Annotated in this window: 34 protein-coding genes and 4 CRISPR repeat arrays (1 of these 38 running past the window's edge); of the genes, 19 read left to right on the forward strand and 15 right to left on the reverse strand. The window is 64.0% G+C overall.

Translation table 11 applies throughout. The features are described 5' to 3' along the window. Nucleotides 1-14: 14 nt before the first annotated feature. The gene (locus QU663_RS03345; protein ID WP_034482064.1) at nt 15-1,274 is read right to left on the reverse strand and encodes an Nramp family divalent metal transporter; all 1,260 of its coding nucleotides are present in this window, start codon (nt 1,272-1,274) and stop codon (nt 15-17) included. 169 nt (nt 1,275-1,443) lie between these two features. On the opposite strand from QU663_RS03345, the gene argS reads away from it, so the two are divergent. The 4 genes from argS to QU663_RS03365 all read left to right on the forward strand — a co-directional run bounded on the left by argS (nt 1,444) and on the right by QU663_RS03365 (nt 11,945). Then, nucleotides 1,444-3,123 carry an arginine--tRNA ligase gene (gene argS, locus QU663_RS03350; protein WP_021612567.1) on the forward strand — a complete coding sequence of 560 codons (1,680 nt, stop codon included), beginning with the start codon at nt 1,444-1,446 and terminating at the stop codon, nt 3,121-3,123. Nucleotides 3,124-3,127: 4 nt separating this feature from the next. Continuing rightward, nucleotides 3,128-4,519: a diaminopimelate decarboxylase gene (gene lysA / locus QU663_RS03355; RefSeq protein WP_021612568.1), complete on the forward strand. Its 1,392-nt coding sequence runs from the start codon at nt 3,128-3,130 to the stop codon at nt 4,517-4,519. Between the two features lie 436 nt (nt 4,520-4,955). Next, nucleotides 4,956-7,334: a S8 family serine peptidase gene (locus QU663_RS03360; protein ID WP_021612570.1), complete on the forward strand. Its 2,379-nt coding sequence runs from the start codon at nt 4,956-4,958 to the stop codon at nt 7,332-7,334. Between the two features lie 222 nt (nt 7,335-7,556). Next, on the forward strand, nt 7,557-11,945 hold the full coding sequence (locus tag QU663_RS03365) for a S8 family serine peptidase (RefSeq protein ID WP_304990675.1): 4,389 nt from the start codon (nt 7,557-7,559) through the stop codon (nt 11,943-11,945). 1,376 nt (nt 11,946-13,321) lie between these two features. Here the strand turns inward: QU663_RS03365 and QU663_RS03370 are convergent. From QU663_RS03370 to QU663_RS03380, 3 genes are all read right to left on the reverse strand, one after another. Then, the gene (locus tag QU663_RS03370; protein ID WP_021612610.1) at nt 13,322-14,068 is read right to left on the reverse strand and encodes a DUF6318 family protein; all 747 of its coding nucleotides are present in this window, start codon (nt 14,066-14,068) and stop codon (nt 13,322-13,324) included. Nucleotides 14,069-14,122: 54 nt separating this feature from the next. Then, nucleotides 14,123-14,467 carry a hypothetical protein gene (locus QU663_RS03375; protein ID WP_021612611.1) on the reverse strand — a complete coding sequence of 115 codons (345 nt, stop codon included), beginning with the start codon at nt 14,465-14,467 and terminating at the stop codon, nt 14,123-14,125. 571 nt (nt 14,468-15,038) lie between these two features. Further along, a complete protein-coding gene (locus tag QU663_RS03380; protein ID WP_304990676.1) occupies nt 15,039-15,932 on the reverse strand; it encodes a DUF6318 family protein in 894 nt (297 codons plus the stop codon). A gap of 657 nt (nt 15,933-16,589) precedes the next feature. Here QU663_RS03380 and QU663_RS03385 point away from each other — a divergent pair. The 5 genes from QU663_RS03385 to QU663_RS03410 all read left to right on the forward strand — a co-directional run bounded on the left by QU663_RS03385 (nt 16,590) and on the right by QU663_RS03410 (nt 30,678). Further along, nucleotides 16,590-20,699: a S8 family serine peptidase gene (locus QU663_RS03385; RefSeq protein ID WP_021612615.1), complete on the forward strand. Its 4,110-nt coding sequence runs from the start codon at nt 16,590-16,592 to the stop codon at nt 20,697-20,699. Between the two features lie 214 nt (nt 20,700-20,913). Further along, on the forward strand, nt 20,914-21,183 hold the full coding sequence (locus tag QU663_RS03390) for a ribbon-helix-helix domain-containing protein (protein WP_034482121.1): 270 nt from the start codon (nt 20,914-20,916) through the stop codon (nt 21,181-21,183). 333 nt (nt 21,184-21,516) lie between these two features. After that, nucleotides 21,517-22,963: a CRISPR direct-repeat array (repeat unit 37 nt; unit sequence GTCTTAATGCACCTTTTGGCGCTCGGTGCTTTCTGAC). A 129-nt stretch (nt 22,964-23,092) separates the two neighbouring features. Next, nucleotides 23,093-24,096: direct repeats of the CRISPR family, unit length 37 nt; unit sequence GTCTTAATGCACCTTTTGGCGCTCGGTGCTTTCTGAC. 253 nt (nt 24,097-24,349) lie between these two features. After that, a complete protein-coding gene (locus QU663_RS03395) occupies nt 24,350-24,811 on the forward strand; it encodes a hypothetical protein (RefSeq protein WP_304990677.1) in 462 nt (153 codons plus the stop codon). Between the two features lie 587 nt (nt 24,812-25,398). Then, on the forward strand, nt 25,399-26,634 hold the full coding sequence (locus tag QU663_RS03405) for an IS256 family transposase (RefSeq protein WP_304990678.1): 1,236 nt from the start codon (nt 25,399-25,401) through the stop codon (nt 26,632-26,634). Between the two features lie 589 nt (nt 26,635-27,223). Next, nucleotides 27,224-28,006: a CRISPR direct-repeat array (repeat unit 18 nt; unit sequence GTCTTAATGCACCTTTTG). 180 nt (nt 28,007-28,186) lie between these two features. After that, a CRISPR array of direct repeats spans nt 28,187-29,729; the repeat unit is 37 nt; unit sequence GTCTTAATGCACCTTTTGGCGCTCGGTGCTTTCTGAC. A gap of 253 nt (nt 29,730-29,982) precedes the next feature. Then, nucleotides 29,983-30,678, forward strand: coding sequence for a hypothetical protein (locus tag QU663_RS03410; protein WP_304990679.1), 696 nt, complete (start codon nt 29,983-29,985; stop codon nt 30,676-30,678). On the opposite strand, the gene QU663_RS03415 is transcribed toward QU663_RS03410, so the two are convergent. Further along, a complete protein-coding gene (locus QU663_RS03415; protein ID WP_370465141.1) occupies nt 30,624-32,009 on the reverse strand; it encodes an ISL3 family transposase in 1,386 nt (461 codons plus the stop codon). The genes QU663_RS03410 and QU663_RS03415 overlap by 55 nt on opposite strands. Nucleotides 32,010-32,130: 121 nt before the next feature. Between QU663_RS03415 and cas1 the strand changes: the two genes are divergently transcribed. After that, a complete protein-coding gene (gene cas1 / locus QU663_RS03420) occupies nt 32,131-33,234 on the forward strand; it encodes a CRISPR-associated endonuclease Cas1 (protein WP_304990680.1) in 1,104 nt (367 codons plus the stop codon). Continuing rightward, nucleotides 33,231-33,512: a CRISPR-associated endonuclease Cas2 gene (gene cas2, locus QU663_RS03425; protein ID WP_021611510.1), complete on the forward strand. Its 282-nt coding sequence runs from the start codon at nt 33,231-33,233 to the stop codon at nt 33,510-33,512. Before cas1 ends, cas2 begins: the two co-directional genes overlap by 4 nt. 98 nt (nt 33,513-33,610) lie before the next feature. Here cas2 and QU663_RS03430 read toward each other — a convergent pair whose 3' ends face one another. Genes QU663_RS03430 through cas6 form a run of 8 tightly spaced genes read right to left on the reverse strand, consistent with a single transcriptional unit; the run spans nt 33,611 to nt 44,978 of the window. Beyond that, nucleotides 33,611-35,866 carry an RAMP superfamily CRISPR-associated protein gene (locus QU663_RS03430; protein WP_021611511.1) on the reverse strand — a complete coding sequence of 752 codons (2,256 nt, stop codon included), beginning with the start codon at nt 35,864-35,866 and terminating at the stop codon, nt 33,611-33,613. Between the two features lie 2 nt (nt 35,867-35,868). Beyond that, nucleotides 35,869-36,453, reverse strand: a complete 585-nt coding sequence (locus QU663_RS03435; protein ID WP_021611512.1) for a hypothetical protein — start codon at nt 36,451-36,453, stop codon at nt 35,869-35,871. Beyond that, entirely contained in the window at nt 36,450-39,269 is a 2,820-nt protein-coding gene (locus QU663_RS03440; protein WP_021611513.1) for an RAMP superfamily CRISPR-associated protein, read from the reverse strand. Before QU663_RS03440 ends, QU663_RS03435 begins: the two co-directional genes overlap by 4 nt. Further along, nucleotides 39,266-41,368 (reverse strand): RAMP superfamily CRISPR-associated protein, encoded by a 2,103-nt coding sequence (locus QU663_RS03445; RefSeq protein WP_034480908.1) that lies wholly within the window; start codon nt 41,366-41,368, stop codon nt 39,266-39,268. Before QU663_RS03445 ends, QU663_RS03440 begins: the two co-directional genes overlap by 4 nt. Then, nucleotides 41,365-43,389 (reverse strand): hypothetical protein, encoded by a 2,025-nt coding sequence (locus QU663_RS03450; protein ID WP_034480911.1) that lies wholly within the window; start codon nt 43,387-43,389, stop codon nt 41,365-41,367. The genes QU663_RS03445 and QU663_RS03450 overlap by 4 nt, the downstream gene beginning before the upstream one ends. 13 nt (nt 43,390-43,402) lie before the next feature. Next, nucleotides 43,403-44,041 carry a hypothetical protein gene (locus tag QU663_RS03455; protein WP_021611516.1) on the reverse strand — a complete coding sequence of 213 codons (639 nt, stop codon included), beginning with the start codon at nt 44,039-44,041 and terminating at the stop codon, nt 43,403-43,405. Next, on the reverse strand, nt 44,038-44,385 hold the full coding sequence (locus tag QU663_RS03460) for a hypothetical protein (protein ID WP_156912133.1): 348 nt from the start codon (nt 44,383-44,385) through the stop codon (nt 44,038-44,040). The genes QU663_RS03455 and QU663_RS03460 overlap by 4 nt, the downstream gene beginning before the upstream one ends. 17 nt (nt 44,386-44,402) lie before the next feature. After that, entirely contained in the window at nt 44,403-44,978 is a 576-nt protein-coding gene (gene cas6, locus QU663_RS03465; RefSeq protein ID WP_232210921.1) for a CRISPR system precrRNA processing endoribonuclease RAMP protein Cas6, read from the reverse strand. 775 nt (nt 44,979-45,753) lie between these two features. On the opposite strand from cas6, the gene QU663_RS03470 reads away from it, so the two are divergent. Beyond that, on the forward strand, nt 45,754-48,186 hold the full coding sequence (locus tag QU663_RS03470) for a S8 family serine peptidase (protein ID WP_034480918.1): 2,433 nt from the start codon (nt 45,754-45,756) through the stop codon (nt 48,184-48,186). Nucleotides 48,187-48,381: 195 nt separating this feature from the next. Here QU663_RS03470 and QU663_RS03475 read toward each other — a convergent pair whose 3' ends face one another. Then, entirely contained in the window at nt 48,382-49,779 is a 1,398-nt protein-coding gene (locus QU663_RS03475; protein WP_021611611.1) for an NAD(P)/FAD-dependent oxidoreductase, read from the reverse strand. Nucleotides 49,780-49,978: 199 nt separating this feature from the next. Between QU663_RS03475 and QU663_RS03480 the strand changes: the two genes are divergently transcribed. The 3 genes from QU663_RS03480 to QU663_RS03490 are packed head-to-tail and all read left to right on the forward strand — an operon-like array spanning nt 49,979 to nt 50,935. Continuing rightward, nucleotides 49,979-50,233 carry a type II toxin-antitoxin system Phd/YefM family antitoxin gene (locus QU663_RS03480; protein WP_021611612.1) on the forward strand — a complete coding sequence of 85 codons (255 nt, stop codon included), beginning with the start codon at nt 49,979-49,981 and terminating at the stop codon, nt 50,231-50,233. Between the two features lie 40 nt (nt 50,234-50,273). After that, nucleotides 50,274-50,546 (forward strand): type II toxin-antitoxin system Phd/YefM family antitoxin, encoded by a 273-nt coding sequence (locus QU663_RS03485; RefSeq protein ID WP_009057581.1) that lies wholly within the window; start codon nt 50,274-50,276, stop codon nt 50,544-50,546. Then, nucleotides 50,546-50,935 carry a type II toxin-antitoxin system VapC family toxin gene (locus QU663_RS03490; protein WP_009057585.1) on the forward strand — a complete coding sequence of 130 codons (390 nt, stop codon included), beginning with the start codon at nt 50,546-50,548 and terminating at the stop codon, nt 50,933-50,935. The genes QU663_RS03485 and QU663_RS03490 overlap by 1 nt, the downstream gene beginning before the upstream one ends. Before the next feature lie 49 nt (nt 50,936-50,984). Here the strand turns inward: QU663_RS03490 and hrpB are convergent, their stop codons facing one another. After that, a complete protein-coding gene (gene hrpB / locus QU663_RS03495; RefSeq protein ID WP_304990681.1) occupies nt 50,985-53,627 on the reverse strand; it encodes an ATP-dependent helicase HrpB in 2,643 nt (880 codons plus the stop codon). A 231-nt stretch (nt 53,628-53,858) separates the two neighbouring features. Between hrpB and QU663_RS03500 the strand changes: the two genes are divergently transcribed. The 4 genes in view from QU663_RS03500 to era are tightly spaced (at most 1 nt apart) and all read left to right on the forward strand, a layout consistent with a single transcriptional unit that may run on beyond the window. Then, complete coding sequence (locus QU663_RS03500; RefSeq protein ID WP_021612113.1) at nt 53,859-54,911, forward strand: PhoH family protein; 1,053 nt, start codon at nt 53,859-53,861, stop codon at nt 54,909-54,911. Next, complete coding sequence (gene ybeY / locus QU663_RS03505; protein WP_009057746.1) at nt 54,908-55,357, forward strand: rRNA maturation RNase YbeY; 450 nt, start codon at nt 54,908-54,910, stop codon at nt 55,355-55,357. The genes QU663_RS03500 and ybeY overlap by 4 nt, the downstream gene beginning before the upstream one ends. Beyond that, nucleotides 55,354-56,712, forward strand: coding sequence for a hemolysin family protein (locus tag QU663_RS03510; protein WP_021612112.1), 1,359 nt, complete (start codon nt 55,354-55,356; stop codon nt 56,710-56,712). The genes ybeY and QU663_RS03510 overlap by 4 nt, the downstream gene beginning before the upstream one ends. A gap of 1 nt (nt 56,713) precedes the next feature. Next, a protein-coding gene (gene era, locus QU663_RS03515) for a GTPase Era (protein ID WP_021612111.1) crosses the window boundary here: on the forward strand, nt 56,714-57,671 show its 5' portion. It continues 272 nt past the right edge of the window; the window shows 958 of its 1,230 coding nt (coding positions 1-958); its start codon is at nt 56,714-56,716; its stop codon lies beyond the right edge, outside the window.

Consider the following 57,671-nt stretch of genomic DNA (forward strand, 5'->3'; position numbering starts at 1 on the left):
GCGTGCTCCGGGTGCTAGCCCTGGCCGGTGAGCGTCAGGTACACGAGGAACAGGTTGAGTGCGACGATGACGGCCGCAATGGCGAAGCCGACGGCGCGCAGCGTGCGGGTGTTCGCGTACTCGCCCATGACCTCGCGCTTGGCGGTCAGGCGCATGAGCGGGATGATCGCGAAGGGGATTCCGAAGGAGAGCGCCACCTGCGAGACAACCAGCGCCCACGTCGGCTCCGCGCCCGCGCCCAGGATGATCAGGGCCGGAATGAGGGAGACGAGGCGGCGCACCAGGATCGGTACGCGAACGTGGAGAAGGCCATTCATGATCTCGGAGCCCGCGTAGGCGCCCACCGACGTCGAGGCCAGGCCCGAGGCGAGCAAACCCACCGCGAAGACCGTGCCGACGAGGGGGCCGAGCGCCGAGGAGATCGCCGCGTGCGCCCCCTCGATCGTGTCGGTGCCGCTCTGACCGGCCAGAGCCGCGGCCGCCAGCAGCAGCAGACCGATGTTGACCAGGCCCGCGATGCTCAGCGCCCAGTAAATGTCGATGCGCGTGGCGCGCAGCAGGCGCGAGAGGTGCCCCGAGGAGTGGCGCGAGTCCGCGGTGGAGGGGCCGAGCTCGTCGGCCTCGTGGTCGTTGACCAGCGAGGAGTGCAGATAGACCGCGTGCGGCATGACGGTTGCGCCCAGCATGGACGCCGCGACCAGCACCGAGTCCGTGCCCTGGAAGCGGGGGAGGAGGCCGCCGAGGATCCCCGACGGGCTGGGAGGCGCGACGAAGAGGCCCGCCAGGAAGCCCAGCGTGATGATGATGAGTAGGCCGACGATGATCGTCTCGAACTGGCGCTGTTTGCCTTCGCCTTGGACGACGAGAAGCGCCATGGACACGGCGCCGATGATGACGCCGCCCCACAGGAGTGGGACCCCGAATAGGAGGTGAAGGGCGAGTGCGCCGCCGATGACCTCGGCCAGGTCGGTCGCGGCCGCAACGATTTCCGCTTGGATCCAAAAGGCGATGCGGGCGGGCTTAGACATGCGGTCGCCGAGCAGGGCGGGCAGGGACTTGCCGGTGACGAGGCCGAGCTTCGCGGAGAGGTACTGGATGACCATCGCGAAAATGTTGGAGGCGAGGAGGACCCACACGAGCAGGTAGCCGTAGCGCGCGCCGGCCGTGATGTTGGCTGCGACGTTGCCGGGGTCGACATAGGCGACGGCCGCGACGAAAGCGGGGCCGAGGAGGGGGATGAGCTTGTGGCGATGCTTGCTGTCCGTGGCGCTCACGGGGATCCTCACTACAGGTAGAAAATATTCGGCTACCCGAAATATTACTCGCCTCGCGTCCCTCACGGCGGGACGAAAGCCGCTCAGGCGCGCCTCGTGTGGCCAGGTTTTCACGCCCGGGCCGCTTAAACGTTCGCGGTGGCGAGCCAAAACCCCGTAGGCTAATGGGGTGACTCCTGAAGAACTTGCCTCCCTTATCCGCTCGACGCTGCTGGACGCTGCCGCCGCCGGGCGCATCTCTATCGACCCCGCCCAGGTGCCCGATCCCGTGACGGTCGAGCGCCCCCGCGTGCGCGAGCACGGCGACTGGGCCACCAACGTCGCCATGCAGCTCGGCAAGAAGGCCGGCATGGCCCCGCGCGAGTTCGCGCAGATCCTCGCCGACGACCTGTCTGCCGCCGACGGCATCGACTCTGTCGAGGTCGCGGGACCCGGCTTCATCAACATCCGCCTGGGCGCGGGCGCGGCCGGCGAGCTGGCCCGCACGATCGTCGAGGCCGGTGCCGAGTACGGCCGCAACGAGACGCTCGCGGGTCGCTCCATCAACCTCGAATACGTTTCCGCCAACCCCACCGGCCCCGTCCACCTGGGCGGCGCCCGCTGGGCCGCTGTCGGCGACTCCCTGGCGCGTCTCATGGCCGCATCCGGCGCCGCCGTGACCCGCGAGTACTACTTCAACGACCACGGCTCGCAGATCGACCGCTTCTCCCACTCCCTCTACGCCCGTGCCATGGGCCGCGAGGTTCCCGAGGACGGCTACGGCGGCCAGTACATCGCTGACATCGCCGACCAGGTCCGCGCCGACGCGCGCGCCGCCGGCGAGCCCGACCCGATCACGCTGCCCGAGGCCGAGGCCATCGAGGTCTTCCGCGCCCGCGGCGTCGAGCTGATGTTCGCGGAAATCAAGGAGCGCCTGCACTCCTTCCGCGCCGACTTCGACGTCTTCTTCCACGAGGACTCCCTGCACACCTCCGGCGCGGTCGCCGACGCGATCGAACGCTTGCGTGAGCGCGGCGAGATCTTCGACGAGGGCGGCGCGGTGTGGCTGCGCACGACCACCTACGGCGACGACAAGGACCGTGTCCTCATCAAGTCGGACGGTCAGGCCGCCTACTTCGCGGGCGACGTCGCCTACTACCTGAACAAGCGTGAGCGCGGCGCGGACGCGGCCATCTACCTGCTGGGCGCCGATCACCACGGCTACATCGGCCGCATGATGGCCATGTGCGCCGCCTTCGGCGACAAGCCGGGCGAGAACCTGCAGATCCTCATCGGCCAGCTCGTCAACCTCGTGAAGGACGGCGAGCCCGTGCGCATGTCCAAGCGCGCCGGCACGATCGTTACCCTCGACGACCTGGTCGACGCCGTGGGCGTGGACGCCGCCCGCTACGCGCTCGTGCGCGTGTCCATGGACACGCAGGTCGACATCGACCTGAACCTGCTCTCGCAGCACTCCAACGACAACCCGGTCTACTACGTGCAGTATGCGCACGTGCGCACCTGCAACGTCGCGCGCAATGCGGCCACGCACGGCGTCACCCGCGACGCCGGCTTCGACCCCGCCGCCCTCGATACTGAGGCCGACGAGGCGCTGCTGGCGGCCCTCGCCCAGTTCCCCGCCCAGGTCGCGCAGGCCACGGAGCTGCGCGAGCCGCACCGCATCGCCCGCTACCTCGAGTCCCTGGCCGCCACCTACCACACCTGGTATGGCCAGTGCCGCGTGACGCCTCGCGGCGACGACCCGGTCGAGCCCGGCCACGTCGCCCGCCTTTGGCTCAACGACGCGGTCACCCAGGTGCTGCGCACAGGCCTCGGCCTCCTTGGCGTGAGCGCCCCCGAGAGGATGTGACCCGGTGAGCGAGGCGGAGTTCCTGACCTGCCCGACCCCCGACGAGCGCCCCGACCTATGGCCGTGGAGCGCGGCGCAGGAGGGAGGCGTGCTGCGCGTGGGTGGCGTCGACCTGACCAGCGTCGCCGACGAGTTCGGCACGCCCACCTTCGTGCTCGACGTCGAGGCCATGCGCGGCCGCGCCCGCGTGTGGGCCAGCGCGATGGCCGAGGAGTTCTGGGACGGCTACGGCATGAGCGGCGGCGACGCCTTCTACGCCGGCAAGGCCTTCCTGAGCGCCGACGTCGCGCGCCTTGTCACGGCTGAGGGTCTGGGTATCGACACCGCCTCGCTCGGCGAACTGAGCCTCGCCCTGCGCGCCGGCGTGGATCCTTCGCGGATCGGTCTGCACGGCAACAACAAGTCCGACGCGGAAATCCGCCTCGCCCTCGAGGCCGGCATTCACCGCATCTTCATCGACTCGATGGACGAGGTCCGCCAGATTGAGCGCATCGCCGCTTCGCTCGGTGTCACCGCGCCCGTCATGGTGCGCCTGAAGTCTGGCATTCACGCGGGTGGCAACGAATACATCGCGACCGCCCACGAGGACCAGAAGTTCGGCCTGTCCCTGGCCACCGGCCAGGCCTACGAGGCCGTGGCCGCCATCAAGGACGCGCCGCACCTGGACTTCCGCGGGCTGCACAGCCACATCGGCTCTCAGATTTTTGGGACCGAGGCCTTCGCCGAGGCCGCCCGCATCGTCATCGACTTCGCGGCGGTTGTGCGCGACGAGCTGAGCCTGGACGTGCCCGCCATCGACCTGGGCGGCGGCGTCGGCATCGCCTACACCGGCCAGGATCCGGTCCCCACCTCCCCGGTCGAGGTCGCCCGAGCCCTGGCTGGCGTCGTGCGCGAGCGCTGCGCCCACCACGGCCTGCCCATCCCGCACGTGTCCGTCGAACCCGGCCGCTCGATCGCCGGCCCCTCGATGGTCATGCTCTACCGCGTCGGCGTCGTCAAGGACGTGTCCCTGGACGACGGGGGAGTGCGCCGCTACGTGGCCATCGACGGCGGCATGTCGGATAACATCCGTCCCGTCCTCTACGACGCTGTCTACACGGCGACGCTCGCGAACCGCGACCCGGCCCAGGCCTCGTCCCTGGCGCGCTGCCGCGTCGTCGGTAAGCACTGCGAGAGCGGCGACATCATCATCCGCGACATCGACCTGCCCGCCGACATCGCGGGCGGCGACCTGCTGGCCGTGCCCGCCGTCGGCGCGTACGGATACTCGATGGCGTCGAACTACAACATGTTGACGAAGCCCGGCGTGCTGGGCGTCGAGGGGGGAAGCACCCGCTGGTTCATCCGCCCGCAGACAATCGATCATCTGCTGGCCCTCGACGCCGGTCTGGAGTAAGCAGGGCAATGAGACGGGGAGCGCGCTCCCCGTCTCGCTTATGGTCCTCCGGGTGCTCGCGAAGTGGCCGTGCGGGGATTACTGGCGCGCATGTCGGTGTCGCTGTTGGTGTCGGTGTCGCTGTTGGTGTCGGTGTCGCTGTTGGTGTCGGTGTCGTTGCTGGTGTGTCCGGTTCCGTGCTGCCTGCGCGGTCCTTCCCCAGTAATGTCGCATGCAATTCCCTCGGCGATATTTCAAGCTTTGAAATCAGAACGTTGGTATTCTGCGCTTTTCCTGGGGCTTCGAAAACTGGGGTTTGGGGAATTGCATGCGAAATTGCAGGGGAGGCTGCAATCTTCGAGACTAAGCTTAGGTAAGCCTACAGTTTGTTGTTACTGACAAACTCATAGATGATGGGTGTATCCGCAATCCAGCACCGATCGAAAGCTGAGGAACAATGCGCCGCACTGTCGCACGCATCGGCGTCGTCGCCGCGCTCGCCCTGTCCGTGGGCGTCGTGACGGCACAGACCCCGCCAGCCCGCGCCGATGAACCCGCCGCGGGCCTTGTTTCCGCCACCCGCGCCAACGACGACGAGATGAACTACGCCATCAACCTGGCGCTGGGAGTCAGTGCCGAGGACTTCCAGCGCGCCCTCGCGCTGGTCCCGTCGGTCAAGGGCGCCGCCCTGGCCTCCTACCCGCAGATCGGCACTTTCTTCGCACAGAGCGCCACGCCCTCGTTCGCGCCCGACATGGCCGCCGCGCTCAAGGACGCGGGCATCCCCATTCACTCGATCGGCCCGACCCGCACCCAGGGCGTCCTCTACTACGAGCGCGTCACCCTACCCACCGGCGAGGACACCCCCGCGGGTGACAACGCCGCAGCTGACAACGCTGCTGCCCCCGGCGGCTTGGCCTTCGCGGGCGACGAGGCCGCGACCGAGGCCCAGGCCGGCGCCGAGGAGCGAATCTTCAACTGGGGTGCCGAGACCATGCATGCGCGCGAGGCCGGGGCCGTGTCCGTGGAACGCGCCCCCGTGACCGTCGCCGTCGTAGACTCGGGCGTCGAGGACACGCACCCCGACCTGGAAGGCCGCGTGGACACGCAGCGCTCCGTGAAGTGCTCGGTCAACGGCGTCGCCACGCAGGACTTCTACGGCTGGCGCGACGAGTTCTACCACGGCACGCACGTCGCGGGCATCATCGCCGCCAACCACAACGACATTGGCATCGACGGCATCGCACCCCAGGCGACCATCGTGGCGATTCAGGCCACGAACGATAACCGCCTCATCTACCCCGAGTACGTGACCTGCGCGTTCATGTGGGCGGCCGATCACGGGGTGGACATCGTCAACAACTCCTACTCGATGGACCCGTGGGTCTACTGGAGCCCGACGGACCCGGAGCAGGCGGCGGGCCTGGAGGCGGCGACGCGCTCGATTCACTACGCGCAGGGCAGGGGCATGGCGGTCATCGCCGCCGCCGGTAACGAGGGGGTGAACATCGACAACCCCACGATCGATAACGGTTCTCCCACGGATGCCGCCACGCCGACCAAGGGGCGCGCCGTCGAGGGAGGTATCCGCGTGCCCTCCATGATCGACGGCGTCGCGCAGGTGAGCGCCCTCGCCCAGGCCTACAACGTGGCCCCCGGCCTGTCCTTGGCGCGCGCCGATTTTTCTAACTACGGCACGACGATTGACTTCGCGGCGCCCGGCGACCAGATTTATTCGACCGCGCCGCTGCTGTTCTACCTGAGCGGCTACGCGGTGGCCGACGGCACGTCCATGGCGACGCCGCACGTGTCGGGTGTCGCCGCGCTCATCAAGTCGGTGCACCCCGAGTACACGGGCGCGCAGGTCATCGACCTCATGAAGAAGCAGGCGGCGCGCAACTACGGGGAGCTGAACGCGCCCTGGGACGGCAAGGAATACCGCGGCAGCGGCTTCCTGGATGCTCTCGACGCCGTCCTCAAAGACCAGCCCAGGCCCGTGATCGGCCAGATCGAGTACTCGAGGGATGGGACGGCGTGGGCGCCGCTGGACGGCCAGGAGCTCTCCGGTTCCGTCTCGGTGCGTGCGACGGTCAGCGGGCCCATGACCTCGGCGCGAGTGCTGGTGGGCGGCGGCGAGGTCGCCGCTGCCACGGGCGCGGGAGAGCTGACGGGCAACGTCGTGACGCTGCGTGCGGACGGCGTGGATGTCTCGGCTCTGTCGGGGGAGCAGGTCGTTCGGGTCGAGGCCTCGGGCCGCAACCCGGATCCGCGCGCCGACGATGACGCGGCCTCCTCCGCGGCCTTCACGGTCACCTCGGGCGGCGAGGATACGCACGAGGCCGTGGCCGGTCAGTGGATCTCGGATTCGCTGGGCTGGTGGTGGCGCAATGCCGACGGCACTTACCCGGCGTCGACGTCGATGCGTATTGGAGGCGAGCTGTACCGTTTCGATGCGCGCGGCTACATGGTGACCGGCTGGGTGAGCGAGGGCGGCCGGTGGTACTACCACGGTGTCTCCGGCGCGCAGGCGTCGGGCTGGCTGAGCGTGGGCGGCACCTGGTATTACCTGGATCCGGACTCCGGCGCCATGGCCTCGGGCTGGGTCAACCTGGAGGGCACGTGGTACTACCTGGACGCGTCGGGTGCGATGCGCACCGGCTGGTTGCGTGATGGCTCCGTCTGGTACTACCTGCGTGCCTCCGGGGCGATGGCTACCGGCTGGGTGTTGGACGGGGGCTCCTGGTACTACGTGGATGCGTCGGGGGCGATGGTCACCGGTGCGCGCGTGATCGACGGAGTGTCCTACGTTTTCGACCCGTCGGGTCGCATGCTCTAGGCGCGGCTCGCCGTCTGTCCGCCCGACCCGGGGTGGACAGGAGTCGAGGCTGATGGTGGAGGGGTCGCGCGTCGCGCGGCCCCTCCCATTGTCTGCGCGTGCGCGCAGGTGTTGACGGGTTTTAGCCGCTCTGAATTGTCGATGGTGACAAACTCTAGGAAGATAGTCCTACGCGTGTACGCTGCTGTGCTCGCGATCGTGACAACCGAAAGTTGAGGAACCATGCGCCGCAACGCTGCACGCATCGGGCTCGTCGGAGTCCTCGCCCTCTCGATGGGCGTGGCAACCGCGACCGCTCCACCCGCCAGAGCTGATGACCCCGCGTCGCTGATAGCCCCCGCCCGAAGTGGCGCGGGCTTGATGAACTACGCGATTAACCTGAGCCCGGGGGCCGGCCCCGCCGAGCTGGAGCGGGCCCTCGCCCTCGTCCCGAGCGCCCACGGCGTCGCCCTGGCCTCCTACCCGCAGATCGGCACCTTCTTCGCCCAGAGCGAGTCGGCCTCGTTCGCGCCCGACATCGCCGAGGCCCTGGCCGGCGCCGGGATCAAGGTGCACTCGGTCGGACCGACCCGCGTCGCCCCCGTGCCCGAGGGCGAGCGAGCCGCGGCGAGTACCCCCGGTGACAAGCCGGCGCCGGAGCCGACTTCCCCGCAGTCGGGGCAGGGAGGCGCGCAGAGCGGGCCGCAGTCGGGGGCCCCTGCGGGCGGCACGAACAGCGTTCGCGACCATGACGCCACCGAGGCTGAGGGTGCGGAGGACATCTCGAACTGGGGCGCCGCCGCGATGAGCGCGCGCGAGGCGGGCGCCGTGCCCGTCGCGCACGCCCCCGTCACGGTTGGCGTCATCGACACGGGCATCGACGACATGCACCCCGACCTGGCCGGGCGCGTCGACCAGACGCGCTCCGTGTCCTGCGCGGCCAACGGCATCGCCTCCCAGGGTTACGGTTCGTGGCGCGACGACTACTTCCACGGCACGCACGTCGCGGGCATTATCGCCGCCAACCACAACAGCATTGGCATCGACGGCATCGCGCCCCAGGCGACCCTCGTGTCGATCAAGGCCGCCAACTCCGAGCAACTCATGTACCCGGAATACGTGACCTGTGGGTTCATGTGGGCGGCCGGCCACGGGGTCGACATTGTCAACAACTCCTACTCGATGGACCCGTGGATGTACTGGAGCCCGACCGACCCGGAGCAGGCCGCGGGCCTGGAGGCGGCGTCGCGTTCCATCGCCTACGCGCAGGGTAGAGGCCTGGCCGTCATCGCCTCGGCCGGTAACGAGGGCGCCGACAACGACAACCCGACGACCGATTCGGCATCGCCGACGGACCTGGACACGCCCATCAAGGACCGGCCCGTCGCGGGCTCCATCCGCGTTCCCGGACAGGTCGCGGGGGTCAGCCAGGTGAGCGCCCTCAAACGCGTCGACGAGGAGACGAAGCCCGAGTGGACGACGCTCGCGCGCGCGGACTTCTCCAACTACGGCACGACCATTGACTTCGCCGCCCCCGGCGAGGGCATCTACTCCACCGTGCCCACCAGCCAGTATGCGAGCGGCTACGCCAAGACGAGCGGAACCTCGATGGCCGCCCCGCACATCACGGGCATCGCCGCGCTCATCAAGGCCACGCACCCGGCGTTCACGGGCGCCCAGATCGTCGACCTCATGCGCAAGCAGGCCGCCATCGACTACACGCGCCTGGACGCTCCCACCGACGGCAAGGAGTACCGCGGCCACGGCTTCATCAACGCGCTGACCACGATGCGTCGCGACCAGCTGCGCCCGACCGTGACGACCCTCGAATACCGCGTCGGCAAGGGGGAGTGGAAGAACCTTGACGGCGCCGTCCTGCCCGCCGGCCCCGTCACCTTCTACGCGTCCGCGGCCTCGCCGATCAGCCACCTGCACATGGACGTCGCCGGCCTGACCGGCGTCGACCGCGACGGGTCGGGCAAGTACGGGGACGACGAGCTGGGCGTGTCCGCGGAGAACGTGGACCTGAGCTCCCTCCTGCCCGAGGGCGCCGACTCGGTCACCGCGCGCGTGCAGGTCAGCGCCACCGGCATTAACTTCGACCGCCAGGCCGACGACGACACGGGCCGCGAGGCCACCTTCACGGTGTCGCGCGACCCCGCCGTGGTCCCCCAGCCCGCGCCCGATTCGGCAGACAACACGGTGCCCGCCCCCGCAACACCGACCGCCGGAATCACCGCCCCCGCGCGAGCCGCCGAGCAGCTGCCCGCCAACTACGCGGTGAACCTGCCCAAGGGCGCTGATAAGGCCACCTTCGAGCGGGCCGCAGCCCAGGCCTCGTTCCTGGGAGGCCTGGTCCTGGCACGCTACCCGCAGTTCGGGACGTTCTTCGTGCAGTCCGCCTCGGCCTCGTTCTCGCCCGACCTGGGCGCGGCGCTCATCAAGGAGGGCATCAGCTACGACTCGATCGGCCCGACCCGCCAGGCCCCCGTCGGCGGTAACGAGGCCGTGGTCCCCGTCGACTATGCGACCCTCGCGCGCGCGAACGCGGCGCTCGCGGCCTCCCCGAAGGCGAACGGCGCGCAGGCCGGCGGTGTACAGGATGGCGGCGCGCAGGCCGGCGGTGTGCAGGGAGGCGACGAGGCCGGGGTGACGCCCGACCCGCAGACCTCCAACGGGTGGCACCTCCAGGCGCTGCGCGCGCTCGAAGCCCAGGGCGTGGACGTCATGCGTGCCCCCGTGACCGTGGGCGTCATGGACCAGTCCATTGACGACACTGTTCCGGACTTGGCGGGCCAGGTGGACCATTCGAAGTCGGTGGCTTGTAACGTCAACGGCATCCCGAACCAGGATCCGGCGGCGTGGCGCTGGGACGACGCGACCCACGGGACGCACGTGGCCGGGTCGATTGCCGCGAAGCATGACGGCGTGGGCGTTGATGGTGTGAATCCGACGCTAACAATCGCTGCGATCAACGTGGCGTCGCGCAACGGCGGCTACTTCTACCCCGAGTATGTCGTGTGCGGCTTCGTGTGGGCCGCGGAGCACGGTATCTCGGTGACGAATGGCTCGTACTACGTGAATCCGTGGAAGTACTGGATGCCGGGCGACCCGGAGCAGGCGGCGGGCCTGGAGGCTGTCCAGCGTGCGGTCGACTATTCGACGTCGAAGGACGTCATTAACGTGGTGGCTGCCGGCAACTGGACGACGGACCTGGACAACCCGCCCGCGACCGACGATTCGTCACCGGGCGACACGTGGGGCGCTTACGAGCGGGACGTGAAGGGCGGCGTGTACCTGCCGTCGATGATGCGCGGTACCCTAGCGGTGTCGGCGTTGCAGCTGCCCGACGGCGCGGACCCGGCGACCGGAGTGTTGGAGCCGACGTCCTGGTCAAACTGGGGTGCCTCGACGATTGATTTCGCGGCTCCCGGCGCGAAGATCTACGCGCCGCTGACGAGCTGGTACGGAAAGGCCTACGGGAACCTGTATGGCACGTCGCAGGCGGCGCCTCTGGCGGCGGCCGTGATTGCGACGCTGCGTCAGGTGCATCCGGAGATGAACGCTTCGGAAATTGTTGCCTTGGCGAAGAAGCAGGCGTCCGCGCCCGAGAACTGGTCGCGCCTGGCCGCGCCCGTTGAGGGGCGCGAGTATCGGGGCGCCGGCTTGCCGAACGCGTTGGACGCGGTGCTGAAGGATCAGGCGACGCCGGTGATCGGCACGGTCGAGTATTCGACGGATGGGTCTACGTGGATGCCCTTGGCGGGTGAATCCGTCGTGGGTCGCGTCTCGGTGCGGGTCAGTGTTTCCGGTCCCGTGACGAGCGCGCGCCTGCTGCTGGGTGATCGTGAGATCGCGGCGGGGCAGGGGAGTGGGGAGTTCTCCGGTCCCGAGCTGACGCTGCAGGCTGACGGCGTGGACGTGTCGCACCCGCAGGGTGTGGGGCGTTTCGCGGGCGCCACGACGGTCACGGTCGAGGCGTTCGGCCGCAACTTTGACCCGCGGGCCGACGACGACGCGACCGTGCAGGTGCCTGTCACGGTGAGCCCCGATCACGTGGGGCCCGACGAGGCCGGGGCTGGGCGCTGGGTGTCCGGCGTGCTCGGCTGGTGGTGGCGCTACGACAACGGGACGTATCCGACGTCCACGCAGCTGCGCATTGACGGGGCGATCTACCGTTTTGATGCTCACGGGTACATGGTGACCGGATGGGTGTACGAGGGTGGCCGCTGGTTCTACTATGGGCCGTCTGGCGGTCAGGCCTCCGGGTGGGTTCACGTGGCCGGCTCGTGGTACTACCTGGATCCTTTGAGCGGTGCGATGGCGAGCGGCTGGACGAAGGTGCGCGACACCTGGTACTACCTGTCGTCATCCGGCGCGATGCGTACCGGCTGGGTGAGGGACGGGTCCTCCTGGTACTACCTGTCTCCTGACGGCGCGATGGCCACCGGATGGGTGCGGGTGGGTTCCTCCTGGTACTACCTGTCTCCTGACGGCGCGATGGCCACCGGATGGCTGCGTGATGGCGGCTCCTGGTTCTACCTGTCGTCTTCTGGGGCGATGGTGACGGGCAGCCGGTGGATCGACGGCACGCGCTACTCGTTCGACGTCGAGGGGAGGCTCCTCCCGTAGCTGACGGGGTGTTCCCTGTGGGCTGAATGACCTCCTCAGACTAGTGAGAGGTTTTCGAGCTACCATAGAACTGCCTGGCCAAGTCTGACCTCCCAGCGGACTGTGGTCGAGCTCGAAGGCGGGGGCCGCGCACCATCGGTGCGCGGCCCCCGTTTGTGTTGCGGATGTGCTGCGGTGGGATGTCGGTGCCTTCCTGCCCGCTCGTCGCTCGCGCCGCTTCGGGGCGGGGCCTTCCTGCCCGCTCGTCGCTCGTGCCGTGGCGGGGCGCCGGACCTGAGGCGCGCCGCCAGTGCTTGAGGGTTATAGGACAAAACGTGTTGGTTTTGTAGCGACTTTTCGGCTTACTGGTGCGGGAAAAGCCACATTGAAGTTGATTGTTTCATCGCGTGCCTGTGTGTGGCCCCTTGATCCGTCACCGGGCTTGGACAGCTTGTTTGCGTCGGGGGTATCCACCGTGCCAGGCCACCAGCGTGCCACCGGCTGTGCGACGAGCGGCAGCACATGACTCCCGTTGGGATGCTATCCACGAATGTTGCATGCAATTCCCCCGACACTGCGTCGCACCACACGTCCATATCGGTGGAATTGTAACGTTTGCAGACGTTGTTGAAAGTTCATCCAATCGAATTGCATGCGAAACTGTTCCGAGCGAGTGCTAGTAACGCGCACACGGGCACGCTTCGCCGCCGCCTGACCGCTGGGCGGCTTCCCCTCGTGCACCCGCCGCACACGGGCACGCTCATGCGCGCCTGGGCCCTCTAATTCGCACGTGGGCCCGCTAATACGAGCGTGGGCAGCCCCGCCCACGCGCATATCGAGAGGTTGACGTGCGTATCAAGGGGTTAACGCGCATATTCAGCGGTTCGCGTGCGAACAACACACCATGTCCGAGACAGTTTTGCCCAAAACGTAGACCACCTCGCCCATGACACCCCATTATCGGCGTTTTTTGCCGAGGTGGTCTGCACTTTGGGCGCCACGTCGCCCCGAACCGCGACCTCACCACCCCGAACCGCGACCTCTGCGCCCCGAACAGTGACCTCACCGCCACCAAACGGGGGGAATTGCACCATTAGAGGTGCGACACGCCGGCGACACGCCGAAGCAAGGCTCCTAATGGTGCAAAACCCCCATCATTACCCCTGGTGTCCTGCTCCCCAACTGCTGCAGGACTGCCCGGCCAGGCGCTGGCTCAATGCGCTGGCCGGTCACTTCCAGGCCTAGGTCATCCAGGCGCATAAACGGGCTCAAATCGGGACGATCAAAGGTAGAATCAGACGTGTCGAGGTCTTTCAGATGGAAGGTGTAGGAATCTCCATCATCAAAAGACCTCGACCCCTACCCGGCCACGACACGCCGAACCCCACCCAACACCCCTACACCCTCAAATGCGAAGAGCCGGTATTTGGTGGTACGTCCGCGCCGTTAGCTGGAACCGGTTCAAGAAGTAGAATGTGCTCGACCCTGAGTGAGTGCCCAAACGTCCAGCCGTTTGCATAGTCATTCTCGATCTTGCGCATAAGCGACTGTGCGAATCCGCTATCGTTATCGGAAAGTTCGGTAAGGGCCGAGGTGTCGTCCGTATTCCATGCGTAGGTAGCAACAGCGAGGTAGTGTCTCGCTGCTGCTTCGGCGCCTCGTTCGGTGTTTTCTTTGGCTTCTTCGGGGAGTTCGGGTTTGGTGTAGGTGGATGCGGCGTGTTCGGCTGGGCGCACGAGGACGCCGTCGGGTCCGATCTGGTAGCCGCCCGACATGGCCGCCTCGCCGGTAGTCGACGGGGATGGGGTCGGTGCGGGGTTCACGGGCGGCGAGGTTGTGGCGGCCACGGTGGGCCTCTCGCCCCACGCCGGCCACCAGCCTTCGGCGACCCCGTTGATGTACACGGCAAAGACTGCACCCGCGAAGAGAACAACGTAGACGACGCGCATCCCCCAATAGAACGGCTCCGCGTGCAGCCACGCCCGGGCGCGGGCCCGGGCGCCCTTGGGGCGGCGCACTTTGACCTCGGCGCGATAATCAGCCCACCGCCCGCGCGGCGTGTACTTACGCGGCGCCGTTTCGCGCCGGAATTGCTCCTCGTCCTCCTCGGTCACGGGACGTTCGGAGAGGGGTGGGACCATCATGGCGTGTGCTCCTTCGCTGTGCCTGTGTTCTGTCGTGCGTCGTGCGTTGCGGAGTTAGTGGCCTTGTTTTTCTTCCCAGGTGTCGGTGTTGTTGATGACCAGGTGGGACAGGGGGAAGGGACCTGTCGTCTCGGTGGTGGTGACCAGGCCGTTGATCGTTTGGGTCTCCCCGGTGAAAGGATTCGTGGCTGTCCCGCTCCACGTCGTCGTCAGCGTGATCTCGCGGTTCTCGTGCGGGTAGGGACCGTCGAACCCAGAACGCCACCCTTGGGGCGGCGTGTAATAGTGGCGAATCAAGCGCGGGTCCTTGTTCGGATCGATTCCCTTCTCCCATGCCAGGCCCGGGGAGGTGGTCACCGTGTTGGGGGTCCCATCGCCCCAGTTCCACTCGTAGCTCATCGCTGTGAACGTGACCGTGACTTCTCGACCAAACAGCGTGACCGTGTGAGTTTGAGTTGGTTTGGTGACTGAGACGATGGTAGGTATGAACCGGTTCGTATATGACACTGTGGGTGGTTGTTTGTTGATGCCGGCTCCGTCGGCGTGGATGATCGCGGCAGCGCGGCGCAGAATCGTCCGTGTTGAAGGGGGAGTTGACGACGTTGTATCGCTTGGAGGGGGATCGTCACACCTCCAAAAAATTGAAAGTCCCACTTCCCCGATTTTATAGGTCACAGGGTGCTCACAGTGATAGCCAATCGCATAGTCCAAGGCCGGATTGGGCGGCGCCGGCGTCCCCTCCGGCAACGGATCGCCACTGCTCGACGGTGGCTGATACGTACCTCCGCCGGTTCCGGGCGTGTTTTGCGGCGTTGACTCACTTCCTGCTACGGATCCTCCGAGCGTTGCATGATCATCCTCAGCATTTGCGTCAAAACTGTTATCCCAGGGGATATCGGCGTGTGCCGGACAAGAAGTAATAGTGAGCATTGTGCAAAATAGAAGCCCGAATAGTATTCTGGTCAAGCTCTTAACTCTGTGCATGATCGGCCTCTACTTTTCCTTGGACTTCCATCCACTTCCCGTTATTCCAAGACATAATGAACGACATTGTTGAACCGTATTCTTCCGTGTTATCTTTCGTCCTAAGTCCGTAGCACTTAACTCCGTCTCTGGAGGAGATGTGAAGAGTCACTAGAATTGAGCCTTCTGGGACGTCTGTTCCGTTGGGGTTAATGGGTTCAACCGAAATTACTTGATCGACAACGGATGAAGTCTCGTAGGCCCATCCGTTGGTATAGAGGTCGTCAATATTCCTCACGTAGGTCGAAGCAAACTTCGATGTCGGCGCTGACATATCGGCTAGAGGCTGGGTATCTCCGGTGTTCCACGCGTAGACGATAAGAGCGAGGTAGTGCTTCGCCGCGGCTTCGGCTCCTCGTTCGGTGTTCTCCTTGGCCTCTTCGGGTAGTTCTGGTTTGGTGTAGGTGGATGCGGCGTGTTCGGCGGGGCGGACCAGGACGCCGTCTGGGCCGATCTGGTAGCCACCCGACATCGAGGCCTCGCCCGAGGCTGTGGCGGAGGCAGTGGGCGCGGGGTAGATGGGTGGCGTGGTTGTGGCTGCCACGGTGGGTCTCTCACCCCAGGCTGGCCACCAGCCCTCGGCGACCCCGTTGACGTACACCGAAAGGACCGCGCCAGCGAAGAGAACAACGTAGACGACGCGCATCCCCCAATAGAAGGGCTCGACGTGCAGCCAGGCCCGGGCGCGGGCCCGCGCACCCTTGGGGCGCCGCGCTTTGACCTCGGCGCGATAATCAGCCCACCGACGGCGCAGCGTGTACTTACGCGGCGCCGTTTCGCGGCGGAAGCGCTCCTCATCCTCCTCGGTCACAGGACGCTCAGACAACGGCGGAACCATCATGATCTATCAACCTCCACGATGAGGTGTCCTCCCGCGCGCCCCCTCCATCGGAGACACGCCCTTCACCCACCAGACTACGCGCCACAACACGCAAATACACCCAGAATGCACGGTAACCACCGTGACGCATCCTCCCAACGCATCCGAACGAACGTGCACGCACCCGCACAAGTTAGCCATGACCTCGGCGTATCTAACCGGACCGTTCAGTCACATACTGCTCAGGGCTCGGCATCATGGCGACGCCAGCTGCCATAGTCGCCGGAGCGCAACGCGTGAGCATTGCCAGTGCGCGGCTGGACGCTGTCGGGGAAGCCTCGGTCGCGCGGGCCGCTCCGCACGCGCGCTCCCCTCGGCCGCGCGGGTGTCACGCCGCCCCGCACTCGGGCGCCGCCGACCACGAGCATCGTCTCCGCGCGAGCTGTCAAACGGTGGGGACCGCCGCTGAATGTGTGGTCACGGTTCGCGTCATTTCCTCGCTGCGCGTCTCGGTTGCATTGAAATTATGCGGCTAATTATTTGGCTTGTATATCCCAATATAGCTTGTATTTTGTGCATTTGTTACTCATAAATTGTTTCGGCAAGTAAAGAGGTGGATCATGGTAACCGCATGGACAAAGTTGTCCACGCGCAGGCACAAGTGAAAGTCGAGGAACCATGCGCCGCAACGTTGCACGCATAGGGGTCGTCGCAGCGATCGCCCTGTCCATGAGCGTCGCTACGATGACCGCCCCGTCCACCAGAGCTGAGGACGCCCCCAGCCTGGTCGCGCCCGCCCGATCCAGCGCGGGTCTCATGAATTACGCCATCAACCTCTCCCAGCTTTCCGACGAGAACGCGATGGCGCGCGTCATTGAACTCCTCCCCAGCGTCGGGGGAACCCTCCTGACGCAATACCCCGGATTGCACACTGTTTTCGCTCAGAGTGAGTCGGCCTCGTTCTCGCCGGACCTGGACGCGGTCCTGAGGGAGCACGGCATCGCGGTCCACTCGATCGGCCCGACCCGCGTGGCCGCGGTCCCCGAGTCCGAGCGGGCGACGAACCAAACCCCGCCGGCGGCCCCCGGCTCGGCGCCAGCAGCGGCGCCCACGGGCCTGACCGTGCCAGACCCGAACGTCCCTGATCCTTTCCCTACCACTAACTGGGGAGCCGAGGCCATGGATGCGCGTGGCGCCGCCGAGGTGGAGGTGCCGCACGCGCCCGTCACCGTCGGCGTCATCGACACGGGTATTGACGCAGAGCAGCCCGACTTGGCGGGTCGGGTCGATACGTCCAGGTCCGTGTCCTGCGATGTCAACGGAATCCCCAACGTGAGCGAGGAGGCGCTGCGTTACAACGATATCCACGGCACGCACATCGCCGGAATCATCGCCGCCAACCATAACGACATTGGTATCGACGGTATCGCGCCGGACGCGACTCTCGTGTCGATTAAGGCCGTCAACGACAAGGGGCGCTTGTACCCCGAGTACCTCGTGTGCGCCTACGACTGGGCCGTGAACCACGGTGTTGACATCGTCCACAATTCCTTCCAGATGGACCCGTGGCGGTTCTGGAAGGCTGACGATCCCGAGCAGGCTGCGGGCCTGGAGGCCTCCTTGCGCGCGATCTATACTGCGCAGGAGCGCGGACTCACCGTGTTGTCGGGCGCTGGGGACGACGGCCTGGACCTCGACGATACGACCGTGGACAGTTCGTCGCCCACCGACTCGACGCCGATTGAGAATCGCAACGTCGAGGGGGCCACGATGGTGCCCGCGATGGTCGGGGGCGTCGCCATGGTGAGCGCGCTCGAGATGGCGACTCCGGGCGCGGAGCCGCTCCGGGCGACTCTGAAGAGAACGGACACCTCGAACTATGGCTTCATGCGCGTCGATTTTGCCGCGCCTGGGCGGGACATCTACTCGACGTTCCCGAACCTGATGATCCCTTCGAACTACGGGTATATGTCGGGGACGGCGGTTGCTGCCGCGCACGTGAGTGGCGTCGCCGCGCTCGTCAAGTCGACCCACCCCGCGCTGGTGGGCGAGCAGATCACCAACCTGATGCGCAAGCAGGGGGCCTACGAGTACGGGAGGCTCGCGCTGCCGACGGATAACAACGAGTATCGAGGCCGTGGCTTCCTGAGCGCGAGGAACGCGGTGGTCTACGATCAGGCGCAGCCGACGCTCGGCATGGTCGAGTACCGCGTGGACGGGGGAGAGTGGACGAATCTGCGTGACGAGGTGGTTCCCGCCGGTCGCGTGAGTGTGCGCGTGTCGGCGCGCTCGCCCCTGAGCATGCTGAGTGTGGACGTCGCGGGTGTGGCCCAGGCGCACGCGCCCGGTGGTGGCGGCTACTTTGATGAGCCGACGACCGTGACGATCGACGACGTGGATCTCGCTTCCCTGATCCCCGAGGGTGAGGAGTATGTGACGGCCCGCGTTCAGGTCAGCGCGCTCGGCATTAACGCGGACCGGCATGCTGACGATGACGTGAGCCGTTCCTTGTCCTTTACGGTCGCTCGTGACCCGGGTGCCGTGCCCGCGCCGGAGCCGGAGCCCGACCCGGGGGAGGGCAGCGGTGTCGTCCCCGTCGATCCCGTGCCGCCGGGCATCATGTCCGTGCCTCGCACGAGCGCGCAGATGCCTCAGAACTATGCGGTGAACCTGGCTCCTGACGCGGATGACGCCACGTTCCAGCGCGCCCTCTACCAGGCCTCGTTGCTGGGCGGAATGGTGTTGGAGTCCTACCCGGCTTTGCGCACGTTCTTCGTCCAGTCCTCGTCGGCTGCTTTCGCGATGGACTTGGGGTTCGCGCTGGCGGATTCAGGTATTTCCTTCCATTCGGTGGGTCCGACCCGTCAGGCTCCCGTCGTGGGCAACGAGGCCATCGTGTCCCAGGAGCTGGAGGCGCCCGCCTACCCGAGTGTCGAGGAGAAGCCGCCGGTGCCGGAGGGCCCCCACGTGGGCGGTGTTTACCCGACCCCGCCGGATGCGAAGGACTGGCACCTGCAGGCGGTGGGTGCCCTCGACGCGCAGGGCGTGGATGTTATGCGCGCGCCGGTGACGGTGGGCGTCATGGGTGATGGCGTGGATGACACGGTTGGGGACTTGTCGGGGAAGGTCGACCATTCCCTGTCCGTGTCCTGTAATTCTAACGGCATGCCGAATCGGGATCCTGAGGCGTGGCGCTCGGGTCGCGCGGAGGTTGGCACGCAGGCGGCCGGGGTGATTGCCGGCACGGGCGAGGCCAGCGGCGTGCCGGGCGTGAATCCGACGTTGAACGTCGCGGCGATCAACGTGGCGTCGGCGACCACCGGGCAGTATTACCCCGAGTACGTCGTGTGCGGCTTCGTGTGGGCCGCGGATCATGGGATTTCCGTGACGGCGAGCAACTACCTGGTCTCGCCGTGGAAGTACTGGATGCCGGGCGACCCGGAGCAGGCCGCGGGCTTGGAGGCGGTGCGCCGAGGCATCAACTACGCGGCGTCGAAGGACGTCATTAACGTGGTGGATGCCGGGGCCAGTGGCATCGATTTGAATAATCCGCCGAAGACGGATGCGTCCTCTCCGTTTGACGCGTGGGCGCCGTTCCAGCGTGACACGCTCGGCGGCGTCATGGTTCCCGCGATGATGCCGAACGCGCTGGCCGTGTCGACGCTGCGCCTGGTGGACCAGGCTGACCCGGGGACGGGGGCGCTCGAGCACGCGTGGACGTCGAACTGGGGTATCACGAGTGTCGCTTTCACGGCGCCCGGCGAGAACGTGTTCACGACGAGGCCTACCTGGCTGGGCGGCGAGGCCGGGGTCGCTCGGGACGCGTCGATGGCTGCCCCGGTGGCGGCGGGCGCGATCGCGACGCTGCGGCAGGTGCACCCGGAGATGGGCTCTGCCCAGATCGTGGAGCTGGCCCGTAAGCAGGCGGGTTCCGCGTCGAATTGGGGGCGGCTGGCCGCTCCTGAGGGGGAGCGCGAGTATCGGGGCGCGGGCATGCCGAGCGTCTTGGATGCGGTGTTGAAGGATCAGGCGCGCCCTGTCGTGGGCGAGGTCGAGTACTCGGCGGACGGGTCGACGTGGGCGCCGTTGTCCGGGCAGAGCGTGTCCGGGCGCGTGTCCTTGCGCGTGGGCCTGACCGGGCCGGTGACGTCGGCTCGCCTGCTGGTGGGCGGCCACGAGGTGGCGACCGTGCAGGGCAGTGGCGAGTTTTCGGGCTCGGGTGTGACGCTGCAGGCCGATGGCGTGGACGTGTCGCATCCCGTGGCGGGCGCGTCGTTGAGCGGCGAGACGACGGTGCGCGTCGAGGCTTTCGGGCGCAATAACGATGCGCGCGCCGACGACGACGTGAGCGCGGAGGTCACGGTGACGGTCGAGGGCTCCGGTTCTGGGGGTTCCTCGGTTGACGAGGCCGGGGCTGGGCGCTGGGTGTATAGCCGGGCCGGTAAGTGGTGGCGGTACACGGACGGGACGTTCCCGGTGAACGTGCGCCTGCGCATCGACGGGAAGGTCTACCGTTTTGGCCCGCGCGGCTACGTGGTGACCGGCTGGTACCGTGAGGGCGACCAGTGGTCCTACTACGGGCGTGACGGCGCTCAGGCGCTGGGCTGGGCGAGTATTCGCGGCACCTGGTACTACTTCGATCCTTCGTCGGGAGCGATGCGCACGGGCTGGCTGACGGAGGGCGGATACACGTACTACCTGTCCCCGTCGGGAGCCATGGTCACGGGCCCGCGCTGGATCGACGGCAAGCGCTACGTGTTTGATCGCAGCGGCCACCTGCTGACGTGAGTCGCTAGCCTGACGGACGCCGGCTGACGGATTCCGGCTGACGGATTCCGGCTGGGACGAAACGGGGCCGCGCACGAGAGCTCGTGCGCGGCCCCTCGCGCGTGGGGGAGGGGAGTTGTTGTCGGTGGTTGCCTAGCTGTCATCTTCCGCAGTGGTGGCGATGGTGGCATAGAAGCCATGGTGCGACAGGCAAATTTCGTATACGATATTCGCTATGGGTGATCGTCTTCTTCGCGGAGTTCCTGTGACTGATGAGCAGATTCAGGCGTGGGCTGATGAGGCTGAGCGCGGGTATGACCTGGCTGAGTTGCCGGCTCCGCGCCCGGGGCGTCCTCCGGTGGGGAAGGGGCCGGGCGTCGCCGTGACGGTGCGCCTGGATGAACAGACGTTGAAGGCGTTGATGGAACGAGCCGCCTTGGAAGGGATTGGGAACCGTTCTGACGCGATTCGCGCGGCAGTGCGCGAATGGAGCCATGTCGCCTAGGCTTCACGCCAGCGCACGCAAGCATGTCGAGCGTGACAGGCTCACCGACGAGGCCGTCCTGTACGCGTATGAGCACGCCCTGAACTCACGTTCCCTCGACGATGAGGACGATCCCAGGAGATGGCTCGTCGTGGGTATCGTCCAGTCTGGACGTGTTCTCGAGATGGTCGTATTAGTTTTCGACGGTGGCGGAGAGCTCCTTATGTATGCCATGAAGGCTCGTCCTCAGTTCCTGGACGAACTCGCGTGGCTTGCGGGTGGCTACCCGCTGTGGCCGTGGGGAATGGTCGACGAATTCTGGAATCAGCCATCGCTGGAGGAGTCGGGGGCCGGTTCTTAATGGGCCGTGTGGTACTCGGTGCTCTCTGACGAACGGCTTCGTGAAGCTTGAAGCGACCCTGTCTAAGTCTTAATGCACCGTTTGGCGCGCGGTGCTTTCTGACTGGCAAAGACCGGAGCTGACGGAAGCGCTGGTGCGTTGTCTTAATGCACCTTTTGGCGCCCGGTGCTTTCTGACAAGGAATTAGGCGTGGGAGCCGAAATTGAACTGCCTAACGGGTCTTAATGCGCCGTTTGGCGCTCGGTGCTTTCTGACGGGTGAGAAAAACATGATGGGCGACCATTTTGGCGAACAAGTCTTGATGCACCTTTTGGCGCTCGGCGATTTCCGACGGAGAGCGTTCGTCTCGTCCGTCAGCGTGTAGGTCTTGCGTCTTAATGCACCTTTTGGCGCTCGGTGCTTTCTGACGGCGACGTGGCCGATGTCCGACCCGTTGAGCTTGAACTGGGTCTTAATGCACATTTTGGCGCTCGGTGCTATCTGACGTGGCGGTGGTCAACACGAAGGGTGGCGTTGCTAAGTCTTAATGCACCTTTTGGCGCTCGGTGCTTTCTGACATTGAAGCGCTGAAGAAGAAGCACAACAAGTCAAAGTCTTAATGCACCTTTTGGCGCTCGGTGCTTTCTGACGCATCCTGGGCAACAAGCTTGGACTTTCGATCGGCGGGTCTAAATGCACCTTTTGGCGCTCGGCGCTTTCTGACTAAGGTCAGCTAAGCCGGTGACAAGGTCGAGAAGGGCGCGTCTTAATGCACCTTTTGGTGTTCGGTGCTTTCTGACGTGACCTGTACGATGACGAAACAGCCACTATCCCATGTCTTAATGTACCTTTTGGCGCTCGGTGCTTTCTGACAGACATCGAGCTCTGACGGCAAAGCGACGAGCACGTCGTATTGTCTTAATGCACCTTTTGGCGCTCGGTGCTTTCTGGCAACAACGTCCTCAACAGCTTCCACACCTACGAAAAGAGTTAATGCACCTTTTGGCGCTCGGAGCTTTCTGACCTCTTCATGCAGTGCGTCGCCTGGGAAGAACTCGGCGAGTCTTAATGCACATTTTGGCGCTCGGTGCTTTCTGACTCTACCGTCCTGGCGTCGCCGTCCGGGACAGTCAAGGCGTCATAATGCATCTTTTGACGCTCGGTACTTTCTAACTTATCCCTTGGGCTGTCTCTATCGCAGACACTATTGGCGTCTTAATGCACCTTTTGGCGCTCGGTGCTTTCTGACTCGGCAAGCCCTCCAACCTCACCACCCCCAACTTCGAGTCTTAATGCACCTTTTGGCGCTCGGTGCTTTCTGACGGGATGCTGATCGCACTGACACTCTCCACGAACACACTGTCTTAATGCATCTTTTGGCGCTCGGTGCTTTCTGACCCAGGAACACGCACTCCCGGCGGGGCGCTCGCTTACTGTCTTAATGTACCTTTTGACGCTCGGTGGGAGCCCGTCTCGGAGGGTTGTTGGAAAATGTCGCATGCAATTCGGCTGGGAGTTCTTCAATATTTGAAATGGGAACGTTGATATTCTGCGGTTTTGGATGGTTGTTGAAGTGTGTGCTAAGGGAATTGCATGCGAGTTTTTGGGGCGCTCGGTGCTTTCTGACCAAGTACCTTCTGTCGATCGAGGGACTGTGTTCGATGTCTTAATGCGCCTTTTGGCGCTCGGTGCTTTCTGACTTCAAGTCAGGAGATTAATCCAGAACATACGCGATGGTCTTAATGCACCTTATGGCGCTCGGTGGTTTCTGACTCGTCACTCCAGTCAGCAGCCGAAGCTCAGTCGACCGGGTCTTAATGCGCCTTATGGCGCTTGCTGCTTTCTGACCGGGCGAAGTTCGCGCGAATCTGTCGCTCGGTCTCGGTCTTAATGCACCTTTTGGCGCTCGGTGCTTTCTGACGAGCGGGCGACAGCCTTCGCCACACCTCGCGTTGTCTGTCTTAATGCACCTTTTGGCGCTCGGTGCTTTCTGGGTCGTCGGAATTTACCGCCTATGAATCGGTTCAATTGTCTTAATTCACCTTTTGGCGCTCGGTTCTTTCTGACTCAGCGACTACAAGCAAGCCACACACTTCAAGCGTGCCGCGTCTTAATGCACCTTTTGGCGCTCGGTGCTTTCTGACCGAGTTCAACCCGAAGATCACGCCGGCTGCTCTGGCGTCCGTCTTAATGCACCTTTTGGCGCTCGATGCTTTCTGACTATGTGAAGAACCATCGCTATAGTCGCCACAACAAGTCTTAATGCACCTTTTGGCGCTCGGTGCTTTCTGACGCGTGTGGATGTGCAGCGCGGTACTGGCTACCATACTGGGTCTTAATGCACCTCTTGGCGCTCGGTGCTTTCTGACCTGGAGACCGCGATCATCGCATCAAGGTCATCAGCGAGAAGTCTTAATGCACCTTTTGGCGCTCGGTGCTTTCTGACGCGCGACTGCGTGTGCTGCGGTGATGAACCCGGTAAGGCGTCTTAATGCACCTTTTGGCGCTCAATGCTTTCTGACGCGACGATCATCGTCGTCCCCGCCCTGATCGGAGCGTCTTAATGCACCTTTTGGCGCTCGGTGCTTTCTGACTGCTCGGCGTGTCGCACCCCCTGTGCCCAGGGAGAACGACGTACCGGATCGCCAGTGGCCGAAAGAGCATCCCTCCGGCCAGCAAGCACGGGGCCAGATTACCAGACTTTTCGTTGCGACTGCTCGCATCGCCGCGGAATGCCAGCTGGGCCGACGCTGTCCCGGGAATCGCCGCCATCGTCGGCGTGTCGCTCCTCCATAACGCTTCACACGTGTCGAGTAACCGTAAGGTTGTTGAGTGGAAGGACGGACAATGACGACACCTGCCACGGCCTCGTCCCTGAGAGAAGTGACCAGCCCGGAGGCCCTCACTCGCGCCAGACGCCGACTCCTCACAGCACACCCGGACCCCGCCTGCTCGGACACCCCCATGTCAGGAAGCCTCACCGATGAGCAGCTCCGCGTCCTCGCCGCGAGCGACTGGGTCCCGCCACGGATCACCGCTCTCGATGCGAACACGATCGCAACGGCGGACGCTATCACTCGGGCGCTCCTGGCCGAATCAGTGCGCGAAACCCTCGAACGCCGCCTCGCCGCGGAACGCCCCCACGGCACCTACGACGACACACGCGCAGGACACGACGCCTTCAATAGGGGAGTCGTCGAGGACTACGACCATGGCAACCACCACCTGGCGCGAGCCACTATCCGCCCGGCCGACCTAGGCCTCGTGACCCGCGCGGCACTCTCGGTATTAGGGGCTCTTCATAATTGAGGGTGTAGGGGGATGCGGCGTGTTCGGCGGGGCGGACTAGGACGTCGTTGGGGCCGATGTGGTAGCCGCCCGACATCGCGGCTTCGCCCGAGGCCGACGCGGAGTCGGTGGGCACAGGCCTGGCTGTGGGCGGCGTGGTCCCCACGGTGGGCCTCTTGCCCCACGCGGGCCACCAGCCTTCGGCGACCCCGTTGATGTACACGGCGAAAACCGCACCGGCGAAGAGGACCACGTAGGTGACGCGCATCCCCCAATAGAACGGCTCGACGTGCAGCCACGCCTGGGCCCGGGCACCCTTGGGGCGGCGCGCTTTGACCTCGGCGCGATAATCGGCCCACCGTCGGCGCAGCGTGTACTTACGCGGCGTCGACTCGCGGCGGAAACGCTCCTCGTATTCTCGTCGGTCACGGGACGCTCAGACAACGGCGGAACCATCATGATCTATCAACCTCCACGGCGAGGTGAGTAGTGTCCCGCATAGTGGTGTAACCGTGTGGTGGTCGGCCCGTTTGATATGGGTGCGGTCACCGTGTGATCCTTCGAGAAAGCTCTCTACTTCTGACTCGAAACGATTTGGAGGCACAACGATGACCGCTCCTCATATTATCGACCCTGCTGGCCTGCTTGGCGAGGCGTTATCCCAGGCATCCCCGGATTTGATGCGTTCCCTGCTCCAGCACGTCATTAACGCGTTGTTATCAGCGGACGCTGATGCGGTGTGCGGGGCCCAGTGGGGCCAACAAGACCCGCAGCGTCACGCCAGGCGCAATGGGTATCGCTACCGGCCCCTGGACACCAGGGTCGGCACCATTGACGTGGCGATCCCCAAGCTGCGCTCAGGAACCTACTTTCCAGAGTGGTTGCTTCAGCGCCGTAAACGCTGCGAAAGCGCCTTGATCACAGTGGTCGCTGACTGCTACCTGGCAGGAGTATCCACGCGCCGTATGGACAAGCTCGTCAAAACCCTGGGGATCACAGGACTGTCGAAGTCCCAGGTCTCACGTATGGCAGCCGACCTGGACGAACACGTGGACGAGTTCCGTCATCGCCCCCTCCACGATGCCGGGCCTTTCACGTTCGTCGCCGCTGACGCACTGACCATGAAGGTGCGCGAAGGAGGGCGCGTCGTCTCGTGCGCGGTCCTGGTTGCCACCGGAGTCAACAATGACGGACACCGCGAAGTACTGGGGGTGCGCGCATCCACCAGCGAGACCGGTCCAGCCTGGAAGGAGTTCTTCGCTGACCTGGTCGCCCGAGGCCTCACCGGCGTGCGCCTGGTCACCAGCGACGCCCATCTGGGCCTAGTTGAGGCCATCGCAGCGAACCTGCCCGGAGCCGCCTGGCAACGATGCCGCACCCACTACGCCGCGAATCTCATGTCGGTCACCCCCAAAACGCTATGGCCCGCTGTCAAAGCGATGCTGCACTCGGTGTACGACCAACCCGACGCCGCATCGGTCAACGCTCAATACGACCGGCTCTTGGACTACGTCCACGACAAGCTCCCCACCGTGTGTGATCACCTCGATCAAGCCAGGGCAGACGTCCTCGCGTTCGCGTCCTTCCCCACCGGGGTATGGACCCAGATCTGGTCCAACAACCCCAATGAGCGCCTCAACCGCGAAATCCGCCGACGCACCGACTCCGTGGGAATCTTCCCCAACCGCCAGGCCATCATCCGCCTGGTCGGAGCCGTCCTAGCCGAACAAAACGACGAATGGGCCGAAGGCCGACGCTACCTCAGCCTCGACATCCTCACCAAATCACGACTCACACCCCAACCCACCCAACAGGAGGACACCCCACTCCAACTCAGCGCATAACCCAACCCGAAGGACACAAAACGATTACACCACCCCACAGGACTTGACCGCGAGGTGTCCTCCCGCGCGCCCCTGCCATCGGAGACGCGCCCTTCGCTGACCAGACTACGCTCCGAAACACGCAACAATACCAAGAATGCACGGTAGCCACCAACGCACATCCTCCCGCCCAGAGGGGAGGAACGTGCATGTACCCACACGAGCTGACGTTGACCTCGCTAGACAAGATGATGTGCGGACACATGCGCTTCGCGGAATGCCTCCGAAGGGGAGTTTGTTTCGTGAGCGAGTCGCGAATGGTTCGGGAATCGCTGACCGTGGCGTACTGTGCCTGCGGCGGGGGTGGTGCTCGTGTGCGTGGGGAGCTTCGCGTGCTCCGCCTGGTGCGAGTGAACGTTATCTACTCGCGTGGGGGAGCGCGGGGCGTCGTGTCACCGAGTGAGCGTTCGTCGCTGGTAGTGGAAGCGAGCGTCGCCTCATTGCCGTGTGGGTGTTGATTCGGCACTGCTGCGTTGTGGCGCTGTCGACTACTGAGACTCTGTTGATGTCTGACACGTACCCGTGGCAGGGGTGCGAGCAAATGCGCGTGGATCTAGTGCACCGTCTGGTGCTCGTTGCTTTCTGACCTGTAAGCATCGCTCGTGGCAGACCCGCAGTGAGCTGTCCTAATGCACCTTTTGGCGCCTGGTGCTTTCTGACTCACCCCCATTGAAGGCGCAGACCGTATCGTCGCCGCGTCTTAAAGCACCTTTTGCGCTCGGTGCTTTCTGACGTGTCGTCGTCAAGCTCATGGAACGCAGGGACACCATGAAGTCTTAATGCACCTTTTGGTGCTCGCTGCTTTCTGACTCGGGCACTGTGAGCTATGGCGAGCTATGCTCGCTCCTGGTCTTAATGCGCCTTTTGGTGCTCGGTGCTCTCTGACTATTATCCTTGTCCTGGCCGTGTTCGCGTGGTTGTCGTCTTAATGCACCTTTTGGCGCTCGGTGCTTTCTGACCGCGCTGCTGTCTCAGCAGAAGCCGATGTGCTTCGGGTCTTAATGCACCTTTTTGCGCTCGGTGTTTTCTGACAAGAGATCGGCTCGGGCATCAAGCCTGCGTCGTTCGTCGGTCTTAATGCACCTTTTGGCGCTCGGTGCTATCTGACCCTGGCCTTCCTCTCCATCGTCGGCTACGCACTCGGACTGTCTTAATGCACCTTTTGGCGCTCGGTGCTTTCTGACCTGGGGCGCACGCCTATGGAGGCGCTGGTCTACCGGGGGTCTTAATGCACCTTTTGGTGCTCGGTGCTTTCTGACTCACGATCGTGCTGCCTACCGCGACCCAGGATAACCAGTCTTAATGCACCTTTTGGCGCTCGGTGCTTTCTGACCTGCTACATGCGCCGACAGACGTGGTTCGTTGATTTGTCTTAATGCGCCGTTTGGTGCGGGCCGCGGATGGTTCCGCAAAAATGTTGCACGTAATTCCCGGCCTGTTGTTTCAACGTTTGAAGTCGGATCGTTGAAATTCCGCGATTTCTGAGAGTTGGTACAGAGTTGAAAGAAGGGAATTACGTGCGAAATTTGGGGCGCTCGGTGCTTTCTGACGGAGACTTCGTCCGCGTCCGCGAGGGCTTCGTGCGTCTGTCTTAATGCACCTTTTGGCGCTCGGTGCTTTCTGACCGAGGACGGGGCATCCAGGCATCCGTCGCCCTCCAGTGTCTTAATGCACCTTTTGGCGCTCGGTGCTTTCTGACTCGACACACTGAACATGTGCCAGGTGTTCAACACGTGGGTCTTAATGCACCTTTTGGCGCTCGGTGCTTTCTGACCTATCGCGGACTTTGTGGACGAAAACCCTGGGTTTGCGTCTTAATGCACCTTTTGGCGCTCGGTGCTTTCTGACCTTTCATCGGGTACCCCCATGGAAGAACTATACGCCCGGGTCTTAATGCACCTTTTGGCGCTCGGTGCTTTCTGACCTTTCATCGGGTACCCCCATGGAAGAACTATACGCCCGGGTCTTAATGCACCTTTTGGCGCTCGGTGCTTTCTGACCGTCGTTGAAGTCGCTCGCCTCGGTCACCAGCTCCTCGGTCTTAATGCACCTTTTGGCGCTCGGTGCTTTCTGACCGACGGTGTCCGCGTGTTCACATAATCGAGCACGACGCCGTCTTAATGCACCTTTTGGCGCTCGGTGCTTTCTGACTGCGTATCATGACCGCTGCGATCAAACCGTTCATTCAGTCTTAATGCACCTTTTGGCGCTCGGTGCTTTCTGACAGATCGAACAATTCGGTTCGTATGAGGAGTTCGTGAAAGTCTTAATGCACCTTTTGGCGCTCGGTGCTTTCTGACGAAGGGCGGGGCAGTTGCCATTAAGGTTGCCGCGAATTACCGGTCTTAATGCACCTTTTGGCGCTCGGTGCTTTCTGACGAAGGGCGGGGCAGTTGCCATTAAGGTTGCCGCGAATTACCGGTCTTAATGCACCTTTTGGCGCTCGGTGCTTTCTGACGGTGAGCCGGTTGGTCGTAGGTGTCCGCAGGCGTTGGTGCGTCTTAATGCACCTTTTGGCGCTCGGTGCTTTCTGACTCGCCAAAGCGAAAGTTAGCAAGTCGAGTCCTATCAGTCTTAATGCACCTTTTGGCGCTCGGTGCTTTCTGACACACCATCGAGGAGCGGCAGGACGTGCGCGGCATCATGGTCTTAATGCACCTTTTGGTGCTCGGTGCTTTCTGACTCGCGTCTACATCGTCTCGATGATCGCCGCGCAGGCGTCTTAATGCACCTTTTGGCGCTCGGTGCTTTCTGACTTGGCATTGCGTTTGCGCTTGCTAACGATCTGATTAGGTCTTAATGCACCTTTTGGCGCTCGGTGCTTTCTGACCAGTTAGGGAGTCCGTGTACGACAAGCCTAAGTTGAACGTCTTAATGCACCTTTTGGCGCTCGGTGCTTTCTGACCTGCTACTACTGCACTTTTAAGCGCTAAGAAAGGAGAAGTCTTAATGCACCTTTTGGCGCTCGGTGCTTTCTGACTCACAGAAATCTACCCTGATCTGCAATTCATGCGAACCAGTCTTAATGCACCTTTTGGCGCTCGGTGCTTTCTGACTGCCCGGCGTGTCGCACCCCCTGTGGCCAGGGAAAACGTCGTACCGGATCGCCAGTGGCCGAAAAAGCACCCCTCCGGCCAGCAAGCACGAGGTTAGATTACCAGACTTTTCGTTGCGACTGCTCGCATCGCCGCGGAACGCCTGCGGGGCCGACTCTGTCCCGGAAATCGCCGCCATCATCGGCGTGTCGCTTCTCCATAACGCTTGACGCTTGGCGAGTAACTGCAAGGTTGTTGAGTGGAAGGACAGACAATGACGACACCTGCCACGGCCTCGTCCCTGAGAGAAGCAACCAGCCCCGAGGCCCTCACTCGCGCCAGACGCAGACTTCTCACAGCACACCCGGACCCCACCAGAGCGAACACCCCCATGTCAGGAAGCCTCACCGACGAGCAGGTCCGCCTCCTCGCCGCGAGCGACTGGGTCCATCCACGCATCACCGCACTCGACGCGAACACTCTCACGACGGCTGACACCATCACCCGCGCGCTCCTGGCCGAATCAGTGCGCGAAACCCTCGTACGCCGCCTCGCCGCAGAACGCCCCCACGGCACCTACGACGACACGCGCGCAGGACACGATGCCTTCAGTAGGGGAGTTGTCGACGACTACGACCACGGCAACCACCACCTGGCGCGAGCCACTATCCGCTCGGCCGACCCAGGCCTCGTGACCCGCGCGGCACTCTCGGCACTAGGCCTGCCCGACACCGACACCACCATTATCGACGAACTCGCCCAGGCCTCGGACACCAACCCGATCGCGAGCGTGCTCGCCGACGCGGCCCTGCTGGACCTTGACAGGTACGCCACTGGGCGAGGCCTGCGCTACTCGCGAGTCGAAACCGCCCTCATGCTCGCGGCACCAAGCGACCAGTGCCTGGCCGACGCCATCTACAGGCTCTTCAGAGTTGAGTGTGGGTGGAGGCGTCTAGGCCTCCTGCGATGAGGAGCATTCGGAGTTTGTAGTTGGTGGGGTTGCGGTAGCCTCTGGCGGTGCGTCTGCCCAGCTCGATGATTCCGTTGATGGCTTCCGTGCGGTGCGTTGCTGGCTCCGTCGGTATCGAAGTAGGCCAAGAAGGCGTCCTTCCACTTGCGTAGGGTCCGGCCCAGGCGAGCGATTTCGGGGATGGGACACGTTGGTAGGCGCTGGATGAGACGAGCTGCCGGGCGTTGGCCTTGGGTGGGTGTGTCTTGGTGGAAGACCTCGCGCACTTGCTGGGCGCAGCGGTAGGCGGCTTTAACACTGATATGCGCTTCATCTGCCGTGAAGGCCTCACGGAGGCGTTCTTGTTGACGCTTCGTGAGCCGATCACGCGAGGCGCGCAAAAGAAGCCGGATTTGATAGAGGGGATCACCCTTGCGTCCGCGGTGACCCAGGGTGTCTTGCTGGACGCGGCGACGCACCTCACCTGGGGCGTCGCCAGCGAGCTTGACGATGTGAAAGGCGTCGAGGACGCTGGTGGTGTCTTGGAGCTGGTCGTCAATGGCGTTTTTATATCCTTGGAAGGGATCTAGCGTCGCGATCTGGATACCGGAGGGGAAGTCTTCGCCGCGCTCTTCTAGCCAGTTCTCATGCACGGTGCCAGACCTTCCCGGGACCAGGTCTAACAAGCGGGCCGTGGGGTGATCCTCCCCTCGCGTCAGGTCTACGATGCCGGTGAGCTCACGGGGCCCCCGTCGGCGTCGGTCCTGGTGGTGCCATACGTGCTCGTCAACCCCCAGCACCCGCACTCCCGTGAAACGGGCAGGGTCATCAGATGCGGCTTGCAGATACGGCTTGATATGGGACCACACGGTGTTCCACGTGGTTCCTAACTGGCGGGCCAATCCTGCAATGGTGGCTCCCTCGAAGCGCAACTGTCGGATCGCCCAGCGGATCGCCCGGGCGCCCAGACGCGCCCGGGGTGCGCACATCTGCTCGTCATGCTCCAGGAATGTCACCGTCTGGCAGGTGGTTTCGCGGCATATCCATCGGCGCTTAAACCATCGGATCCGCGCCGGGACCCCGGCCCAGGGCGCGTCGATGACCTCCACGACCACGCGCCCGTGGCCTTGTGCGATCACCCCACAACCCGGGCAGCCAGCACAGCGATCACAGGACTCTATGTCGAGCACCAGCGCATTTGGGGTGCGAGCCACGCTCATCAGATGGAAGCCCTCCAAACCGACGAGCAGATCACACCGATCACAACGATCAAGCGACACGCAGCAGCAGCAGGTAGGGTGAGACATTGTCGAGGTCCTTGACGACAGCGGGGGTAGAAGTCCGCTCATCATCAAGGACCTCGACCTCTACCCGCAACCCCCGACCAACACCCGGTCACCCACACTCAACTCGGAAGAGCCCATCTACACCGTCGCGGTCGCGGCCATTGGCGCGGGCGCGCGCCTCACCGACGTGACGACCCAGTACATTGACGAGGAGAACGCCCTCGCGAGCATCGGCATCGACCCGTGGGCCACCCGGTCCAGCGACGAACACACAGGCCAAGCCGACCGCATCCTCTACGTCGGCCGCGACGGCGCACGCGTCCATGTCAAAGCGGGCCGCGTCCTCGTAGACGCGCCCGGCTCGCTGCCCGCCACCTCCGTGCCGAAAAACAGCGTCACGCGCATCGTCCTGTCCGGAAACGTCGGCCTGTCCGCCGGCGCGCGCTCGTGGGCGATGCGCAGTGGCGTCGACGTCGTGTGCCTGTCGCGGCGAGGCTCCTACCAAGGCACCCTCATCGGCGCCAACAGGGGAGCGCACGCCAGCAGGCTCCTCGCGCAAGTCGCCCTCGTCGGCGACCATGAGCGGCGCGTCCGCCTGGCCGCCAGCCTCATCGGCGCGAAAATCCGCGGCCAAATCCACGTCCTCACCCGCATCGCCCGACGCGACGAAACCGTGCACGTCGCCGACACGACCGCACAAATGCACGCGTGGCGTCGCTCGCTCACGGATGCGCGCACCCTCGACGAGATCATGGGCATCGAAGGCGCGTGCTCCAACGCCTACTTCGACGCGCTCGCCGCGTGCGCACCCGCCGACGTTACCTTCGACGGGCGCAGCCGACGCCCACCCCGCGACCTGCCCAACGCCGCCCTGTCCTACGGGTACGCCATCCTCCTGTCCGAATGCGTCGGCGCGCTCCACGCCGCCGGGCTCGAACCGAGCCTCGGCATCGCGCACGCGCCCACCGACAAGCGGCCCAGCCTGGCGCTGGACCTCATGGAACAATTCCGCCCACTCCTGGTCGACCAAACCGTCATGGCACTCCTGCGCACGCGCAAACTCCGGCCCGAACACGGCGTCGTCGAGGCCGAAGCCGGGGGAGTGTGGCTGGGCAGCGACGGCAAGAAAATCCTCGTCGACGCGTACGAGGCCGCCTGCCAGCGATCCGTCACCGGTGCCCTCCCCGGATACTCGGGGTCGTGGCGCAGGCACATCGCCCACTCCGCGCAGATGCTGGCGCGAGCCATCGCGGAACCCGACTACCAGTGGAGCGGGGTCGCCTGGCGATGATCTACATCATCGCCTACGACATCGCCGACAACAAACGGCGGCTCCGCGTCGCGAAAACACTGGAATCCTGGGGCTACCGCATCCAAGAATCCGTGTTCCAACTCCGCCTCGATTCCGCCACGCTGGCGTGCGTGCGCTCGTCTCTAGCTGTCCTCATTTCGGAGAGCGACGACGTCATCCACATCTACCCCATCTGCTCATCCTGCGCCGACCGTGCCGACATACTCGGCGCGGCCGTAGCACTGGACGACGTGGGGTTGTGCCGGGGAGTGTGGTGAGAGGCTAGCGGGCGTGGCGTAGGCACATACCCAGACAAGACTTGATGCCTGTTGTCTTGAGGCAACACTGGAACTCACGGCGGCGCTCGTAGCTGTGCTCAGTTTGGTTTCTTCGGTATTTTCAGAGCCTCGTCCCAGTTGTCGGCAGCGAGTGGGCGTGGGGCCTGTCCGCGCCCAGACTTAATCTTTCCGTCAGACTCGGTCTTATTATTTTGTTGATTCTCGCTCAGTGTCATGTAACGAACATCAGTACTGCCGGGATAGCCTAGGCAAGACCTGAGAAAAGCTTTGCACCATGGTGTGTTGGAAAGAACCTGATAGAAGTCCTCTGCATCCTTAAAGAATTCCTCTTTCCAATCCTCGTTAAGCTCATCTATCTCGGGGTCGATGACTCCTAGGCATCCTTTGAGAGCTTTGTAGTCGTCAACAAGTCCAAATACGTTACTGTTGTTTGGAGAAGCTGTTTTGATGCAGCTAAGTGCAGAAAAGGATGTGCGAACTACCCCAAGGCCGAGAGGCTTACCCATACCCATTCGCAGGTAGCCCTCATCGGGAACTTTGCCATCCTTTTGATTAGAATCTGGCAGATGTTGCTCCTTCTGTGCGTACCGTCCTAGGAGCTTAGAGTCTAGAACCCAAAGGAGTGTCCAGAGCTCCTCTTTTCGTAACCCTTCAAAATGAAGAGTGCATTGGAATGTGCTGCTGCGTGGAATCCAGCTTATTGCTGTGGAATAGATATCCTGATTCGTCTTCTCCTGTCGTCTAGGATTCTCTTCTGATTGCTCTTTTTCATAAGACGCTAGGGTTGCGTAATCTAAGCGTCCGTCCCCCTTTTTCTTAATTCCTGCATCTCCGCGTCGAAATCCATATGAAGCCGCACCGAGGAAGTCGCCTTTGGAATAGTAACCAGGTCTAGGACGTCCGCTGATCGTGTGGCCTGAGGCATCAGTGAGAAAACGGCGAGCCGAATTTGTCTTTGGTTCGAGAAGCGGGCGAAGATCCAATCTTATATCCTTCGGTGTTACGCCGCTTGTGTCAACTGCGCTGATTGTAATTCTTCCTCTAAGGTGCGATGCCTGTCTGTTTGACTGATCGGAGGGCCTCTGAGTGTCGTTGGATGTGAAACCAAAGATATGGTCGGCAGGGGAAGCCTCGAACGCGTCGACAACCGGGAGCACTCCCTGTGCCCGTGCTAAGCTGCGTGGACTCCGCGAATAGTTGCGTCTGCCGACCTGCGTAGGCATGAGCTCAACGACCTTCCTGCCATTGAGGCGGGCATATGCTAGCAGACCGGAGTGGTTGATCGGATCTATGTCCTTGTTGCCTGCTCGATCGATAACGAATCTGCTTGGTTTAGTTGGTATCTTTGAAGTGGGATCTGTTGAGTCGTAGGAGTATGACCAGATAATCTGATCGTAGGTCTCTGCCACTACGGGATCGATCTCAATTTCTTCACAATTGCTAGGCTGGTCATTGAAGAAGATTCGCTCGGATAGTTTAGAATCGAATATAGACTTTCCAGCCTTGAGGATGTGGTCAGGTGTGGTGGAATAAAACCAGCCCGTATGTGCGGTTTCCTCACTATCCGAATTAGTGACCCAGTCTGGAATGTTGAGCTGCGAGTATACCTTATCCTCTCTAGCTTTGATCTGTGTGACGATATACGAATCCTCAATCTTTTTTGCCATAAAGTCAATGAGTTTGCCGTGTTGGAGCTTGTTCCAGACGGGAGAGTCCTTGAGGAGGGGGAGTCGCTTCTTGTTTTCCTCGTCCCCGTCGGTTTCATGTGTCAGTAGTTTTGCGTAGAGAGCACGCCTCGGACCGTACAGCAGTTTCCCTCGGTGAGTGCCCTGGTCGTACTTATCATTTAGTCTTACCGGCACAAGTTCGAGAGCGGCAGCTGGATCTGCCCTGTATGTCAGAGTAGCGTTGTGTTCGCCGAAGGCGCGGAAACGTGAGGCTGTCAAACGTTCGTATGCGTTTGAGATCATGCCTTTAATCATTGCTGGGGAAATTAATGGATTTTTAGTTGTTGGATCGATGGGGATTGAGATTTCAGCAGGCGTTCCTTTTGATTTCTTTTGATTACCAAAAATAAGGGCTGTCATCACTTCAATTGATAGGCGGAGAGATCCATTATATGTATCAATTCCTAGGTGGTCAAGGGGGGTGGGTATTTTGTCAGCCAGAAAGGTTGTTATCTCTTCAGTAAGATTAGGGTAGACGGAGCCGCTCTGTTCTTGAGCCTTTGTGCTGCTGGGTGCGGGCCTTTGAAAGGAGGAGCGTAATACTGGGATGCAGTTCACTGATGAATGGAAAGAAGTGGATTCCGGCTTTTGTTTGTTGCTTGACATGATTAGTTCCATTCTCCCGTGAATAGCTGGTCGACCACGACCGTGTTTCCGTACTTATCCTCTTCGCGTATGAACTCGACTGCCGTCATCTGCTTGGTGGTGGCGTTTTCTTTGCTCTTGCCTGTCTGAGCGGAGGGGGCCTCCGAGGTTGAATCTGCATCACTGTCCGCTGCGGACTCGTGCTGCAGATAGCTCACCTTGTGGAACCATCCACTGACGGGTTTTGGCTCCGAGCCTTCGGACGCTGCGTTGGCTGTGCCTTTCGTGAGTGTCAGCTCAACGGCACCCACGCCGTTTACCCAACGGAACTCGTGGGCAAGCGTCGAGTCTGCGCTGTCACTGTCAATGACCCGCCAGAGGCGGATCTCATAAGTGCGTGAGTCATCGAAGCTTGCGGACTTTACATCCGGCACTCGGTGCGTACCGTTGGTTGTCCATACAATGCCGGCGAACTCGTGGGCAGCAGATTTCTCATCGATATACGCAGTGAGCGCAGTAGCGTTACCGATTATGTGATTGGTGGTCGTTAGGTGGCAGGGGAGCAGGTTTGCTGCGTGCCCGTGGTTATCGATATTTGTCTCATTCATTGCTCGTCGCTCTCATTAGGCGTGGAGGCCCCGTTTGTTGGCTCTTCGAGCTTTTGTAAACGTTCAGCCCAATCCTCATATGAGGGTTCTTTCTCTGTCTTGTTTCTCAGATAGGCCAGAAGTGCTGTTGCGCCTCCGCGCGCATCATCTTCACTGCTATCGTTGCGTTTCCACAAAATCTCTTCTGGTGGAGTATTTACGACCTGACCATCAGCGCCAGCCACGCTGAGGCTCGTTACCTCAACTTGGCCGTGGCCTCGGGTTGTCCTGCCTCCGAGCGGAAGCGTGCCCGCGCTGAGTTCCGCTAGGGCAATACACAGGAGACACCAGGACGCTCGGGCGAAGGGTAAACACTCGTCGAGTGGTAGGCCGCCGATACCCGATTCGGTCTTCACGTTCTGAAGAAGACGTGCGGTGTCAACCTCGATCACGATGTCATTCCACGTCGCGTGCGGATAGGTCACCTCGTTGAACAGGAGCCCCTCGACGACTCCGCCGGTCCACCGGTCGATTGCATTATGAGTGACCGTGACTGACGGTCCGGTGTCCTTCGTCGTACAGTCTCGGACTCGAACTGCCCCACGATATTCGGTGGTACCGAACATGTAACGCACGAGCCGTGGCTCTTTTGCCAGTTGCTCGTGAATATCGATGGGTACCTGGTTGCCATCGCTATCTGCCTGAGTGAAGCTCTCGACCTGTGATGGGGGATTATCGGCATACAGTACGGTTCGAGCGATCCGCGAACACCTGGAGCGCAGTGCACCACGAATTGAGGTGCCGGGAAGTAGCAGGGGAGCTGTGCTGTTCTTCCCGTTATTGTCAGCACTCTTAGCACTGAGGGGATATTGAGTATTTCCGTCGTCTGCCTGGGGGTCATGCACGAATACGCCCGTCGGTGAATTCCACCCGATCCGCACCGTCGTCGGGCGGAAGTGAGAGGGAAGAGAACTTCCCTGATCGTCACCGGGTCCTAGCTCCGCCCACTGTCGAATCAGGTTGATGACTCTTTGCTCAGCCGAGGTTGCTTCGTCAACATCTTCCGCAAAAGCGGTGAGGATACGCGTCAGAATGTCTCGTGCAAAGTTTGCTCGAGCCTCGCGCACCTTGCAAGAATCTTCGGGATGGTCGGCTGCCTCGAAGAGGATCTCGACAGGTGATGTATCGTCTGGCAATCCATTGACACGCACACATGAGACCTCGATGAAGCCGAGACCCCCGCCTGTCCCTCCTCCAAGAGGGAGGACTCCCTTGCAGAGGTCGGTGACGGCCATGGTTAGGAGTAGGATAGCTGCTCGCAGGCGGTTTTTGATGGCCGGTTGCTCACAATCCTGGTCTGACGAGGACACGGTTGAAAGTGCGCAGTCGCCGAGGTCCTGGCAGATATTCCGACATAGCTGCGCATGGTCGATCTCGATCTCGATTGCATCCCATGCAGCATGCGGATACAGCAGCTCCGAATACAACGCTCCGTGGGCAGCGCTTCCGGTGACTCGGTCGATCGCGTTGCGTGTGAGCTTCAGAGGCTTATCCTTTTCCCCTTGTCTTGGGATCTGCCCCTCGCAGTCGTGGACGCGGACCGCTCCCCGGTACTCGGTTGTCCCGAACAAGTAGCGGACGAGGATCGGATCTACGGCGAGCTGCTTGTGAACATCCTCCGGCATCGTGAGTTCGTCGCAACCTTCGCTGTCGCTGACGATGCTGCGAGCAATGCGAGTACAGTGAGACCGCAACGCCCCGCGGATCGACGTGCCCGGAAGCAGCAGCGAGGCCTTGTCCTCATGTGCGACTTTCGGATAATTGGCATCCCCGTGATCGGCGCGATGCGTGTCATTGAGGTGCCAGTTGCGCAGTGGCGCTGCGGGTACCGTGTCTTCTTCCGAGGATTTGATGCCGTCGGGCTTGTTCATTCCGACGAATAATCCCGACGGAGCCTGCCACTCAATCTTGATGTTGGTTGATGCAGATTGACGGTCCAGGTTCTTGTCAGGCTCGATGTCTACAGGCGAGCGCTGGTCAAGTATGTCAGCAAGAACGCTAGCTGAATCCCCCTTTTCGCTCTTCGAATCGGGGACGACTACCAGCTTGCAGTCATAACTAGTATTCTCGTTGATCGGCTCGATGCGACCCCAACCGGACCCTGTCCTGCCTCCGAGGCTGATGCACTTGCCGTGGAGGAGTGTTACGACCGCTTGCAGGGCTTTCTCAACGAGAGCAGGGGGTGCAGGAGGTGTCCCCTTTGTTTCCTTGCTCGGTGTTGTGGACTGTGCATTCTTGTCTTCTGGGGGTTCTCGGGTCGGGTCCTGGGCTTCGGCACTGACACAGATCTCGAAAGTCGTGTCCACGGGCAGGTACTCGTACGCGAAAAGTGCACCGTCTGCGGCCCCGCCGGTGGCACGGTCAATGGCCGTGCTCATGCGGTGGGGGAGCTCGCCTTTAGTACGGTCCCATACCACGGCGTGGTGGAAGGTGAGGGCGCTTGCCCGCAGTGGGCGGGATTCGTCGGTTCCGCTCTCACGTTGCTTTTTGCGAGTACCGACCTCCGAACGCATCTCACCGCCCCACAGGCTCTTGAGTTCCTCTTTGCGGAAGCCAAGCTCTTTCATGTGTTCTTCGAATGCGGCACGAATGGCTCCCTTGATGGAGCGACCCGGTAGGATCGCCTCACCCAGCCCGTTACGCACGAAAGCGTTCGGCTGCACAGTCCGGCCGTCCTCGTCGGTTATGGGGCGCTCAGGTACTTCGTCGACGCCGCCGGAGTGCAGCGCGGAGACGACGCGCACGGGAATCGTCATGTCATAGCGGTAAATGGTCATGAGGCAGCCTCCGTTGATGCTGTAAAGCTCTTACTCCTGGTCTTGAACAAGGGGAGCGTCGCTTTCGCCAGGATGGGGGAGTCCACGAGGAAGCGTCCGTATCCCTGGGGCGTCAGCTCACCGACGCCGATATGCCCGAGTACCTTGAGCGACCCCAGATCATCCGGGGAGACACGCACTTGGACTACTGAACCCGCTTGGATCGCCAGCCGTGTGGCGCGAGGTGCGTTATCCCTCGGCGACCACGAGTCCACGCGCCGGTGCCGGATCGCAGTCAGAATCCGTTTACGATTCTTGTCGTCTGAGTCCTGATTGGGGCTCTCCTGAACGACCGTGACCGGAACGTTGGCCCGCCTGAAGGCAAGCTCCAGATCCTCAACGCTCCCGCCTGGTCCCAGAGCACTCGACCGTGCGAGCACGTCGGACGTGAACCACAGAGTCACAACCTCGGTGGGTTCGCAGGACGAGGCCTGGGTTCCCTCATCGGTGACAGGACCCTCTGCCGGGGGCGGGGTGCTTCCGACCTTGGTGAAGGTGCTGCTCACAGTGCAGCGGGCGCGCCCGAAGGTCCCCGTGAGCTTGCGGGATCCGAGGAATGCTGGCTGCTCAGCAATGCCGAGGTTGAGCGTCAGAGGTGAATCAGTGGATGTAGCAGCGGTGCCGCGAAGCTCGCTCAGTAGTCGTTCCGACACAACAACCGAAGCTCGCAGTTTCAACCCGGTGGGCAGGGCGCGCACGAGGAACAGCTGTCCGTCTTTCGCTGCGCCCGTGTCTGAATTGATCGCCGTCGACTGTCGACCAATCAGCGAGGGCTTCCCGATCCACCCCGTGACGGGAACGCCGCTCGATTTAACGAAGACATAGCGGCCACGTGTGGGGATCGTGTTGTCTCCGCATTCCTGATCGTCGATGGGGATATGCCTGTTGAAGAGTGTGCAGGGTTCTTTATCGTCTTTTTTGTCCTCGAGTTTGTCCTCGGGGACCTTCTCATTCTCCAGAACAAAAGGAACGGGCAACCCAGCCACACCCTTGTAAACCGGTAGCGCATCGCTGATGCGCAGGTCACCGCTGACGATAGCGGAGTGCACGAGGGTTTTGTCCTGATACTTCTTGCGCAGCAGGCCGTGCAGCCACGGGACCAACACGGTTCCGCGCAGGAAGTCCAACGAACGGACCTCGTTCGAGAAAGGGACCTCGTAGGAGACAACCGGCGTATCAAGAACGATGTCGAGGGTCGTTTCGTACCAGGTCGTGTCGCCGGACTCCGACTGTTGAAGGCCGGGCATTGCGATGTCTTGGGGGCTGCTCTCCAGAAGATCCTTTGGCAGGTCTGGGACCTCCTGCAAGCTTTCCCGAGCGCGGCTCCGCAGGTGACCTGCGACGGTCTTCACGTCTGCCGACGAATATGTGGGGATGTCGTCGTTCTCTCCGTTCGCCAGGATCCGTGTCAGCGCGTCGGCGGCTTCCTCATCCTGCAGGTCGGGCTTCGCGTAGTCCTCGTTGCTGACCGCCACCGTGCACTCGCCGTCGCCTCCGCTGCGGCCCGAGCCGATGCCTCGGACCATGAGGCCCGCGACCCCCAGGAGGAAGTGCGCAGCTTCGATTGTCGCCGGATCGGAGAGCTCAGCCCCGGCCTCGTCGATGAGGGTGAACGTGCCCGTGAGGATGCCGGCTGCCGCGCGCTCCGTGAAGCGCAGGAACTGGTCGCGCGCTGTCCCCGTGGTCGGGTCGATGGAGAGGGACACCGTGTCGTGGATTGGGATTTTCGAGGCCGGGGTCGCATCCGAGAAGAGAACGTGGCGCGGGTGGGGGACAGAACCTGGTTTGCTATCGGGGTCCTGGCCGAAGAGCCACAGGGCAAAGCTGGTCCACTTGCCCTCGTCTGGCCCGTCGAGAGCCCGCGCCGCCAGCATCGCTTGTTCGCGCAGGACACCCGTGATGACCGTGCCGCGCACGACCGGCTTGCCGTTGCTGCGCTCGATTGTTGAGTGCGTGCGACCCGCCTGGCCGACGCCCGTGGACACGCCCCAGTCGGACGTGAACACGATGGTTACGTGGCCGCTCGCGGTAGGAGAAGTAGTAGGTGAAGCGGTGGTCACTGGGCACCTCCTGCGATGGATTTATCTGCTGCTTCCTGGGAGCCGACGCAGTCGGCGTCCCCGCTAATCCGTGAAGCGAGGTAGCCGTCGGGCAAGTTCCCGGGCAGGTCGATGAGGTCCAGGAGCCATCGCACCTGCTCGATGCAATCCTCAGTGTGCTCGTTGGGATCGTCGAGGCGCGTCTTCGAGGGCAGTGGCCCCAACGCCTTCACGAGCGCCTTCGTGCCCCGCGCGTTCTCCTGCGCATCCGTCCACTCGAGGCGGATTGTGCAGATGGGGTGCTCGCAGCGCTTGGTTTTCTTCTCGTTGTCCGACTTGTGCTTGCCGTCGTCCGACTTTTGCTTGTCGTTGTCGATCTGCTCCTGCATCGCGAACGCCTTTTCGTTGTCCTTCAGGACGTAGCCGAGGCACTCGGATCGAGCCTTATCATCCTTAGGAACATTGACATAGTCGGCGAGGAGTTTGACAATGCGGTTCGCGCGGGCACGCGGGAACGGGTCGCCGGTGGTCTGCGTGGGATCGTCCGGTTTCTTGCCGTCGAAGGCTGCGACCGCCTGAAGGATGCGCGCCCAGGAGGACAACGGCTGCGACGTCGTCGTGGGTGCTTTTTCGGACGAGGTCGTGGTTTCGTCCCCGATCCGATCCGGCGCGTAGCATCCGATCAGGAAGGGGCGCTGCGAGCGGCCCTTGTACTCGTCCAGCGTGTCGTCCGGGTCGAGGACCGTCGCGTCGCGCAGGACGTGGAAGTCGATCGTCGAACAGGGGACTTCCCCCTTCCTCTTGCCGAGCTTCTTCCCGCGCGACACCAGGCCCTCCGCCAGGTCGTAAGCAATGTGGAACGGGAAGTTGCGGCCCACGATGGCCACGCCCGCCGAGGCCGTGAGTGGGCCCGCTTCCTTCGCGCCGGCGACGACCGCGAGCTGTTTGAGCAGCTCGTCCTTCTCCGTGAGCTCCTCGTAATGGCGGATGTAGGCCTCGGCGAAGGGGATGGCGAATCGTCCGTCTGTGTAGACAGTGACATCGTCGCCACCCACGAGGACGGGCACGATGGGAACGACTGTATCTGGCGTCAGTTCCTGAACGTCGTACCACGACAGTGCGATGGCGTCCTTCACGGTCTTGTCGAGACGCTTATTCACCACCATGATGAACGCTTGCAAAGCATCATTGGGCTCAGTGTGGACTTCATCAGCGGATATGCAGACCCCAGCTTCTTGAGCCTCACTGTGTGCTGAACCGAGATCGCGCATGATCGCGCCAACGCCGTTACCGTCAATATGGACGACTCCGACCGACGACAACATGTCCTTGGCATCCTCGAACTCCTCGCCGTCCTGGAACGCAGCCGCAAGCTTGGTTGGATCGAGCGAGGGTTCTTGTTTGAGTTCCTTTCCTCGCTTCGCAAGCCGCTCCTTCACATCGTCGACTTGCTGCTTTCGCGACATCGATGCGAATGCTCGCTTCACGCGCGACGGGAGGGATAAAGGGGAGGACTCGTCGAAGTTATTCGGCTGCAGGGACTCCTGAGAGAACTCCAGAGCGCCTAGCGATGCAGATGCGGGAAGAGCGGACTCTGAGCCGCGTTCCAGGAACGGGAACTGCGGGAAGCGCGCCGCCGCCGGTCGGCGGTTCAGCGAGTACTCCAAAAAGACACGATCAAGCTTTTGCAGGTCGTCCGCATCTACCGTACTGGATGACGCCTTGACGAAGACTCCCGTGACGTCGAGGCCCGGGGCGTCAGTCAGCGCACGGAGCGTCACCTCTCGGATCAGTCGCTTCGCTAAATCCTTTGGGTCGCCATCAGCCTCGGTGAAGCGAACGATCACCTTGCCGGACGAGTCGGAAACCCAGAAGGATCTCGGAAGGGTCTTCGTATCAAGGAGTTCTTCTGCTTTATCCTTCACCCACTTGGACAGCAGCGTGATCTCAAAGGATGCGCCGATCTGCTCACGCAGGCGAGGCGAGGAGAAGATGAAGGGCTGGTTGCTGTTTGTCTGCAGCATGACGAGGTAAATTGTCATGGTCGGTTCCTCCCTACTCATCATTGCGCGGAGGTAGGGTTGTCAGGAGCGAATGAATGTCGCTCAGGACTCTTCCTTGTGCGTTGACGATAGTGCTGAAGGCGCGTGCGATACACCGATCTGTATGTTCGTTGGGGCGCTTCAGCATTCCGGGCGTTAGAACAATCAGCCCTTGAGTGTCATTATTCCGTTTGAGTTGTTCGAGGACCCTTCCGAGTCTTGTTTCGGCCTGATCTTGTCGTTTAGTTCTCTCCGCAATCTTGGGGGGTAGGTCAAGTGAAAGGACGATAAGGTCAGCCTCCCTTGAGACATTCTCATTTTGAATAATTCGATTCTTAATTAGGGCTGATTTGCTTAGGTCCTCTGCGACTCTATCTGAGAGTTCTTTGTCTCCCATTAGCTGGATGACACGTTCGGAAAGGCCGTATGACAGGCGCTTGTTGTAGTTTTCAAGCACCTTGTTTGCGATTATTGTTCCAACCACTGCGACGATGATGGCTCCGGCGATCGCATTTATGAAAGGAAATATAAATGTGGTTGCGACTTGGCGCCAGGTCTCGTTATTGAACTGAGCGAACAGAACTAATGTCGTAGCGAGGGCTGCGATTAGGAAAATGATGATCCCGATATAAATGTGCCGTACCTTGTTCATGATGCCTGATTTCCCTTATCGATTTCTTCTGTTTCCTCTTCCGCTTCGTTTGTGCTGTCATGTGCAGTTTCCGCGGCGGAGGCTTCGTTATTTTGCTGTGTTGATCTATTCTCTTCTGTAACTATATTCTGGTCCGATTGTTGGCTCTGCTTGCTTATGTATGGTGCGATGATGAAGGTGGCGACAGAAACTGTTATCAGCTGGGCTAGAACGGGGAACAGGAAGCTGAAAGCGATGCGGTGCCATGTCTGATTGTCGAAGTGGATGAACTCGATAATGGCGATAGCTGTGGCAAAAAAGAGAACGATGAATGCGTAGGTGCTGTTAGTTCGTAGATTGTTCATCTTAGTCTCCGCCTGGTTCATGCGGCCACAGCGTCTATGACGCCCATGCCGAAGCTCGTGTGTGAGCCGACGTTCGTGTATGCGGACAGCGCCATGAGGCGCGAGAAGACGCGGGTCGCTTCGGCGCCCTCGACGCCGCTGATGCGCAGGTGGCCCTCGTGGGCCGGGATCCGACGCGAGCTCAAGCGGCCCTGGCCTGCGTTGCGGGGCATCGCCAGCGACACCATGGACGCGCGCGTGAAATCCTGCGTCGCCAGCACCTTCGCCATCGCGTCCCGGTCGATGCGTGGGGGAGCGAGCCTCCGATTCCACGCCCACCAGCGCTGCTGCAAGCTCGTCGCAATCGTCGCCGGCGACAAGCTCGGCACATGATTCCCCTTCGACGAAAACGTCGTCGGCGTCACCAGGCGTATCTCCCACGTGGTGTCCTGATCGCGCTCGGCCAGCTCCTCCCACGACGCCTGGTTGACGATCTGGCCCTCGGTCGCAACCAGCACCGCGTCATCCTCGGTTCCCGCCCCGAGACGCATGACGCCACCCCACGACAGCCACGCGTCCAGCGTGTCGACCAGGCGATCGTCCAGAAAGCGCACCTCGACCCCGAACCTGGACTCCGAACGACTCAACTCCCCGAGCGAATACGGCTTCACGCCACCCGCACCGTGCGGTGGACGATGCGCCAGCGTCGGGAACCTCGCCGCCCTCGCCGGGCTGACCCCCGGCGGCAAGTCGAGTACCGCCGACAGGGCAGCGTGAAGCCGCCTCGGCGTGGCTGGCACCCCCTCGGGCGCGTCAAAGCTCACGTAAACGGATGCTGGCATCGGTGCCTCCCATCACTCGCGTGTGACTGCCGTCTCCGACCGTATCACACTTGAAGCGATAGATCACGCCCAACTGTCAAGGAGGCTGGGTAACCCCAAAGTTCCGCGTAAAGGCTTGTTGGGGGCCGAAAGTTAAGGCATAGACCCGCAGGAAGTTTCAGTATCTGAAGAAGTGTCAAGCGGAGTGTTGGTGGCGAGCTGGCTCCTGAGCTCTTGGGCTTGACCAAAGTGTCAGCTCGAGCGGTAGGCGGCCCTCCAGTCGCCCGGCCGCGCAGCGCGCGCGGGGAGGGGGAGGGGCGCTGTGTGGGAGGCCGTCGAAACAGTAGGGCCGCGCTGCCCGCGCAAGGGAACAACAGTCAGCAACACCCCTCGGCCCGCCCCTCACTGCCCCTCGCCATACCTCCCTCACCTCCCAAAGGTCAAGACTTCTTAAAATGTGAAACCCTCTAGGAGGTTTGTCAGCAACCTTGTAATCATTGTGAAATGGCGCGTTGTCTGGACTGATCCAGGGGCCGCGTCTCCATCTGTACAGAAACGAGGAATGATGATGCATCAACGCTCATGGAAGACCCTCATCGCGGGAGGAGCCGCCCTCGCAGCCGGCCTCACCCTCTCCGCGTTCGGGGCCCCCACCCACGCGGAAGGCGTCGCGGGAATCACCTCCGAGGCTCGCGCCCAGGACGAGGTCATGAACTACGCGGTCAACCTGCCCGCCACCGCCTCGCGCTACGACTTCAACGCGGCCGTCTCCCGGGCCTCGGAACACGGCGTCGTCCTGGCCCAATACCCCGAGTTCAACTCCTTCTTCGTCCAATCCGTGAAGGCTGCCTACGCGCCCGACCTCGGCAAGAGCCTCGTGGCCTCCGGCATCTCCTACGACTCCATCGGACCCACCCGCTTTAAGACCGTCACCGGCGACGAGGTGCGCACCGAGCAGCCCACGAAGACCGAATCCGAAGAAGCGGCCGTCAACGAGGCCGCCGCTGTCCATGAGACCGGCCTGTCCGCCGACTCCCAGCTCAACGACTTCACCCCCGACGAGGGCGACGCCAACGCCTGGGGCCTCGCCGCCATCGGCGCGGTCGACGCCCAGCAGGTCGACGTGCCCCGCGAAAAGGTCACCGTCGCCGTCATGGACACCGGCATCGACCCTGACCACCAGGACCTGAAGGACCGCATCGACGCTTCCCGCTCCGTCGGCTGCCAGGTCAACGGCATCCCCAACCAGGACCCCTCCGCCTGGAAGGATGACCACTACCACGGCACGCACGTCGCCGGCACCATCGCCGCCTCCCACAACGCCTACGGCGTCGACGGCGTCGCCCCCGACGCGACCCTCATCGCCATCAAGACCTCCAATAAGGCCGGCTCCTTCTACCCCGAATACGTCGCCTGCGCCTTCGACTGGGCGGCCGAACACGACGTCGACGTGTCCAACTCCAGCTACTACATGGACCCCTACGCCTTCTGGATGCCCAACGAGGCCTCCCAGGCCGCGGGCCTCGAAGCGGCCTCCCGCGCGGTGCGCTACGCGAAGGACCACGGCGTCGTTAACTTCGCCGCCGAAGGCAACTCCAACGACGACCACGACAACCCGACGACCGACAAGGAATCCCCCAACGACGTTGAGGGTGCGGCCGTCGAGCGCAACGTCGCCGGCGGTATCGACGTGCCCTCCATGCTGAATGATTCCGTCCTGTCCGTCTCCGCCCTCAAGCTGCCCACCGGCACCGACCCGGCCACCGCGAAGCTCGAGCGCGCCGGCTTCTCCAACTACGGCAAGAACTCGGTCGACGTCGCGGCCCCCGGCCAGCGCATCTGGTCTGACCTGCCCACTTGGGAGAAGGAACCGCCCTTCGGCTACCTGTCGGGCACGTCCATGGCTTCCCCGCACGCCGCGGGCGTCGCCGCGCTGATCAAGGAGATCCACCCCGACTACACGGCCGACCAGGTCATCGCCCTCATGAAGAAGCAGGCGAACGAGAACTTCGACCGCCTCGCCGAACCCACCGACGGTAAGGAATACCGCGGTGCCGGCCTGGTCAACGCCCTGGCCGCCGTGCTCAAGGACCAGCCGCGTCCGGTCCTGGGCAGCATCGAGTACTCCTACGACGGCGCCACCGACTGGCGTCCCCTGGCCGATGCGCACCTCGCAGGCACGATCTACGTGCGCGCCACCGTCTCTGGCCCCGTCACCAAGGCGACTCTGACGGTCATGAACCAGGAGCCCGTCACCGGGGAGGGAACCGGCGCTTTCACGGGCAACGACATCACGCTCATCGCAGGCCCCTACGACACGGCCACCTTCGACATGACAGACCCCTTCTCCTCGGTGATGCTCAGCGCCGAGGGCCGCAACAAGGACGAGCGCGCCGATGACGACGTCACCGACGCCGTGCACTTCCACGTGGACGACTCCGCCCACGAGGGCGGCTCCTGGGTCAACGACGCCGCCGGCTGGAAGTACTGCTACGAGGACTCCACCTGCGCGAAGAACCGCCCCGTCACCATCGGCGAGGACACCTACTACTTCGACGCTAACGGCCTCATGGTCACCGGCTGGGCCTCCTACAACGGGGGCTGGCACTGGATGGGCGCCTCCGGCCGCGCCGCCACCGGCTGGGTGAACGACCGCGGCACCTGGTACCTCCTTGACGACACCGGCATGATGATGACCGGCTGGGCCCAGGTCGGCGACCGCTGGTACTACCTGGCCTCCTCCGGCGCGATGACGACGGGCTGGGCGTCCATCAACGGCGCCTGGTACTACCTGGACGCCTCGGGCGCCATGGTGACCGGCTGGGTCAACGTCAACGGCACCTGGTTCTACCTGACCTCCACCGGCGAGATGGCCCGCGGCTGGGTCAACGACGGCGGCACCTGGTACTACCTGCACGCCTCGGGCGCGATGGCCACCGGCCGCACGCTCATCGACGGCACGTGGTACTCCTTCGCCCGCTCGGGCGCCTGGCTCGGCTGAGCCACTCAGGGACGAGGCCGGGGCCGCCTCCCGCGGTCCCGTGACCTCGCGCCCGGGCGCTGAAAACCGCCACATACGACAGGGGCGGGTCCGAACACATCGTTCGGACCCGCCCCGTCGTCTCTCACAGGTCCCGCCAGAGATCCGGGCTGAAGTTGAACTGCGCCCCACGGTGCCCCGGGGCGCGATGGGTGCTCAGCCCAGCGAATCGAAGAGAACCTGCAGGCCCTCGCCCATGGTCGGGTGCGCGATCGGCAGGAAGCGCAGCTGCTCGTAGGTCAGGCCTCCGGCCATGGCGACGTGCACGGCCGTGATGACCTCGGAGACGTTCGGGCCGATCAGCGTGGCACCCAGAATCTGGTGCGTGTTCGCATCCACGACGGCCTTCCAGAAGCCATCGCCCGCGTAGCGCAGCGTCTTGGCGCGCGGGATCGCGGCCGTGGGGACCTTGGCGATACGCACGTCGAGGCCGGCCTCGCGGGCCTCGGACTCGGACAGGCCGATGCGCGCCAGCTCGGGGGTGGCAAACACGGCGTAGGGGATCGTGCGGCCCCGCGTGGTGGTTGTCGCATCCTCCAGGGACGCGCCCGTCAGCTGGGCGCGGATAATGCGGAAGTCCGACCAGGAGGCGTGCGTGAACATGGGGGTGCCCGCGCAGTCGCCGGCCGCCCACACGCCCTGCGCCGACGTGCGCAGGTGCTCGTCGACCGCGACGAAACCGCGATCGGTCAGCTCAACCCCGGCCTCGTCCAGGCCGATGCCGTCCGTGTTGGGCACGCGACCCGCGGCCACCAGGACCGCCTCGGCGGACACCGTCGAGCCGTCGGAGAGCGTCAGCGTCGTCGTGTCGCCCTCGCGCGAGGCCGACTCGGCGCGGCCGCGCACAATCCGCACGCCGGCGGACGTGAGGCCAGCCTCGACGACGCGGGCGGCGTCCTCGTCCTCGCGCGGCAGCACGTGATCGCCCGACGAGATGAGCGTGACGTCCACGCCGAAGGTCGCCATCATCGACGCGAACTCGACGCCGATGTAGCTGGCGCCGATGATCGCCAGGGATGAGGGGAGCTGCTCCAGGCGCAGGATCTCCTCATTCGTCCACGCGCCCGACTCCCACAGGCCGGGAATCGCGGGACGCGCCGGACGCGAACCCAGGTTGATGAGGACGCGCTCGCCGCGGATCGTGCGCTCGCCGCCCTTCTCAAGAGCGACGGTCACCGTGCGCTCGCCCGTGAAGCGGGCCTCGCCGCGGATGAAGTCCAGGCCCGGGGCCGCGAACATCTTCTCGTGCGCGCCCACCATGGCGCCGACGATGCCCTCCTTGTGGGCGCGGAGCTTAGACAGATCCACGCGCGCGCCCTCGGTACCGACGATGCCGAACGACTCGTCCGTGCGCGCGTCGCTCAGGCGGCGAGCCGAGTTGACCAGCGACTTCGTGGGAATGCAGGCCACGTTAATGCAAGTGCCGCCAACGAAGCGACGCTCCACCATGGCGACCTTCCAGCCCGCCTTCGCGCGCTCCATCGCCAGGGACTTGCCGGCCTTGCCGCCGCCAACGACCAGCAGGTCGACGGTCTCAATTGCGTTCGTGGACATGGTTCTCCTTCAAGTTGTGAGGTGATACTTCCTCAACGCCAACCAGACCGATCTATTCCATAGGGTGAGCAGGTCGGACGTGTCGCTTCTCACCCGCGGATGGCGAGATGTCAGTCGATTGGCTGTTGTATGGGAGCGGTGTGTCATACTGTGGTCCTGCCGTTCGTTGAAAGTGCCTCCGGCATGCTTGAATAGAGCTATGAGGGCTCTAGAAATTGGTGATTTCAAAGAGGATGTGGGTGCCGCGCTCGCGCGGGCCTCATCCGGGGAAGTCGTCACGCTCACTGAGGAAGGCCAGCCCGTTGCCGAGCTGGGTCCCGTGCGCATGTCGACCTACCAGCAGTTGCGCGACTTGGGTCTCGAGCGCCCCGCCATGGCGGACCTCGATGCCTATCAGATGCCGTCCAAAAACCTCCCTGACGGGCGGGGCGTCGTCGGTAAACTGCAGGACTGACGACGCTTGTCACCACGCTCCATGTGCTACCATGTAGCACATGGAGACTGTTGGTATTCGCGAACTGCGTCAAAACGCTTCCCAGGTGGTCGCCAAGGTTGCCGCCGGCGAGGTCATCACCATCACCGATCGCGGCCGCCCGGTCGCGCAGATGAGCCCCCTTGCGAGCTCATCGATCGAGCGGCTCCGCGAGCGCGGGTTGATAACCCCCGCCACTCGGACCTACGAGGAGTACCGCGCGTCGACAAAGCCGACGACAGGGCCTCCACTCAGCCCGGTTCTCCAGCAACTGCGCGATGAAGAGCGCTACTAATGGCGCTCTACTTCGACACGTCGGCGCTCGTCAAGCTCATCATCCCCGAGGAGGGGACAGAGGCGCTCGAGACGTTCATCAACCGCGCCGACTGCGGCTTGTGGACCAGTGAACTGTCGCGCACGGAACTGATGCGCGCGTGCGTGCGCCGGGGAGCGGATGCCTCCCAGGTGCGCCAGCTTCTGTGGAGTTTTTCCACGCTGACCTTCGACACTGAGATGTTCGACCTGGCGGGGCGGCTCCTGCCTGTGGAGCTGCGTAGCCTCGACGCGTTGCACCTGGCCGCCGCACTGTCGATTGGCCGCGATCTCCAAGCCATCGTCACCTATGACAAACGCATGGCTGACGCGGCGCGCAAGAGCGGAATCCCCGTCGAGTCGCCGTGCTGACTCGCTTGTGTCACCGAGTGAGGCTCCGCGTGCTCGCGCGCACTTTCCGCTACTTCCGCCGCTTGGCGCGGTTCGTGGGCTCGGCATGCAGCGGGTCCTCGGGCCACGGGTGCTTGGGGTAGCGCCCGCGTAGCTGCGCGCGCACGTCCCGGTAGGGGCCCGCCCAAAACGACGTCAGGTCGGAGGTGACCGCCGCGGGGCGCCCCGCCGGGTCCGTCAAGTGCAGCACCAGGGGAACGCGCCCGTCCACGAGCCGGGGCGTGTCCGTCCACCCGAAGGCCTGCTGGACGCGCAGGGTGAGCACCGGGTGCGGTCCGCTCCAGTCGATGGGGCGCGTACCCCCGGAAGGAATCGGGAGCTTCTCGGGCGCCAGCTCGTCCAGGCGAGCAGCCTGCGGCCACGGCAGCATCGAGCGCAGCGCGTCCAGCATCGACACCGAGGAGAGGGGAGCTCCTGACGCGAGGCGCCGCCCCCACGGGGTCAGCCACTGGTGCGCGCTGCCCGCCAGGGCCTCGTCGGACACGTCCGGCCAGGGTGCGCCGAGCGCCTCGTGCAGCGCGCGCATGCGCTCGCGCAGGGACGAGGCCTCCTTGCCCCAGCCGAGCTCGCCGAGCCCGCGCGCGGCCAGGTGATCGGCCACCAGCGCGGTCGCTTCCTCCTCGCTCAGGGCGCGCGCGGGGGAGGAGGACAGGGGGATCGCTCCGATGCTGCGCGTGCGGGTTGCGCGCAGCACACCCTTGTCGATCGACGCGTCCGTGCGGGTCGCCAGCAGCGCCGCGCCGGCGGCCAGCGCGTCCTCCTCGGATAGTGGCACGGCCGCGAGGATGCGCGCGTGGCGCGAGGCTGGGGCGCGGTCGATGGATGCGACCGCCAGCCACTCCTGGCCCTCCAGGGCAGAACCGGCGGGCAGTTCGGCGCCCACGCCTCCGGCGAGAATGTACGCGGACGAGGCCGGGCGACGCCGCGCGATCCACTGCGGGTAGGCGAGCGCGCAGGTCAGGGCCAGTTCATCCTCGCGGGTGCGCGCGCCCGGCCGCCTCTCCGGGGAGTCGCCCGCACGACGCGCGTTGGAGCGCGTCGCGTCGGGGGCGTCCACGTCGGGCAGGTCGAGCCCCGCCGACTCGTTGTCCCTCAGCCTGGAGGCGAGACGCGTCAGGCGCGCCTCCGTCTCCGTGATCCGGGCCGCCTGGGCGCGGCCGAGGCCCGCGTCCCCGCCGCGCCCGATCCGGCGCTCCACGCCGCCCAGGTCGGCACCCGGCGCGCGCACGTCCTCCGACAGGAGGGCCACGAAGCGCGCCGCCTTCGACGCGCCGATGATGCCGCTCGCCGCCAGGAGGGCCCTGCCCAGCGGCGGGTCCAACGGCAGCGCCGCCAGGGTGCGGCCAAGCGCGGTGGCGGCCCCGGCCTCGTCGATGGCCCCCAGGGAGGACAAACGCTCCCCGGCGACCTCCCACGTGCCCTCGGGTGGAGCGTCCAGCAGGGCGAGCTCCTCTACCGGCGTGCCCCAGGCGGCGACCTGTAGGCGCGCGTCCGTCAGGTCCCGCGTCGCGATGCCCGGCGCGGACTGCGCGGGCCTGCGTGCCACGTCGACTGAATCCATGACGCGCACGGCGACGCCCGGGCCGGTGCGCGCGGCGCGGCCCGCGCGCTGCTCCAGGCGCGCGAGCGAAGCGGGGACCGTCACCAGGGAAGACAACGAGCGCCCCGCGTCGAAGCGCGGCTCGCGCGCCAGGCCCGCGTCCACCACGACGGACACGCCCGGAACCGTCAGCGACGACTCGGCAATCGAGGTCGACAGGATGACGCGGCGACCGCTCGCGGGGGTCAGTGCCCGGTCCTGCTCGGCGGCGCTCAGCTGACCGTGCAGCGTCAACACGTCCACGCCGGGCAGGCTCAGCGCCCGGCGCACGGCCTCGATCTCGCCCACGCCCGGCAAGAACACGAGGACCGAACCCTCGGTGGCCGCGACCGTCTCCTCGACCGTGCGCGCCACGCGCGCCAAGAACTCGCGGCGCACGCCCACGCGATCCTTCCCGATCGCCCCCACGGCCTCCACGCCGCGCGGCGGGGGCGCGTAACGCAGCTCCAGAGGGTGGATATCGCCCGGAATATCAACGAGCACGGGCTCCTCGCCCGTCGAGGTGCGCAGCCAGGAAACCGTGCGTGAGGCCTCCAGCGTCGCCGACGTCAGGGCGATGAACAGGTCCTCGCGCAGCGCCGCACGCGCATCCAACGCGAAGGCCAGGGCCAGGTCCGTGTCCAGGTCGCGCTCGTGAAACTCGTCGATGATGATCCCCGCCACGCCCGGCAGCTCCGGGTCGCGCTGTAAGCGGCGCAGCGCCACGCCCGGCGTCACCATCTCCACGCGCGTGCGCCCACTCACCCGCGAATCCCCGCGCACCGAGTAACCGACCTGCCCCCCCACCTCCTCGCCCAGCAGGCGAGCAATCCGGCGGGCGGCGGCCCGTGCGGCCACACGGCGCGGCTGAGTGACCAGCACCCGACCGGCCGAGGCCTCGTGCCCGGCCAGTGCGACCGCCACCGTGGGCGGCAGCAGCGTCGTCTTACCCGTGCCAGGGGGAGCGGTCACCACGGCGCACGCACCCGGGCGCGCCGCCGCCGCGATATCGCCCAGCGCGCGCGTCACCGGCAGCTGTGGCGGGTGTGAAACGAGTTCTTCGAGGGTGGGCATGGCTCAATATTCCAGGAGGGAGAGATACTGTGGGTGTGCTTTCATCGCGTAGAGCTGCCGTTTTTTCGCAGCATGTCAACGTCGTACCCTGCTTCTGCCTCTGCGACCCACGCATCGATCCGGTCCTCGCTGACAGCTTCTCCGTGCACGGTCTGTTTGTTCATACACACAGGCTAATACGAAGGTGATGAGGGTGAGGAAGATGGGGCGGCAGAGTAGAATGAAAGCAGTATGACTACGGAGAACACAGCGCCGACGCTCGCGGCGGCCACCCTCGCACACACCACGGGGCGCGTCACCATCCCCGCAGACATGGACCCGATCACGGTCCTCGGCATCGCAGACCAGGTTCTGCGCGCCCTCGAACGGGGTTTCCCGCACGTCCGCTTCCTCGTGACCGGGCGCGACATCTCCCTGGCGGGCACCCAGGCGGACATCGACGTGGCCGCCGGGCTCCTCGAAGAACTCATCGGAATGGCCAGGCGCGGCACCGCCCTGGATGCTACCGCCGTCGAACAGGCCATCGGCCTGCTCGGCCGCCTCACCTCCGGCGAGGCCCCCACGGAAGAAATCCTCTCCGCGCGCGGCCGCTCCATCCGCCCCAAGACCCCCGGGCAGAAGGCATACACGGACGCCATCGACCGCGCCACCGTCGTCTTCGGCATCGGCCCCGCGGGCACCGGCAAGACCTACCTGGCAATGGCCCAGGCCGTGCGCCGCCTCCTGTCCGGCGAGGTCCGCCGCATCGTCCTGACCCGCCCCGCCGTCGAGGCAGGGGAGAACCTCGGCTTCCTGCCCGGCTCCCTCACCGACAAGATCGACCCCTACCTGCGTCCCCTCTACGACGCCCTGGGCGACATGCTCGACCCCGAGGCCCTGCCCAAGCTCATGGCCGCCGGAACCATCGAGGTCGCGCCCCTGGCCTACATGCGCGGACGCACCCTCAACGACTCCTTCATCATCCTCGACGAGGCCCAAAACACCACGGTCGGCCAGATGAAAATGTTCCTCACCCGCCTGGGTTTCGGCTCCAAGGTCGTCGTCACCGGCGACGCCTCCCAGGTCGACCTGCCCGGCAGCCAGACCTCCGGCCTCGCCGTCGTCGAACACATCCTCGGCGACATTGACGACATCGAATTTTGTCGCCTGACCAGCGCCGACGTCGTGCGCCACGAGCTCGTGGGCGCCATCATCGACGCCTACCAGCGCTACGACGACCGTCACGCCGCGCGCCGCGCGCGCACCCGCAGCCACAACACCGCACGCAGGGAGTACACGTCATGACCGAGGTCATCAACGAGACCGACTACGAGATCAACGAAGCCGAGTTTTCCGCACTGGCCGACTACGTGCTCGACCAGATGCACGTCAGCTCCGACGCGGAAGTGACCATCATTTTCATCGAGCCCGAACCGATGGAAGACCTCCACGTGCGCTGGCTCGACCTGCCCGGCCCGACCGACGTCATGAGCTTCCCCATGGACGAGCTGCGCCCCGGCACCGCCGACCACCCCACGCCCCCCGGCACGCTCGGCGACATCTGCATCTGCCCGCAGGTCGCCGCCCGCCAGGCCGCCGAATCCGGCCACAGCGCCGCCGAGGAAATGCTCCTCCTGGCCACGCACGGCATGCTGCACCTGCTCGGCTACGACCACGCGACCGACCCCGAGCGCGAAGTCATGTTCGCGCTCCAGCGCAAGCTCCTGCTCACCTTCCTGGCGACCCGATGACCCTCACGCTTCCCCTGGAGGCGTCCCCGGCCTCGCCGATCCTGGACGTGCCCTCGATCGCCCTGCTGGTCCTAGCGCTCATCTCCCTGGCCTTCGCCTCGCTCGCCCAGTGCGTCGAACAGGCCATACAGCGCCTGACCCTGGCCGGCGTCGAAGACCTGATCGAGGAGGAACGACGCAACGCGCGCCTCCTGTACGGCCTCGTCGAACGCCGCCGCCGCACGCTCCTGTCGCTGCGCGCGTTCCGTACCTTCTGGCAGGTCGTCTACGCCGTCATGGGCACGATCGTCCTGGTCGCCACGCGCCTGCCGTGGTGGGGTGTCGCCCTCATCGCCGTCAGCGTGATCGCGGCGCTCCAGCTGGTCTTCGTCTCGTTCCTGCCCGCTCAATGGGGTGCGCGAAGCCCCGAGGGCATCGCTCTGGCGGGCACCAGATTCGCGGGCCGCCTCGCGCGCCTGAGCCACCTGGCCGACCCTGTCCTGAAGCGGCTGCGCTCCTCACGCCCCGCCCCCGAACCCACCGAGGCGCAGGTGCGCGCCGAGCTGATCTCCGACCTGCGCGAGATCGTCGACGAGGTCGGCGAACCCGAAAGCTTCGAGGAAGAGGACCGCGACATGGTCCGCTCCGTCCTCGACCTGGGGCACACCCTCGTGCGCGAGGTCATGGTGCCGCGCACCGACATGGTCACCATCGACGCGGACACCCCCGCGGCCTCCGCACTGCGCCTGTTCGTGCGCTCCGGCTTCTCGCGCGTGCCCGTCGTCGGCGACGACGTGGACGACATCCGCGGCATCCTGTTCTTCAAGGACCTCGTCTCCCGCTGGGAGGCCACCGGCGGCCAGCTGGACCTGCGCGCCGAGCAGATGATGCGCCCCGCCGAGTTCGCAGTCGAAATGAAGCCAGCGGACGACATGCTGCGCCAGATGCAGGCCGAACGCTTCCACATGGCCATCGTCATCGACGAATACGGCGGCGTCGCGGGCCTGGTCACCCTCGAGGACATCCTCGAGGAGGTCGTCGGCGAGCTCACCGACGAGCACGACCGCCACTCGATTGAGCCCGAGGAAACAGAGCCGGGCGTCTGGCGCGTCCCCTCGCGCTTCCCGATCTCCGAGCTGGGCGAGCTCCTCGACCGCGAGATCGAGGACGAGGACGTCGACTCCGTCGGCGGCCTGCTCGCCAAGGCGATTGGGCGGGTTCCCCTGCCCGGCGCGACCGGTACACTCGCCGGCGTTCTCATGACGGCGGAAGAGGCGCGCGGACGCCGCCGGCAAGTCTCCACGATCCTGTGCCGCCTAGACCCCGACTCTCCGCTCATCACCGACCCCAGCCCCGCCGACGACAAGGACAACTGACATGCGATTCCCCTCCGACGACGAACTCATGGCCGGCCCCAACGCCCTCGGGGACGCGCGCATCGAGGTGGCATCCGACGCCGCCGATCCGGAAGCCGACGCTCGCGCCCAGATCGAGGCCGGCCTCGGCGACGGCACTGAGGCCGAGGCCGGGGCGCAGCCCGGCGATGGCGAGGATTCTGAGGACTCCGAGGCGGACGAGGACTACGACGACCTTGAGGGCCTGGAGGATGAGGAAGACGCCGACCTCGACGCCTTCGAGGCGCTGACCTCGCTGGCATCCCTGCGCGAGGACGCGGCCGCGACCATCGAAATCCCGGACTTCCCCGAGGACTTCCGCGCCGGCTTCGTCTCCATCGTCGGGCGCCCCAACGTCGGCAAGTCGACCCTGACGAACGCGCTGGTCGGACGCAAGATCGCGATCACGTCTGGGCGCCCCGAGACGACGCGCCACAACATCCGCGGCATCGTGCACGGCGAGGGCTACCAGCTGGTGCTCGTGGACACCCCCGGATACCACCGGCCGCGCACGCTGCTCGGTAAGCGCCTCAACGACATGGTGCGTGAGGCCCTCTCCGAGGTCGACGTCGTGCTCTTCTGCCTGCCCGCCGACCAGCGCATCGGCCCCGGCGACCAGTTCATCGCCCGCGAGCTGCGCTCCGTCAAGCGCCCGATCATCGCGGTGGCCACCAAGTGCGACGCCGTGCCGCGCGAGCGCGTCATGAAGCACCTGCTCTCCATCGAGAAGCTGGGGGAGTGGACCGCCATCGTGCCCGTCTCCTCCGTGGAGGGTAAGGGCATCGACCACCTGCGCGAAGTGCTGGCGCAGACGGTGCCGCTCTCGCCGCCGCTCTACCCCGACGGCGACGTCACCGACGAGTCGCGCGACACCCTCATCGCCGAATTCATCCGCGAGGCTGCCCTGGAGGGCGTGCGCGACGAGCTGCCGCACTCCCTGG

The organism is Schaalia sp. HMT-172, from assembly GCF_030644365.1.
GTDB lineage: Bacteria > Actinomycetota > Actinomycetes > Actinomycetales > Actinomycetaceae > Pauljensenia.

Coding starts and splice junctions, on each gene's coding strand:
- QU663_RS03360 (WP_021612570.1), top strand. CDS start 4,956: ATGCGCCGCACTGTCGCACGCATCGGCGTCGTCGCCGCGCTCGCCCTG.
- QU663_RS03365 (WP_304990675.1), top strand. CDS start 7,557: ATGCGCCGCAACGCTGCACGCATCGGGCTCGTCGGAGTCCTCGCCCTC.
- QU663_RS03370 (WP_021612610.1), bottom strand. CDS start 14,068: ATGATGGTCCCACCCCTCTCCGAACGTCCCGTGACCGAGGAGGACGAG.
- QU663_RS03375 (WP_021612611.1), bottom strand. CDS start 14,467: ATGAGCTACGAGTGGAACTGGGGCGATGGGACCCCCAACACGGTGACC.
- QU663_RS03380 (WP_304990676.1), bottom strand. CDS start 15,932: ATGATGGTTCCGCCGTTGTCTGAGCGTCCTGTGACCGAGGAGGATGAG.
- QU663_RS03385 (WP_021612615.1), top strand. CDS start 16,590: ATGCGCCGCAACGTTGCACGCATAGGGGTCGTCGCAGCGATCGCCCTG.
- QU663_RS03390 (WP_034482121.1), top strand. CDS start 20,914: ATGGGTGATCGTCTTCTTCGCGGAGTTCCTGTGACTGATGAGCAGATT.
- QU663_RS03395 (WP_304990677.1), top strand. CDS start 24,350: ATGACGACACCTGCCACGGCCTCGTCCCTGAGAGAAGTGACCAGCCCG.
- QU663_RS03405 (WP_304990678.1), top strand. CDS start 25,399: ATGACCGCTCCTCATATTATCGACCCTGCTGGCCTGCTTGGCGAGGCG.
- QU663_RS03410 (WP_304990679.1), top strand. CDS start 29,983: ATGACGACACCTGCCACGGCCTCGTCCCTGAGAGAAGCAACCAGCCCC.
- QU663_RS03415 (WP_370465141.1), bottom strand. CDS start 32,009: ATGATGAGCGGACTTCTACCCCCGCTGTCGTCAAGGACCTCGACAATG.
- cas2 (WP_021611510.1), top strand. CDS start 33,231: ATGATCTACATCATCGCCTACGACATCGCCGACAACAAACGGCGGCTC.
- QU663_RS03430 (WP_021611511.1), bottom strand. CDS start 35,866: ATGTCAAGCAACAAACAAAAGCCGGAATCCACTTCTTTCCATTCATCA.
- QU663_RS03435 (WP_021611512.1), bottom strand. CDS start 36,453: ATGAATGAGACAAATATCGATAACCACGGGCACGCAGCAAACCTGCTC.
- QU663_RS03440 (WP_021611513.1), bottom strand. CDS start 39,269: ATGACCATTTACCGCTATGACATGACGATTCCCGTGCGCGTCGTCTCC.
- QU663_RS03450 (WP_034480911.1), bottom strand. CDS start 43,389: ATGACAATTTACCTCGTCATGCTGCAGACAAACAGCAACCAGCCCTTC.
- QU663_RS03455 (WP_021611516.1), bottom strand. CDS start 44,041: ATGAACAAGGTACGGCACATTTATATCGGGATCATCATTTTCCTAATC.
- QU663_RS03460 (WP_156912133.1), bottom strand. CDS start 44,385: ATGAACAATCTACGAACTAACAGCACCTACGCATTCATCGTTCTCTTT.
- QU663_RS03470 (WP_034480918.1), top strand. CDS start 45,754: ATGCATCAACGCTCATGGAAGACCCTCATCGCGGGAGGAGCCGCCCTC.
- QU663_RS03475 (WP_021611611.1), bottom strand. CDS start 49,779: ATGTCCACGAACGCAATTGAGACCGTCGACCTGCTGGTCGTTGGCGGC.
- QU663_RS03480 (WP_021611612.1), top strand. CDS start 49,979: ATGAGGGCTCTAGAAATTGGTGATTTCAAAGAGGATGTGGGTGCCGCG.
- QU663_RS03485 (WP_009057581.1), top strand. CDS start 50,274: ATGGAGACTGTTGGTATTCGCGAACTGCGTCAAAACGCTTCCCAGGTG.
- QU663_RS03490 (WP_009057585.1), top strand. CDS start 50,546: ATGGCGCTCTACTTCGACACGTCGGCGCTCGTCAAGCTCATCATCCCC.
- hrpB (WP_304990681.1), bottom strand. CDS start 53,627: ATGCCCACCCTCGAAGAACTCGTTTCACACCCGCCACAGCTGCCGGTG.
- QU663_RS03500 (WP_021612113.1), top strand. CDS start 53,859: ATGACTACGGAGAACACAGCGCCGACGCTCGCGGCGGCCACCCTCGCA.
- ybeY (WP_009057746.1), top strand. CDS start 54,908: ATGACCGAGGTCATCAACGAGACCGACTACGAGATCAACGAAGCCGAG.
- QU663_RS03510 (WP_021612112.1), top strand. CDS start 55,354: ATGACCCTCACGCTTCCCCTGGAGGCGTCCCCGGCCTCGCCGATCCTG.